The sequence below is a fragment of the Achromobacter sp. NPDC058515 genome, assembly GCF_042721735.1.
Classification (GTDB): Bacteria; Pseudomonadota; Gammaproteobacteria; order Burkholderiales; family Burkholderiaceae_B; genus Achromobacter.
This window is the reverse complement of record NZ_JBHXNI010000008.1, coordinates 1-55,477: the sequence shown is the minus strand read 5'-3', so window position 1 is coordinate 55,477 and position 55,477 is coordinate 1. Positions and strand designations below refer to the sequence as shown.

At 68.3% G+C, this 55,477-nt stretch carries 54 protein-coding genes (1 of these 54 cut by a window edge); 34 read left to right on the top strand and 20 right to left on the bottom strand.

All coding sequences use genetic code 11. The features are described from left to right. Positions 1-78, bottom strand: partial view of a LysR family transcriptional regulator gene (locus ACFWP0_RS15490; RefSeq protein WP_377843468.1) — the 5' portion only. 834 nt of this gene lie to the left of the window's left edge; only the first 78 of its 912 coding nucleotides appear in the window; it begins with the start codon at positions 76-78; the stop codon falls past the left edge of the window. 113 nt (positions 79-191) lie between these two features. Between ACFWP0_RS15490 and ACFWP0_RS15485 the strand changes: the two genes are divergently transcribed. Next, positions 192-935, top strand: a complete 744-nt coding sequence (locus ACFWP0_RS15485) for an SDR family oxidoreductase (RefSeq protein WP_377843467.1) — start codon at positions 192-194, stop codon at positions 933-935. A gap of 10 nt (positions 936-945) precedes the next feature. Here the strand turns inward: ACFWP0_RS15485 and ACFWP0_RS15480 are convergent, their stop codons facing one another. Beyond that, on the bottom strand, positions 946-1,731 hold the full coding sequence (locus ACFWP0_RS15480; RefSeq protein ID WP_377843466.1) for a dienelactone hydrolase family protein: 786 nt from the start codon (positions 1,729-1,731) through the stop codon (positions 946-948). Between the two features lie 175 nt (positions 1,732-1,906). Here ACFWP0_RS15480 and ACFWP0_RS15475 point away from each other — a divergent pair, with 175 nt between their 5' ends. Together ACFWP0_RS15475 and ACFWP0_RS15470 are read left to right on the top strand one after the other, a co-directional pair. Continuing rightward, positions 1,907-2,071, top strand: coding sequence for a hypothetical protein (locus ACFWP0_RS15475; RefSeq protein ID WP_377843464.1), 165 nt, complete (start codon positions 1,907-1,909; stop codon positions 2,069-2,071). Positions 2,072-2,244: 173 nt separating this feature from the next. Further along, on the top strand, positions 2,245-3,129 hold the full coding sequence (locus ACFWP0_RS15470) for a crotonase/enoyl-CoA hydratase family protein (RefSeq protein ID WP_377843463.1): 885 nt from the start codon (positions 2,245-2,247) through the stop codon (positions 3,127-3,129). A 24-nt stretch (positions 3,130-3,153) separates the two neighbouring features. Here the strand turns inward: ACFWP0_RS15470 and pdeR are convergent, their stop codons facing one another. Together pdeR and ACFWP0_RS15460 are read right to left on the bottom strand one after the other, a co-directional pair. Next, on the bottom strand, positions 3,154-5,151 hold the full coding sequence (gene pdeR, locus ACFWP0_RS15465; protein WP_377843461.1) for a cyclic di-GMP phosphodiesterase: 1,998 nt from the start codon (positions 5,149-5,151) through the stop codon (positions 3,154-3,156). 293 nt (positions 5,152-5,444) lie between these two features. Next, positions 5,445-6,440 (bottom strand): Bug family tripartite tricarboxylate transporter substrate binding protein, encoded by a 996-nt coding sequence (locus ACFWP0_RS15460; RefSeq protein WP_377843460.1) that lies wholly within the window; start codon positions 6,438-6,440, stop codon positions 5,445-5,447. Between the two features lie 221 nt (positions 6,441-6,661). Here ACFWP0_RS15460 and ACFWP0_RS15455 point away from each other — a divergent pair, with 221 nt between their 5' ends. The 5 genes from ACFWP0_RS15455 to ACFWP0_RS15435 all read left to right on the top strand — a co-directional run bounded on the left by ACFWP0_RS15455 (position 6,662) and on the right by ACFWP0_RS15435 (position 13,353). Further along, positions 6,662-8,437: an IlvD/Edd family dehydratase gene (locus tag ACFWP0_RS15455; protein WP_377843458.1), complete on the top strand. Its 1,776-nt coding sequence runs from the start codon at positions 6,662-6,664 to the stop codon at positions 8,435-8,437. A gap of 16 nt (positions 8,438-8,453) precedes the next feature. Continuing rightward, a complete protein-coding gene (locus ACFWP0_RS15450) occupies positions 8,454-9,146 on the top strand; it encodes a GntR family transcriptional regulator (protein WP_377843457.1) in 693 nt (230 codons plus the stop codon). 111 nt (positions 9,147-9,257) lie between these two features. Next, positions 9,258-9,779 (top strand): sigma-70 family RNA polymerase sigma factor, encoded by a 522-nt coding sequence (locus ACFWP0_RS15445; protein WP_377843455.1) that lies wholly within the window; start codon positions 9,258-9,260, stop codon positions 9,777-9,779. A gap of 8 nt (positions 9,780-9,787) precedes the next feature. Further along, positions 9,788-10,813, top strand: coding sequence for a FecR family protein (locus ACFWP0_RS15440; protein WP_377843453.1), 1,026 nt, complete (start codon positions 9,788-9,790; stop codon positions 10,811-10,813). A gap of 107 nt (positions 10,814-10,920) precedes the next feature. Next, a complete protein-coding gene (locus ACFWP0_RS15435; protein ID WP_377843452.1) occupies positions 10,921-13,353 on the top strand; it encodes a TonB-dependent siderophore receptor in 2,433 nt (810 codons plus the stop codon). Positions 13,354-13,417: 64 nt separating this feature from the next. Here the strand turns inward: ACFWP0_RS15435 and ACFWP0_RS15430 are convergent, their stop codons facing one another. After that, positions 13,418-14,326 carry a LysR substrate-binding domain-containing protein gene (locus tag ACFWP0_RS15430; protein ID WP_377843450.1) on the bottom strand — a complete coding sequence of 303 codons (909 nt, stop codon included), beginning with the start codon at positions 14,324-14,326 and terminating at the stop codon, positions 13,418-13,420. Between the two features lie 122 nt (positions 14,327-14,448). Here ACFWP0_RS15430 and ACFWP0_RS15425 point away from each other — a divergent pair, with 122 nt between their 5' ends. The 16 genes from ACFWP0_RS15425 (at position 14,449) to ccmI (ending at position 27,562) form a co-directional block, all read left to right on the top strand. Next, entirely contained in the window at positions 14,449-15,411 is a 963-nt protein-coding gene (locus tag ACFWP0_RS15425; protein WP_377843449.1) for a 3-hydroxyacyl-CoA dehydrogenase family protein, read from the top strand. Then, a complete protein-coding gene (locus ACFWP0_RS15420; RefSeq protein ID WP_377843447.1) occupies positions 15,408-16,262 on the top strand; it encodes a 3-keto-5-aminohexanoate cleavage protein in 855 nt (284 codons plus the stop codon). The genes ACFWP0_RS15425 and ACFWP0_RS15420 overlap by 4 nt, the downstream gene beginning before the upstream one ends. A gap of 204 nt (positions 16,263-16,466) precedes the next feature. Beyond that, on the top strand, positions 16,467-16,625 hold the full coding sequence (napE, locus tag ACFWP0_RS15415) for a periplasmic nitrate reductase, NapE protein (protein ID WP_006218860.1): 159 nt from the start codon (positions 16,467-16,469) through the stop codon (positions 16,623-16,625). 23 nt (positions 16,626-16,648) lie between these two features. Further along, positions 16,649-16,966 (top strand): chaperone NapD, encoded by a 318-nt coding sequence (locus ACFWP0_RS15410; protein WP_377843444.1) that lies wholly within the window; start codon positions 16,649-16,651, stop codon positions 16,964-16,966. Further along, positions 16,950-19,445 (top strand): periplasmic nitrate reductase subunit alpha, encoded by a 2,496-nt coding sequence (napA, locus tag ACFWP0_RS15405; RefSeq protein ID WP_377843442.1) that lies wholly within the window; start codon positions 16,950-16,952, stop codon positions 19,443-19,445. Before ACFWP0_RS15410 ends, napA begins: the two co-directional genes overlap by 17 nt. A 20-nt stretch (positions 19,446-19,465) precedes the next feature. Next, positions 19,466-19,942, top strand: a complete 477-nt coding sequence (locus tag ACFWP0_RS15400; RefSeq protein WP_377843441.1) for a nitrate reductase cytochrome c-type subunit — start codon at positions 19,466-19,468, stop codon at positions 19,940-19,942. Positions 19,943-19,957: 15 nt separating this feature from the next. Beyond that, positions 19,958-20,596, top strand: coding sequence for a cytochrome c3 family protein (locus ACFWP0_RS15395; RefSeq protein WP_377843439.1), 639 nt, complete (start codon positions 19,958-19,960; stop codon positions 20,594-20,596). Next, entirely contained in the window at positions 20,583-21,266 is a 684-nt protein-coding gene (gene ccmA, locus ACFWP0_RS15390) for a heme ABC exporter ATP-binding protein CcmA (RefSeq protein WP_377843437.1), read from the top strand. Before ACFWP0_RS15395 ends, ccmA begins: the two co-directional genes overlap by 14 nt. Then, positions 21,232-21,897, top strand: a complete 666-nt coding sequence (gene ccmB, locus ACFWP0_RS15385; protein ID WP_377843436.1) for a heme exporter protein CcmB — start codon at positions 21,232-21,234, stop codon at positions 21,895-21,897. Before ccmA ends, ccmB begins: the two co-directional genes overlap by 35 nt. A gap of 10 nt (positions 21,898-21,907) precedes the next feature. Next, complete coding sequence (gene ccmC, locus ACFWP0_RS15380) at positions 21,908-22,657, top strand: heme ABC transporter permease CcmC (RefSeq protein ID WP_377843434.1); 750 nt, start codon at positions 21,908-21,910, stop codon at positions 22,655-22,657. Continuing rightward, positions 22,654-22,827 carry a heme exporter protein CcmD gene (gene ccmD, locus ACFWP0_RS15375; RefSeq protein WP_377843432.1) on the top strand — a complete coding sequence of 58 codons (174 nt, stop codon included), beginning with the start codon at positions 22,654-22,656 and terminating at the stop codon, positions 22,825-22,827. The genes ccmC and ccmD overlap by 4 nt, the downstream gene beginning before the upstream one ends. Then, positions 22,824-23,276, top strand: a complete 453-nt coding sequence (gene ccmE, locus ACFWP0_RS15370) for a cytochrome c maturation protein CcmE (protein ID WP_377843431.1) — start codon at positions 22,824-22,826, stop codon at positions 23,274-23,276. Before ccmD ends, ccmE begins: the two co-directional genes overlap by 4 nt. Further along, positions 23,273-25,285: a heme lyase CcmF/NrfE family subunit gene (locus ACFWP0_RS15365; protein WP_377843430.1), complete on the top strand. Its 2,013-nt coding sequence runs from the start codon at positions 23,273-23,275 to the stop codon at positions 25,283-25,285. Before ccmE ends, ACFWP0_RS15365 begins: the two co-directional genes overlap by 4 nt. Beyond that, positions 25,285-25,806, top strand: coding sequence for a DsbE family thiol:disulfide interchange protein (locus ACFWP0_RS15360; protein ID WP_377843428.1), 522 nt, complete (start codon positions 25,285-25,287; stop codon positions 25,804-25,806). The genes ACFWP0_RS15365 and ACFWP0_RS15360 overlap by 1 nt, the downstream gene beginning before the upstream one ends. Continuing rightward, a complete protein-coding gene (locus ACFWP0_RS15355) occupies positions 25,803-26,285 on the top strand; it encodes a cytochrome c-type biogenesis protein (RefSeq protein ID WP_377843427.1) in 483 nt (160 codons plus the stop codon). Before ACFWP0_RS15360 ends, ACFWP0_RS15355 begins: the two co-directional genes overlap by 4 nt. After that, positions 26,282-27,562, top strand: coding sequence for a c-type cytochrome biogenesis protein CcmI (gene ccmI / locus ACFWP0_RS15350; protein ID WP_377843426.1), 1,281 nt, complete (start codon positions 26,282-26,284; stop codon positions 27,560-27,562). Before ACFWP0_RS15355 ends, ccmI begins: the two co-directional genes overlap by 4 nt. 20 nt (positions 27,563-27,582) lie before the next feature. Here ccmI and ACFWP0_RS15345 read toward each other — a convergent pair whose 3' ends face one another. The 4 genes from ACFWP0_RS15345 to ACFWP0_RS15330 form a co-directional block, all read right to left on the bottom strand. Then, positions 27,583-30,780 carry a tetrathionate reductase subunit A gene (locus ACFWP0_RS15345; RefSeq protein ID WP_377843755.1) on the bottom strand — a complete coding sequence of 1,066 codons (3,198 nt, stop codon included), beginning with the start codon at positions 30,778-30,780 and terminating at the stop codon, positions 27,583-27,585. 38 nt (positions 30,781-30,818) lie between these two features. Beyond that, positions 30,819-31,853 carry an NrfD/PsrC family molybdoenzyme membrane anchor subunit gene (gene nrfD, locus ACFWP0_RS15340; protein WP_377843424.1) on the bottom strand — a complete coding sequence of 345 codons (1,035 nt, stop codon included), beginning with the start codon at positions 31,851-31,853 and terminating at the stop codon, positions 30,819-30,821. A 19-nt stretch (positions 31,854-31,872) separates the two neighbouring features. Next, the gene (dsrO, locus tag ACFWP0_RS15335) at positions 31,873-32,646 is read right to left on the bottom strand and encodes a sulfate reduction electron transfer complex DsrMKJOP subunit DsrO (RefSeq protein ID WP_377843423.1); all 774 of its coding nucleotides are present in this window, start codon (positions 32,644-32,646) and stop codon (positions 31,873-31,875) included. A 125-nt stretch (positions 32,647-32,771) separates the two neighbouring features. Further along, entirely contained in the window at positions 32,772-33,317 is a 546-nt protein-coding gene (locus ACFWP0_RS15330) for a DNA-deoxyinosine glycosylase (RefSeq protein WP_377843422.1), read from the bottom strand. Positions 33,318-33,488: 171 nt separating this feature from the next. Here ACFWP0_RS15330 and ACFWP0_RS15325 point away from each other — a divergent pair, with 171 nt between their 5' ends. Continuing rightward, positions 33,489-34,352 carry a pirin family protein gene (locus ACFWP0_RS15325; protein ID WP_377843421.1) on the top strand — a complete coding sequence of 288 codons (864 nt, stop codon included), beginning with the start codon at positions 33,489-33,491 and terminating at the stop codon, positions 34,350-34,352. Positions 34,353-34,437: 85 nt separating this feature from the next. Here the strand turns inward: ACFWP0_RS15325 and ACFWP0_RS15320 are convergent, their stop codons facing one another. Next, positions 34,438-35,067 (bottom strand): class I SAM-dependent DNA methyltransferase, encoded by a 630-nt coding sequence (locus tag ACFWP0_RS15320; protein ID WP_377843420.1) that lies wholly within the window; start codon positions 35,065-35,067, stop codon positions 34,438-34,440. 42 nt (positions 35,068-35,109) lie between these two features. Then, on the bottom strand, positions 35,110-36,012 hold the full coding sequence (locus ACFWP0_RS15315) for a LysR substrate-binding domain-containing protein (protein WP_377843418.1): 903 nt from the start codon (positions 36,010-36,012) through the stop codon (positions 35,110-35,112). Positions 36,013-36,115: 103 nt separating this feature from the next. Here ACFWP0_RS15315 and ACFWP0_RS15310 point away from each other — a divergent pair, with 103 nt between their 5' ends. Beyond that, positions 36,116-36,994, top strand: a complete 879-nt coding sequence (locus tag ACFWP0_RS15310) for an aldo/keto reductase family oxidoreductase (RefSeq protein WP_377843417.1) — start codon at positions 36,116-36,118, stop codon at positions 36,992-36,994. A 238-nt stretch (positions 36,995-37,232) separates the two neighbouring features. Here the strand turns inward: ACFWP0_RS15310 and ACFWP0_RS15305 are convergent, their stop codons facing one another. Then, positions 37,233-39,089 carry a phosphoenolpyruvate carboxykinase (GTP) gene (locus ACFWP0_RS15305; protein WP_377843415.1) on the bottom strand — a complete coding sequence of 619 codons (1,857 nt, stop codon included), beginning with the start codon at positions 39,087-39,089 and terminating at the stop codon, positions 37,233-37,235. A 142-nt stretch (positions 39,090-39,231) separates the two neighbouring features. After that, positions 39,232-40,854 carry an acyl-CoA synthetase gene (locus tag ACFWP0_RS15300; protein WP_377843413.1) on the bottom strand — a complete coding sequence of 541 codons (1,623 nt, stop codon included), beginning with the start codon at positions 40,852-40,854 and terminating at the stop codon, positions 39,232-39,234. Positions 40,855-40,965: 111 nt separating this feature from the next. Between ACFWP0_RS15300 and ACFWP0_RS15295 the strand changes: the two genes are divergently transcribed. After that, positions 40,966-41,691, top strand: coding sequence for a TetR/AcrR family transcriptional regulator (locus tag ACFWP0_RS15295; RefSeq protein ID WP_377843411.1), 726 nt, complete (start codon positions 40,966-40,968; stop codon positions 41,689-41,691). Here the strand turns inward: ACFWP0_RS15295 and ACFWP0_RS15290 are convergent. Continuing rightward, positions 41,655-42,566 (bottom strand): SDR family oxidoreductase, encoded by a 912-nt coding sequence (locus tag ACFWP0_RS15290; RefSeq protein ID WP_377843410.1) that lies wholly within the window; start codon positions 42,564-42,566, stop codon positions 41,655-41,657. The two genes, ACFWP0_RS15295 and ACFWP0_RS15290, sit on opposite strands and share 37 nt — an antisense overlap. 138 nt (positions 42,567-42,704) lie before the next feature. Between ACFWP0_RS15290 and ACFWP0_RS15285 the strand changes: the two genes are divergently transcribed. The 5 genes from ACFWP0_RS15285 to ACFWP0_RS15265 all read left to right on the top strand — a co-directional run bounded on the left by ACFWP0_RS15285 (position 42,705) and on the right by ACFWP0_RS15265 (position 46,863). Continuing rightward, positions 42,705-43,499, top strand: coding sequence for an enoyl-CoA hydratase/isomerase family protein (locus ACFWP0_RS15285; protein ID WP_377843408.1), 795 nt, complete (start codon positions 42,705-42,707; stop codon positions 43,497-43,499). An 84-nt stretch (positions 43,500-43,583) separates the two neighbouring features. Continuing rightward, positions 43,584-44,858 carry a Zn-dependent hydrolase gene (locus ACFWP0_RS15280; RefSeq protein ID WP_377843407.1) on the top strand — a complete coding sequence of 425 codons (1,275 nt, stop codon included), beginning with the start codon at positions 43,584-43,586 and terminating at the stop codon, positions 44,856-44,858. Positions 44,859-44,871: 13 nt separating this feature from the next. Next, the gene (locus ACFWP0_RS15275) at positions 44,872-45,207 is read left to right on the top strand and encodes a thioredoxin family protein (RefSeq protein ID WP_377843405.1); all 336 of its coding nucleotides are present in this window, start codon (positions 44,872-44,874) and stop codon (positions 45,205-45,207) included. A gap of 56 nt (positions 45,208-45,263) precedes the next feature. Next, on the top strand, positions 45,264-46,148 hold the full coding sequence (locus ACFWP0_RS15270) for a DMT family transporter (RefSeq protein ID WP_377843754.1): 885 nt from the start codon (positions 45,264-45,266) through the stop codon (positions 46,146-46,148). 280 nt (positions 46,149-46,428) lie between these two features. Then, positions 46,429-46,863, top strand: coding sequence for an ester cyclase (locus ACFWP0_RS15265; RefSeq protein ID WP_377843404.1), 435 nt, complete (start codon positions 46,429-46,431; stop codon positions 46,861-46,863). Between the two features lie 138 nt (positions 46,864-47,001). Here the strand turns inward: ACFWP0_RS15265 and ACFWP0_RS15260 are convergent, their stop codons facing one another. From ACFWP0_RS15260 to ACFWP0_RS15245, 4 genes are all read right to left on the bottom strand, one after another. Next, positions 47,002-47,973, bottom strand: coding sequence for a zinc-binding dehydrogenase (locus ACFWP0_RS15260; RefSeq protein ID WP_377843402.1), 972 nt, complete (start codon positions 47,971-47,973; stop codon positions 47,002-47,004). Between the two features lie 175 nt (positions 47,974-48,148). Beyond that, positions 48,149-49,177 carry a LacI family DNA-binding transcriptional regulator gene (locus ACFWP0_RS15255; protein WP_377843401.1) on the bottom strand — a complete coding sequence of 343 codons (1,029 nt, stop codon included), beginning with the start codon at positions 49,175-49,177 and terminating at the stop codon, positions 48,149-48,151. A gap of 160 nt (positions 49,178-49,337) precedes the next feature. Further along, complete coding sequence (locus tag ACFWP0_RS15250) at positions 49,338-49,877, bottom strand: VOC family protein (protein WP_377843399.1); 540 nt, start codon at positions 49,875-49,877, stop codon at positions 49,338-49,340. A 75-nt stretch (positions 49,878-49,952) separates the two neighbouring features. After that, positions 49,953-50,456 carry a 2,4'-dihydroxyacetophenone dioxygenase family protein gene (locus tag ACFWP0_RS15245; RefSeq protein WP_377843398.1) on the bottom strand — a complete coding sequence of 168 codons (504 nt, stop codon included), beginning with the start codon at positions 50,454-50,456 and terminating at the stop codon, positions 49,953-49,955. A gap of 291 nt (positions 50,457-50,747) precedes the next feature. On the opposite strand from ACFWP0_RS15245, the gene ACFWP0_RS15240 reads away from it, so the two are divergent. Then, complete coding sequence (locus ACFWP0_RS15240) at positions 50,748-52,118, top strand: carotenoid oxygenase family protein (protein ID WP_377843397.1); 1,371 nt, start codon at positions 50,748-50,750, stop codon at positions 52,116-52,118. On the opposite strand, the gene ACFWP0_RS15235 is transcribed toward ACFWP0_RS15240, so the two are convergent. Both ACFWP0_RS15235 and ACFWP0_RS15230 read right to left on the bottom strand, forming a co-directional pair. Further along, positions 52,103-52,987 (bottom strand): DMT family transporter, encoded by an 885-nt coding sequence (locus ACFWP0_RS15235; RefSeq protein WP_377843395.1) that lies wholly within the window; start codon positions 52,985-52,987, stop codon positions 52,103-52,105. The two genes, ACFWP0_RS15240 and ACFWP0_RS15235, sit on opposite strands and share 16 nt — an antisense overlap. Then, positions 52,978-53,706, bottom strand: coding sequence for a GNAT family N-acetyltransferase (locus tag ACFWP0_RS15230; RefSeq protein ID WP_377843394.1), 729 nt, complete (start codon positions 53,704-53,706; stop codon positions 52,978-52,980). The genes ACFWP0_RS15235 and ACFWP0_RS15230 overlap by 10 nt, the downstream gene beginning before the upstream one ends. Positions 53,707-53,829: 123 nt before the next feature. On the opposite strand from ACFWP0_RS15230, the gene ACFWP0_RS15225 reads away from it, so the two are divergent. Then, on the top strand, positions 53,830-55,320 hold the full coding sequence (locus ACFWP0_RS15225; protein WP_377843392.1) for a PLP-dependent aminotransferase family protein: 1,491 nt from the start codon (positions 53,830-53,832) through the stop codon (positions 55,318-55,320). The last annotated feature ends 157 nt before the right edge of the window (positions 55,321-55,477 follow it).

Sequence of the window (55,477 nt, the reverse complement as noted above, 5' to 3'; positions counted from 1 at the left end):
CAGGTCGTCCGAGGCCTTGGAAAAGCTGCCGCGCTCGGCGATGCGCACGAAAACCCGCATTTCCTCGAAACGATCCATGGCCGCGCCACCCGATTATTAAAGTAAATGAAATTATCTTAGCAAACCGAGGGTAATTATCTTTGAGCTGGAATAGTCGATGATGCGTCTGCCCCCTCGAACGGAGAATCACCATGAACGACCAAGCCCCCCAACGCATTGCCCTGGTCACCGGCGGATCCCGCGGCATCGGCGCCGCCATCGCGCGCCGCCTGGCCAGCGACGGTTTTGCAGTCGGCATCAACTACGCCGCAAGCGCGGCGCAGGCCGACGCCCTGGCCGACGAGATCCGGCAGGCCGGAGGACGCGCCATCGCGGTGCGCGCCGACGTGTCCAAGGCGGCGCAAGTGCGCGCCCTGTTCGACGCCGTGGAGGCCGGCCTGGGCCGGATCGACGTGCTGGTCAACAGCGCCGGCGTCCTGCAGGTGCAGCCGCTGGCCGAGACCAGCGACGAACTGTATGACCAGACGTTCGACATCAACACCCGCGGCACCTTCAACACGCTGCGCGAGGCCGCCGCCCGCCTGGCCGATGGCGGCAGCATCGTCAATGTGTCCAGCACCACCGTCGCGCTCAACCTGCCAGGCTATTCGGTCTACATCGCCAGCAAGGCCGCCGTCGAGAGCCTGACGCAGGTCTTTGCGAAGGAACTGCGCGGACGCCGCATCACGGTCAACGCGGTGGCGCCCGGCCCCGTCGCCACCGCGCTCTTCTTCAAGGGCAAGAGTCCCGAACTGATCGAGCACTACGCCAAGATGCCGCCGCTGGAACGCCTGGGCGAGCCCGAGGACATTGCCGGCATCGTCTCGTTCCTGGCGGGGCCGGACAGCGGCTGGGTGAATGGCCAGATATTGCGCGCCAACGGCGGCGTGGCCTGAACCGGCGCGGCTACTTCGGCATGGCGTAGCCGAGCCCGCGCAGGTATTCGGCCACCACGGGCTGCCACTTCTGCGGCGAACGGGGAAACAGCAGATGGCCGTTGTTGCCGTCAGGCCCCATCGGCACGAACGTGGCGCGGCCGCCCGCCGCGTTGTAGGCGTCCACCCAGCGCTTGGGCCAGTCAGGGCCCCAGAAGAGGTCGTTCTCGGCGTAGATCCAGAGGGTGGGCAGGCGCGACGTCTGTCCATAGGCCGCAAAGGTTTGCTGCAGCCGCTCCGGTCCGCAAGGCTGGCCGGGCGACTTGGCATCGCCGCCCGCGCCGCCCGCGAAGTTGATGGCGGTCTTGACGCCGGGCGGATTCTGCGCGGCCAGCGCGATGGCGCCGCCCCCGCCAAGCGATTGGCCCACCAGCACGACATTGGACGCGTCCACGTCCGGATGCTGCTGCAGCGCCTTCACCACCTGGCCGATCTGGCTGGCGACCCGATCGAACATGGGCGTGAACTGGCGGTCGCCGCAAGGCCCGCTGTCCTCCAGATCGGGGCCGCCCGTTTCTCCATACCCCAGCCGCAGCGGCATGGCAACCACAAAGCCGGCATCGGTGAAAAACTTGACCGCCTCCGGAAACTGCGTGCGGCTCATCTTGGCCCGATCCGCCGCGGTCGCCCCCCGGCCATGGTTGATGACCAGCAGGGGATGCTTGCCCGGGGCCGCGGGCGCATACACGGTCACAACCAGTTCCCCGGTGGCGGCAGCGCCACCTTCCATCTGCACTGACACAGGCACTTTCTGCACGCTTTCGTTGCCTGCCTGCCTGCTTGAAGACGCACAAGCCGAGAGAAGCCCGGCTGCGCAGACAATCGCGATTCGTTGAAGAACGTTCATGTTGTTCCGCCTTCTGGATGGGTGCACCGTTTAGGGTGCGCCCAACACTACGCCCACTCCTGGCGCCCGGCCAGTAGCGTGCGCAATGGTGCGCAAGTACGGCTTGCGGGCCCGAGCGGCACGCGCGCAGGACTTTCCCTTCATCCTTGCGCATGAGGGCGGGCCGCCGGCGCACGCGCGTCGCATCGCCAGGATCGCCACGGGCTTGCGGGTTGCCCTCATCCGTTCTACCCATGGCGGCATCGACTGATGGGGTGAGGCGTCAACGCCGTTTTTCAAATTTCCGCTTTGCGCGCTCGGGCCTTTGATTTACGTAAAAGTCTGGCCAGTTGGACGAGGTTTGCATGAGACGACATCCGGAAGGTCTGTATTAGGCTGACCCGGCAGTACTCCGACACACCTTGATCGATTGGACGAAAGCAAATGAATCAACTCATTCATCCGGACTGCCATCCCTTTACCGCAGCAGGCAATCTGAAGCAGATCTCCGCGTACTACGAGGAGGGACGCCGCGTCTTGTGGATGATGCTGCGCGCGCAACCGCGGCCCTGCTTCAACCTTGAGCTGATAGACGAAATCATGACCCTGGCGCGCGCCGCCAAGGATTCCGGCCTGCCCATCGATTTCTGGGTGACGGGCTCGCTGGTGCCGCAGATCTACAACGTCGGCGGCGACCTCAGCTTCTTCGCCGAATCCATCCGCACGGGCAAGCGCGAAGCGCTGCGGGCCTACGCCCGGGCTTGCGTCGATTGCGTGCATGCGGCCACGCGCGGCTTCGACACGGGCGCCATTTCGCTGGCCATGATCGAAGGCACGGCGCTCGGCGGCGGCTTCGAGGCCGCCCTGGCCCATCACTTCGTGCTGGCCCAGACCAATGCGCGCATGGGATTTCCCGAGATGGCGTTCAACCTGTTTCCCGGCATGGGCGGCTATTCGCTCGTCGCGCGCCGCTCCGGCATGAAGCTGGCGGAAGAGCTGATCGGCACCGGCGAATCGCATACCGCGGAATGGTTCCACACCAAGGGCCTGGTGGACGTGCTGTTCGAGCCGGGCGAGGCCTACAGGGCCACCCGCACCTTCATCGACGTGTTGCGGCCCAAGCTCAACGGCATGCGCGCCATGCTGCGCGCGCGCCAGCGCGTGCTGAGCCTGTCCCGCTCCGAGCTGATGGACATTACGGAGGACTGGGTCGAAGCGGCGTTCTCGATCGACCCGAAGGACCGCGCCTACATGGAGCGGCTGGTGATGGCGCAGAACCGCCGCAGCGCGGTCAGCACCGAAGCCTCCGAAGAGGCCACGATGCATTGATCCGCCGGCGCGCGGCCGGCTGCGTCACGCGATCAGATGCAGCCGGCGGCGCTGCGCCAGCCAGGCGGAGAGCTCCGCGGCGGGCATGGGCTTGGCGTACAGGTAGCCTTGCTTGGCGTCCACGCCCAGGGTGTCCAGGAACGCCGTCTCTTCCGGCGTCTCGACCCCTTCGGCGATCACCTTCAGTTCCAGCGTGCGCGCCACCGCGACGATGGCGCGCGCCAGCGCCTGGGACACCGGGTTTTCGTTCACGCCGCGCACGAAGCTGGCGTCCAGCTTGATCGCGTCCAGCGGAATGCGCGCAAGCTGCGACAGCGAGGAATAGCCGGTGCCGAAGTCGTCCAGATGGACGCGCGCGCCCAACTGGCGGAACTGCTTGATCAGTTCGATGGCGGCGTCTTCGTCGTCGATCAGGCAGCTTTCGGTGAGTTCGATGTCCAGCAGGCAGGGATCGAGGCTGGCGTCGTTGATGGCCCGCATGAACTCGCTGACCACGCCCTTGTCGTCGAGCTGGCGGGCCGACATGTTGATCGCGATGCGGATGTTCAGGCCGTCGCGCTTCCAGGCCGCCGCCTGCCTTGCGGCTTCGCGCATCACCCATACGCCCAGCGGCGAGATCAGGCCCGATTCCTCGGCGTAGGGAATGAAGACGTTGGGGCCGACCATGCCGCGTTCCGGAGAACGCCAGCGCACCAGCGCTTCCACCCCGTCGACCTCGCCGGTGCGGCCGGCAAGCTTGGGCTGGTAGTACAGCATCAGGTGGTTTTCGGCCAGGGCCTTGCGCAGGTTGGTGTCCAGCCAGACGTAGTCCGCATTGCGGCGGTCCATCTCGTGCTGGAACACGCGGTAGGTGTGGCGCCCCGCTTCCTTGGCCACGTACATGGCGATGTCGGCGCTGCGCACCACGCTGTCCAGGTCGGCGCCGTGGTCGGGATACATCGCGATGCCGATGGAGCAGCTTGTGTAGACCTCGATCAGTCCCTGGCGGAACGGCTCGCGCAGGCGTTCGATGATGCGTTCGGCGGTGGCTTCCAGCTGCCAGGCCTGCGCCTCTTCCTGCAGGACGATGAATTCGTCGCCGCCCAGCCGGGCCAGCGTCTGGCCCTCGGACAGGCAAGTGGAAATGGCCACCGACACCGCCTTGAGCAGGCGGTCGCCGAAGCCGTGGCCGTAGTGGTCGTTGATGCGCTTGAAGTTGTCCAGGTCCAGGAACAGCACGCCGCCCCGCCCTTCCCGCTCCGCCGCCAGCGCGCTCTTTAGCCGCGCGGTGATCGCGTGGCGGTTGGGCAGGTTGGTCAGCATGTCGGTGTTCGCCAGCACGCGCAGGCGTTCCTGCGCCTGGCGTTCTTCGGTGATGTCCGTGCCGGAGCAGATCAGGTAGACGCGCTTTTCGCCGCTGCCGCTGGTGACGAATTTGTTGCGGAACAGGAACAGCCGGGGCCCCTTGACCGTATTGATCGTGCGCTCGACTTCATAGGATTGCCCGCGCTTGTAGAACTCGGCGATGTTGCGGCGCGAGGCGATGGCCTCTTCGCGCGTCATGAACATCTCGAAGACGCTGCGGCCCACGATGTCCTGTTCGCGCTTGCCGGTGTATTCCTCGCTGAGCTTGTTAAAGCGCTGCACGCGGCCGTTCTGGTCGACGATGACAATCACCGAGTTCGCTTCCGACACCACGGTTTCGGCGAACGACAGGCCTTCGACCAGGTCCTTGGCGACGGATTCGGTATCGGTATGGGCGGACGCGGTGCCGGCCCATTCGTTCGGATTGATCTTGCGGCCCACCAGATGCAGGCGGAGCAAGTCGCCGTACAGCGAAATATCGATGCGCACGCTTGACGTGATGCCCGTCAGCCCGCGCACGGCATCCGCCTGGTCCGGCCGCAGCGCCATCGCGATATTCGTGGCCCCCTTGACCGCGGCCAGCTCAATCGCATCGCTATCGGCGGACAACCGCCAATATGGACTATGCGTACCGAAATGCGTGTGCAGGATCGTTTTTTCGTCCTGGTTCTCAGTCATTGGTATCCCCCCCGCCGCCCTAAGATGGCCCGCAAAGCACATTACGGGCTAGTCAATTCGGGGTCAACCACATTGTTGAGCGCCTAAAACCGTGTATTGCAGATTATTGCAAAGGCGCACATATTTGTATTTTCCGCCTGGGAGATCCTGCACGATTTGATGCGAAAACCCCGGAGCCACGAATTTTTCATTTCGTGCTTTGAAAAATTCCGCACAAACAAAAACGCCGGAAATTCTGCATGAATTTCCGGCGTGTGGCGTAAATGGCGCAGACCGCGCCCGGGCAAGGCGGATCAGTCCCCCTTCACCCCGGCGTCGTCGATCACCTTGGTCCAGCGGGCCACCTCGGCCGACACGCGGGCGCTGGCGTCGGCCGGCGTGGTCCAGGTGGCGATCGCGCCCTGGTTCAGCAGCGAAGCCTTCACTTCCGGCTTGGCCAGGATCTTCTTGAGTTCGCCGTTCAGGCGCTCGATCACCGGGGCCGGCGTATTGGCGGGCGCCACGATGCCGAACATCGAACTGACATCGAACCCGGTCAGGCCGGCTTCGGCCGCGGTGGGCACGTCCGGCAGCGCATCGACGCGCTGAGGCGAAGTCACCGCCAGCGCGCGCAGCTTGCCCGCCTTGATGTTGCCCTGCGACGCGGGCACGGTCTCGATCATGCTGAGCACCTGGCCGCCCATCAGGTCGGTCATGGCGGGGCCGCTGCCCTTGTAGGGCACGTGCAGGACATCGACGCCCGCCGTGCGCTTGAACATCTCGCCGGCCAGATGCTGGGGCGAGCCGTTGCCGGCCGAGGCCATCGTCATGTAGCCGGGCTTGGATTTGGCCAGCGCGATGAACTCGGACAGCGTCTTTGCCTGTACCGACGGGTTCACGACGAACACCAGCGGCACCGTGCCCACGATGGACACCGGCGCAAAGCTCTTTTCCACGTCATAGGTGACGCGGCCCCGGTACAGCGCGGCATTGATCGAATGGCTGGTCAGCGCGCCCATCAGCAAGGTGTAGCCGTCGGGCTGCGCCTTGGCGACCTGGTCGGCGCCGATGTTGCCTGCCGCGCCCGCGCGGTTCTCGACGACCACCGTCTGGCCCAGGGCGCCCGTCAGCTCCTGCGCCAGCACGCGGCCGATCACGTCGGTCGCGCCTCCGGGCGGATACGGCACGATCAGGCGGATGGGCTTGTCGGGATAGGCGTCGGCGGAGAACGCCGGGGCGGAAACGCCGGCGCACAGCGCCAGCAGGGATAACAGGACGGCACGGCGCGGCCGCAGACGCAGGTCTGACATGTGGGTCTCTCCAGCCGGGATGAGTATAGGAATGGATGGACGCCCGGATCGTCAACGGCGCCAGTGTAGGAGGCCGAACTTGATTGAAGAATCAAAATTTTTCTATCGACTGATCTTTAAATCAGATCAATAGAAGAACCATCACAAAGCGCTTGCGGCGGTTTTCAAAGGCTGGATATGATGTCGACCCAGGATTATCAATAATATTATCGGGACTGAAAATGACGGACGAAACGAAGGGCGGCAAGGCCCCGATGGGCCCTTTCGACAGCGACGGCGCCACCGCGCAGGGCGTGGCCCGCGGGCTGACGAACTACGGCGACAAGGGTTTCTCGCTGTTCCTGCGCAAGGCCTTCATCAAGGGCGCCGGCCTCTCGGACGACGCGCTGGCCCGTCCCATCATCGGCATCGTCAACACCGGCAGCAGCTATAACCCCTGCCACGGCAACGCGCCCCAGCTGATCGAAGCGGTCAAGCGCGGCGTCATGCTGGCGGGCGGCCTGCCGATGGACTTCCCCACGATCTCGGTGCACGAGAGCTTCTCGCAGCCCACCAGCATGTACCTGCGCAACCTCATGTCCATGGACACCGAGGAAATGATCCGCGCCCAGCCCATGGACGCCGTCGTGCTGATCGGCGGCTGCGACAAGACCGTGCCTGCCCAGCTGATGGGCGCGGCCTCGGCCGGCGTGCCCGCCATCCAGCTCGTCACCGGTTCGATGCTGACCGGCTCGCACCGCGGCGAACGCGTGGGCGCCTGCACCGACTGCCGCCGCTACTGGGGCCGCTACCGCGCCGACGAGATCGACGCGCCCGAAATCGCCGACGTGAACAACCAGCTGGTCGCCAGCGTGGGCACCTGTTCCGTCATGGGCACCGCCAGCACCATGGCCTGCATCACCGAAGCCCTGGGCATGATGGTGGCCGGCGGCGCGTCCGCCCCCGCCGTCACCGCGGACCGGGTGCGCGTGGCCGAACGCACCGGCGCCACCGCCGTCGCCATGGCTGCGTCGCGCCTGACGCCCGATCTCATCCTGACCGGCAAGTCCATCGAGAACGCCTTGCGCGTACTGCTGGCCATCGGCGGATCGACCAACGGCATCGTGCACCTGACCGCCATCGCCGGCCGCCTGGGCATCGACATCGACCTGGCCGGCCTGGACCGCATCAGCCGCGAAACCCCGGTGCTGGTGGACCTGAAGCCGTCGGGCCAGCACTACATGGAAGACTTCCACGACGCGGGCGGCATGCCCGCGCTGCTGCGCGAGCTGCGTCCCTTCCTGCACCTGGACGCGCTGACCGTGTCGGGCCGCACGCTGGGCGAAGAACTGGACGCCGCGCCCGCGCCGTTCAAGCAGGACGTGATCCGCACGGCCGCCTCGCCCATCTACCCGGTGGGCGGCCTGGCCGTGCTGCGCGGCAACCTGGCGCCCGGCGGCGCCATCATCAAGCAGTCCGCGGCCAACCCCAAGCTGATGGAGCACGAAGGCCGCGCCGTGGTGTTCGAAGACGCCGAGGACATGGCGCTGCGCATCGACGACGACGCGCTGGACGTGACCGCCGACGACATCCTGGTGCTCAAGCGCATCGGCCCCACCGGCGCGCCGGGCATGCCCGAAGCCGGCTACATGCCCATCCCCAAGAAGCTGGCGCGCGCCGGCGTCAAGGACATGGTCCGGATCTCGGACGGCCGCATGAGCGGCACCGCCGCCGGCACCATCGTGCTGCACGTGACACCCGAGGCCGCTATCGGCGGACCGCTGGCCTACGTGCAGAATGGCGACCGCATCCGCCTGTCGGTGGCGCAGCGCGAGATCGCGCTGCTGGTGGACGACGCCGAGCTGGCGCGCCGCGCCGCGGCCCAGCCCGTCGCCCGTCCCACCGCCGACCGCGGCTACCGCAAGCTGTTCCTGCAAACCGTGACGCAGGCCGACCAGGGCGTGGACTTCGACTTCCTGCGCGCCGGCGTCACGCACGACACCGTGCCCAAGAAGTAAGCCGCCGCTTTTCGCCATGAACGCCATCACGCCCGACGCCCTAGAAGAGCAGGCCCCCGACGCCACGCAGACCGCGGTGGCCATCCTGGAAGAAGACATCGTCTTCGGCCGGCTGCACCCGCGCGAACGCCTGACCGAGGACGATCTGATGGCGCGCTTTGCCATGAAGCGCCACGCCGTGCGGCAGGTGCTGGCCGAGCTTGAACTGCTGGGCGTGGTGGAAAAAAAGCGCAACGTCGGCGCCGTGGTGCGCGCCTTTTCGGTGCGTGAAGTGATGGAGCTGTACGCCTTGCGCGAGGTGCTGGAGGTGCATGCCGCCCGCCAGATGCCGCTGCCCGTGCCCGAGGCGCGGCTGGCGGCGCTGGTGGCGGTGCAGCGCGAGCACGACGCGGCGGTGGCCGATGGCGACGCGCGCCGCGTGTTCCGCAGCAACCAGCGCTTTCACCGCGAGTTCTTCGGCCTGCTGGACAACGCCGTGCTGGGCCAGGCCATCGAGGAATACGCGCGCCGCACCCATCCGATCCGATTCGGCTCGCTCGTGGCCGCCGGCCACCGCGAACGCGCCCGCCAGGAGCACTGGACGATGATCCAGGCGCTGCGCGACGGCGACCGCGATGCACTGATGACCGTCTGCCGCGAGCACCTGCTGCCGTCGCGGGACGCGTACCTGGCCTCGCAGCAGGCGTTCAGCCAGCCGGCGACAAGTTGACAAGCCCCACCCGAATTCGGTAATAATAACAATTATTATTACCAATCATTTCTGGGTAGTTGTCCTGCGTCAGCCTGTCGGGCGCCGGCGGCTTGATCAAAAGGCTCGATCTTGAGTACGCCGGGATGCCTCTTCCCCACGTCCATCGAAACGCTCTATAGCGACCACCACTCCTGGCTCAGGGGCTGGCTGCGCCGACGCCTGGGCAACGCCGATCAAGCCGAGGACCTGGCCCACGACACCTTCATCCGCCTGCTCAGCAGCGACCGCGTTCCGCCGTCGCTGTCCGAACCGCGCGCCTTCCTCACCACGGTGGCCCAGCACCTCGTCTCCAACCACTGGCGGCGCGAGAAGCTGGAGCGCGCCTATCTCGACGCCCTGGCCCAGGCGCCGCAGCCGGTCAGCTGGTCGCCGGAGGACCGGGCCATCGTGCTGGAAACGCTGGTGGAACTGGACCGCCTGCTCGACGGCCTGCCGGCTGTCGTGCGGCGGGCCTTCCTGATGTCGCAACTGGAGGGCCGCACGCACGGCCAGGTGGCCCAGGCGCTGGGCATCTCCATTCCCACCGTCAAGCGCTACATCGTCCGCGCCCTGCAGCGCTGCTGCTTTGCCGACCTCTCTTCCATCGGATGACCCGCCCCTTGTCCGCCTCTCCCTGGTACGCAAGCACCCGCGACGCCGCCGCCCTTTCGCCGGCCGTCGCGCAGCGCGCCCTGGAGTGGCTGGTGGAATTGCAGGGCGATGCCGTGCCCCCCGAGACCGTGCGGGAATGGGCCTGCTGGCGCGCAGCGCATCCCGACCACGAACGCGCCTGGCTGCGCATCGAATCGGTCAGGGGCTCCCTGCAGCCGCTCTCTTCCCCGGTCAGCGCGGCCATCGCGCAGGCGGCGCTTGCGCCGCCCGCCTCCCCGCACCGGCGTCGAGCCCTCAAGGCGCTGGGCGTCCTGGCGTTCACCGGCGGCGCAACCTGGAGCGTGGGCGAATACGCGCCATGGCGCGAATGGACATCCGACTATCGGACCGGCGTCGGCGAACGCCGCGATCTCGTCCTGCCGGACGGCACGCGGCTGGCGCTGAACACCGGCAGCGCGCTCGACATCCGGTTCAGCGAAACGGAGCGGCGCGTGGCGCTCATCTCGGGCGAAATCCTGATCGCCACCGCGCACGAGGCCGGGCCGCCGATGCGCCCGTTCCTGGTCGAGACCGCCCACGGCACGGCGCGCGCGCTGGGCACTGAATACACCGTGCGCGTGCTGGGCGACAGCACGGAGGTCAGCGTGTACCAGGGCGCCGTGCAGATCCAGCCGCGTCAGGAGGCGGGACACCCGCTGACCCTGCAGGCGGGCCGGCGCGCCAGCTACTGGGCGCATGGCGTCGCCGAGCCCGGCCCGGCCGAGGAAAGCCGCGTGGCCTGGAAAGACGGCTTCATCGTGGCGCGCGGCATGCGGCTGGACGATTTCATCGCCGAGCTTGGCCGCTACTCCCGCGACACGCTGTCCTGCGACCCCGCCGTCGCCGGCCTGCGGCTGTCGGGCTCGTTCCCCGTCGATGACATCGACAGGGTGCTGGCGGCGCTGCGCGCGACGCTGGACATCCGGGTGGACATCCAGTCCCGGCTCTGGCGGGGCAGGCACGTGCGCCTGATTCCGGCCGCGGACAGCGCCTGACGCGCCTGTTACAAAAAACCGGCCCGGGAACTGATCCGTTTTGCTTTCCGGCGGGTCAAGGCAGGTGAGAACACAGAATGCTCATCTACCCATCGAAAGGCCAGTACATGAATCACGTCCGGGCGCCCAGGCGCCAGTCCCCTCCTTTCCTGCGGCGCGCGGCAACGGCGCGCCTGGCGGGCCGCATCGCCGTCGGCGCCCTGCTCGCGGCGCCCGCCATGACGCTGCCGACCGCGGCCTACGCGCAGGCCGCGCAAGCGCGCGCCTACGACATACCGGCGGGAACGCTTGAGGACGTGCTGGGCCGGTACGGACGCGAGGCCGGAATCATCCTGTCCTTCAAGCCCGAAGTGACCGCCGGGCTGCAAAGCAACGGCCTGCGGGGCAGCCACAGCGTGCGCGGCGGGCTTGACACGCTGCTGGCCGGCACCGGCATCCAGGTCCTGCCGCAATCGAACGGCAGCTACGTGCTGGACCGCCCGGCGGCCGCCGGCATCGGCGCGACGCAACTGCCGGCCGTGACGGTGACCGCCTCGGCCCCCGACTCCGGCCTGCCCGCGCCCTTTGCCGGCGGCCAGGTCGCGCGCGGCGGCGGCCTGGGCGTGCTGGGCACGGCGGACGTGATGGATGTGCCGTTCAGCACCACCAACTACACCGCGGAAATGCTGGAAAACCAGCAGGCGCGCACGCTGGCCGACGTCGTGATCAACGAATCCTCGGTAAGAACGCTGACCTCCAGCGGCGGCTTCGCCGACGAGTTCCAGATCCGCGGCTTCACGGTCCCCAGCGGCGACGTCGGGTTGAATGGCCTGTATGGCCTGGCCTCGGCCAGCCGGATGCCCGCGGCCATCATGGAACGCGTGGAAGTCCTGAAGGGGCCGGGCACGCTGATGAACGGCATCGGCCCCAGCGGCAGCATCGGCGGCGGCATCAACGTCGTCACCAAGCGCGCGGGCGACGACCCCTTGACCCGCCTGACCACCACGTACCAGAGCAAATCGCAGCTGGGCGGCCAGCTCGACATGGGCCGCCGCTTTGGCGAGAACAACGAATGGGGCATCCGAGTCAACGGCGTCTACCGCAACGGCGACACCGCCATCGACGACGGCAGGCAGGAGCAAGGCGTGGGCGCGCTGGCGCTGGATTATCGCGGCCAGAAGCTGCGCTGGTCGCTGGATGCCTACACCCAGCACGAAGACATCGACAACTTCCGGCCGCAGATCGGCTTCCAGCCGTCGGTGACTTCGCTGCCGTCGCCGCCGTCCGGCCACCGGAATTTCTTCCCGGGCACCAAGCTCAAGCTGGACGACTCGACCGTCGCCACCCGGCTCGAGTACGACATCAACGACCACCTCATGGTCTACGGCGCCACCGGCTACCGCTACGGCACCGCCGAGCAGACCTTCCCGTCGGGCGCGGCCGACGCGCTGGGCAACTTCACGGCCTCCAACGCCTACTACGACTCGTACTCGCGCACCTGGACGGGCGACGTCGGCCTGCGCGCGCGCTTTGACACCTGGGGCGTCAAGCACATCCTGACGCTGTCCGCCACGCGCCTGGACCAGGAGGCCGGCAACGCCTACGTCACGGCCAGCACCACGGTCCCCTCCAACATCTACCGCCCGGCGCCGCTGCCCGAGGTCACCGCCTATCGCGGCGCGCCGCAGAAGGCGTCGAAAACGGAATTGACCAGCTATACGCTCACGGACACGCTGTCGTTTGCCGACGACCGCCTGATGATCACCGGCGGCCTGCGCAACCAGCGGGTGGCGCTGGACAATTACTCCACCACCACCGGCGCGCGCACCACCTCCTACGACGAAAGCGCCATCTCGCCCGTGGCGGGCATCGTGTTCAAGCCCGTGTCCAACGTGTCCCTGTACGGCAACTTCACGTCGGGCCTGACCCGGGGCGGAATCGCCCCCGCCACCACCGTCAACGCCGGGCAGGTGTTCGCGCCCTACAAGTCCAAGCAGTACGAGGCGGGCGTCAAGGTGGATTGGGGCCAGGTGATCACGAGCGCCTCGGTCTTCCAGATCACGCGCCCCAACTCCATGACGGACCCGGTCACCAACATCTACAGCTTTGACGGCGAACAGCGCAACCGCGGGCTGGAACTGTCGGCCTACGGCGAAGCGATGCGCGGCCTGCGCCTGATGGCCAGCGCCACGTTCTACGACGCCACGCTGACCCGCAGCACGGGCGGCGTAAACGACGGCAACGACGCCAACGGCGTGCCCAAGAACACCTTCAACCTGGGTGTCGACTGGGACACGCCGTGGGTGCGGGGCCTGAGCCTGAACGCCCGCGTGATCCACACCTCGTCGGCCTACTTCAACGCCGCCAACACCGTGACCCTGCCCTCGTGGACGCGCTACGACATCGGCGCCCGCTACAACACCGAGATCCTGGGCAAGTCCGTGGTGTTCCGCGCCAACATCGAGAACCTGTTCAACAAGGACTACTGGCTGGCCAGCGGCACCTACGCCACCGTCGCCGCGCCGCGCACGGTGCTGCTGTCGGCGCAGATCGACTTCTGAGCCCGCGGCGCCCCCGCGCCTGAACGCGGCCGCCCGGCATCCGGGCGGCCGCGCCGCTTGCGCCCTACCGCGCCTGGGCGGCCAGGTATTGCCGCAAGGTCTGAACCAGGGCCATGGCCGCCGGCGACAGGCTGCGGCTGCGCGAGGTCACCAGGCCGATGGACCGTTCCGCCACCGGGCCGATCAGCGGGCGCTGCACGATGCCGCTTTGCGCCACCGCGCTGGCGGCGATCTCCGGCAGCGCCGCGACCCCGAAGCCGCACTCCACCATCGCCACGATGGTGGTCAGGTGTTCGGCCTCGAAGGCGGGCGTAAAGCGGATGCGGTTCTGCAGGAACGCCCATTCCGTGTACTGGCGCACGCTGCTGGGCTGCACCATGGACACATGCTCCGCCGCGGCGGTATCGGCCCAGCGCAGCGGGCCCGCCGCGCGGGCGAGCGGATGCGCCTCGGGAATCAGCAGGATGAAGCTGTCGGACATCAGCGGCACGTAGTGCAGGTCCGCATGCTGGGGATCGGCCGCGGTCAGGGCGAAGTCCACCTCGCCCGCGCGCACCAGGTCGAAAGCCGGCCCCGACAGCGTGTCGCGCACCTTCAGGGCCACCTGCGGATGCGCCTGGCGATAGGCCATGAGCACGCGCGGCAGCAGGCGGGCGGCCAGCGACGGCAGCGCCGCCACCGATACCTGGCCCTGTTCCGCGCTGGCGATGCCGCTGACCGCGGCAATGGCGTCTCGGAACGCCACTTGCAGGGTCGCGGCCTGCTGCAGGAACACCTCGCCCGCCGCCGTCAGCCGCACCGTGCGCGTGGTGCGGTCGAACAGGCGCACGCCCAGCGCGTCCTCGATGCGCTGGATCTGCGTGGACAGCGCCGACTGCGACAGGTGCAGCTGCCCGGCGGCCTGACGGAAATTGAGCGTGCGGCCCAGCACCAGCGTGGTGTCGATGTCACGCATCGACAGGTTGATCTGCATGGTTCGTCCCCCGATCCTATTGATCTGATTTATAGATCATTCTATCCAAAGATTCTGATTCATCAATCAACCGGGCTTCTCTACACTCGCCCCCAGCGTAGTTTCAGATTAAGGAGCGAACCATGCAGACGGACGCAAAAGCGCTGCCCAACCCGGGCGCGGCGCATGCGGTGGTGGTGGGCGGCGGCACGATGGGCGCCGACGTGGCGGTGGTGTTGACCCGCGCGGCCTGCCGCACGACGGTGATCGAGTCGAACGCCGAGCGGGCTGCGGGCCTGCCCGCCCGCGTCGCGGAGAACCTGAAGACCATCGGGCGCGAAGCGAACGCCGCGCTGCTGGCCACCGCGCCCAGCCTGGACGAGGTGGACTGGTCCACCGTGGACCTGGTGATCGAGTGCATTCCCGAGCGCCTGGATATCAAGCAGGCGCTCTTTGCGGACCTGGCGCGGCGCGCCCGGCCGGACGCCATCCTGGCCAGCAACAGCTCCAGCTTCCCGATCAGCGCGATCGGCCAGGGCCTGGACACCCGGGGCCGCATGCTGGGCCTGCACTTCTTCATGCCCGCGCACCTGGTGCCGCTGGTGGAAGTGGTGCTGGGCGAGGCCAGCGACAATGCCTGCGCGGATTCGCTGATCGCCTTCATGCGCCGCTGCGGCAGCGTGCCGGTGAAGGTCAGGCAGGACCTGCCGGGCTTCCTGGCCAACCGCCTGCAGCACGCGCTGTCGCGCGAGGCGTTCGACCTGATCGACCGGGGCATCGCCTCGCCGGAAGACGTGGACGCCGCCGTCCGCTTCGGCTTCGGCTTCCGCTTCCTGGCCGCCGGCCCGGTCATGCAGCGCGACCACGCCGGCATCGATGTCCACGCCGCGGCGGGCGCGACCATGTATCCCACGTTCTGCAACGCCGACCACCCGGCGCGCTGCCTGACCGAACGCGCCGCCGATGGCCGCCACGGCATGAAGGCGGGCGCGGGCTTCTACGAATGGACGCCGGAAACCATCGCCGCCGAGCGCGCGCGCTACGACAGGCTGCTGCGCGCGGGCCTGGACCTGATCGCCCCCGAACTGCCGGAGATCCAGCCATGAACGCCCCCGCCCTGCCGCGCGCCGCGCTGGCCGAATCCCCCGTCATCGTCACTGTCGCGCCCAACGGCGCCTACAAGAAGGCCGCCGACCATCCGGCCGTGCCGATGACTCCCGACGGGCTGGCGCTGGAGGCGCGCGCCTGCCTGGAGGCCGGCGCCGCCATGATGCACATGCATGTGCGCAAGCCCGACGGCAGCCATCTGCTGGACGCGCAGGCCTACCGCGACGCGCTTGCCGCAGTGCGGCGCGCGGTCGGCGACGAACTGCTGGTGCAGGTCACCAGCGAAGCCGCGGGGGTTTACAAGGCCGCCGAACAGATCGCGCTGGTGCGCGAGCTGCAGCCCGAGGCGGTCTCCATCGGCCTGCGCGAGATCGCCGTGCCGGACATCCCCGAGACGGAACTGGCTGCCTTCCTGGCCTGGCTGGCCGAGCGCCGCATCATGACGCAGATCATCCTGTACGACGACGCCGACGTGCGGCGCTGGCAGTCGCTGCGGGCGCGCGGGCTGGTGCCGCCCGGCGCGTGGTCGGTGCTGTTCGTGCTGGGCCGCTACAGCGCGGGGCAGACCTCGTCGGCCTATGACCTGCTGCCCTTCCTGGCGGCCTACGACCATACCCTGCCCTGGGCGATCTGCGCCTTCGGCCCCGAGGAGAACGCCTGCGTCACGACGGCCGCGGCATTCGGGGGCCACATGCGCGTGGGCTTCGAGAACAACCTGAAGCTGCGCGACGGCGCGGTCGCGCCGGACAACGCGGCGCTAGTGCGGCAGGCCGCGCAAGGCGCGCTCGCCTTGGGCCGCCCGCTGGCCACGGCCGCCGACGCGCGCCGCATCTATGGGGCTGTCGCCTAGCCGCAAGCCCGCCCGCAGCGAAGCAAGACAAAGGCGCTCGACGCGTTCCGGCCACCGTCCGGAGCAGCGTCGAGCGCCTTCATATAGCGCCTTGGCGGATTATTTCGCTGTGTTGCAACATTGACGCGGCGCGGAGCCATCTGCTACAAACTTCAACATCCGCACGTTAAACGCAATACCCCAACGTCTGTAGCGAGGTGGTGTGTGCAAAACGAGTCTGATGGCTACACAAAGCCTCAGGAACTTCGAAGTTTCCTGTTCCTGACGGCAGTCATGGCCCCCGTATTGACGGTCATCATCGTGGCGGGCTACGGTTTCGCGGTCTGGTTCTATCAGCTCATCGCCGGCCCCCCGGGCAGCTGATGCCACGCGACGGAACTCCTCCCATGTCCGCGCTCCCGCCCCTGGCGCCCTCCGCCGCGCCGCCCGAACTGCATATCGCCAGCATGGTGGTGCATGCCACCCCTCGCCGGCTGCCCGACGTCCGCCTCGCGATCCTTGCGATCGCCGGCGCCGAAATCCACGGCGCTTCCGACACCGGCAAGCTGGTGGTCACCCTGGAAGCCCCCTCCACCGACGATATGATGGCCCGGATCTCCGAGATCCAGCGCCTGGATGGCGTGCTCGCATCGGCGCTGGTCTACCAGCATGCCGACACGCTCGCCGCGATGAATGAGGAGATTGACGATGTCCATGGCTCGTAGAGACTTCATCAAGCAATCCGCCGCCGCTGCCGCCGCCACCGTGGCGGGCATCCCCATCGTCGGCTACACGCAGAACATCGTGACCGAATCCGAGGCCGCCAAGCTGAAATGGTCCAAGGCGCCCTGTAGGTTCTGCGGGACCGGCTGCGGCGTGAACGTCGCGGTGAAGGACAATCAGGTGGTGGCCACGCATGGCGACTTCAACGCCGAGGTCAACAAGGGCCTGAACTGCGTAAAGGGCTATTTCCTGTCCAAGATCATGTACGGCAACGACCGGCTGACCACGCCGCTCCTGCGCATGAAGGACGGCAAGTACGCCAAGGACGGCGAGTTTGCGCCGGTGTCCTGGGACACGGCGTTCGACGTCATGGCCGAGCAGTTCAAGCGGGTGCTCAAGGACAAGGGCCCGACGGCGGTGGGCATGTTCGGGTCGGGCCAGTGGACGGTCTGGGAAGGCTACGCCGCGCTCAAGCTGATGAAGGCGGGCTTCCGGTCCAACAACCTGGACCCCAATGCGCGCCACTGCATGGCGTCGGCGGCGGTGGGCTTCATGCGCACCTTCGGCGCCGACGAACCCATGGGCTGCTACGACGACATCGAGAACGCCGACGCCTTCGTGCTCTGGGGTTCGAACATGGCCGAGATGCACCCCATCCTCTGGACCCGGGTCACCGACCGCCGGCTCTCCGCGCCCAAGACGAAGGTAGCGGTGCTGTCCACCTTCGAGCACCGCTCGTACGAACTGGCCGACCTGGCGCTGACCTTCACGCCGCAGACCGACCTGGCGATCCTGAACTACATCGCCAACCACATCATCCAGACCAAGCGCGTGAACCGCGACTTCGTCGACAAGCACACGGTGTTCCACGAAGGCAACACCGATATCGGCTACGGGCTGCGCCCCGAACACCCCCTGCAAAAGGCCGCGAAGAACGCCGACAAGGCCGGCGGCTCCAAGCCCATCACGTACGAGGAGTTCGCCAAGTTCGTCTCCAAGTACGACCTGGATTACACGTCCAAGCTGTCGGGCGTGCCCAAGAAGCAGCTGCAAGACCTGGCCGAGCTCTACGCCGACCCGAAGGTGCGCGTGACCTCGTTCTGGACCATGGGCTTTAACCAGCACACCCGCGGCGTGTGGGCCAACAACATGGTCTACAACATCCACCTGCTGACGGGCAAGATCTCCACGCCGGGCAACAGCCCCTTCTCGCTGACCGGGCAGCCCTCGGCCTGCGGGACGGCGCGCGAAGTCGGCACGTTCTCGCACCGCCTGCCCGCCGACCTGGTCGTGACCAACCCCAAGCATCGCGCGCACGCGGAAGAATTGTGGCAACTGCCCGCCGGCACCATCCCCGAGAAGGTGGGCGCGCATGCGGTGCTGCAGAACCGGATGCTCAAGGACGGCCAGATCAACGCCTATTGGGTCATGGTCAACAACAACATGCAGGCCGCCGCGAACCTGATGAACGAAGGCCTGCCGGGCTACCGCAACCCTGACAACTTCATCGTCGTGTCGGATGCCTACCCGACTGTCACGACCATTTCGGCCGACCTGGTCCTGCCGGCCGCCATGTGGGTGGAAAAGGAAGGCGCCTATGGCAATGCCGAGCGCCGCACGCAGTTCTGGCACCAGCTGGTGAACGCGCCGGGCGACGCGCGCTCCGACCTGTGGCAGCTGATGGAATTCTCCAAGCGCTTCAAGGTCGAGGAAGTCTGGCCCGCCGACCTCCTGGCCAAGAAGCCCGAATACCGCGGCAAGACCCTGTTCGACGTGCTGTTCGCCAACGGCAAGGTGAACAAGTTTCCCAATACCGAGCTGAACCCGGATTACGCCAACCAGGAAGCCCAGGCGTTCGGCTTCTATGCGCAGAAGGGCCTGTTCGAGGAATACGCGGAATTCGGCCGCGGCCACGGCCATGACCTCGCGCCGTTCGACGCCTACCACCAGGCGCGCGGCCTGCGCTGGCCCGTGGTCGACGGCAAGGAAACCCTGTGGCGCTACCGCGAAGGCAGCGACCCCTACGTGAAGGCGGGCGCGGGCTTCGAGTTCTACGGCAACCCGGACGGGCGCGCCGTCATCTACGCCCTGCCCTATGAACCGCCCCCCGAGTCGCCGGACGAGGAATATCCCTTCTGGCTGTCGACCGGCCGCGTGCTGGAGCATTGGCATTCGGGCTCCATGACGCGGCGCGTGCCCGAGCTGTACCGGGCCTTTCCCAACGCGGTCTGTTTCATGCACCCCGACGACGCGCAGGCGATGGGGCTGCGGCGCGGCGTCGAAGTTGAAATCGTGTCGCGGCGCGGCAAGATGCGCACGCGGCTGGAGACGCGCGGACGCGACAAGCCGCCGCGCGGCCTGGTCTTCGTGCCCTGGTTCGACGCCGGCCAGCTGATCAACAAGGTCACGCTGGACGCCACCGATCCGATCTCGTTCCAGACCGATTTCAAGAAGTGCGCCGTCAAGATCGTCAAGGTCTGAACAGCGCCCGGGAGACTGCCATGAAGATACGCGTCACCGCCATAGCGATCTGTATCCTGCTCGGATCGGCCGCCTGGGCCGCCCCGCCCTTCGAGGTCGAGGATCCGATGCGCGGCCCCACCCCGATCGCCGAGGAAACCAATCCGCCGCTCATCAGCCCGATCGAGAACAAGGACATCAAGCGGATGCGCACCTACTCGATGCAGCCGCCCACCATTCCGCACAAGATCGACGGCTACCAGATCGACAAGAACTACAACCGCTGCCTGTCCTGTCACGCGCGGGTCAACACCGAGGAAACCCAGGCGCCTCCGCTGAGCGTGACGCACTACATGGACCGCGACAGCAACGTGCTGGCCGAGGTGTCGCCGCGCCGCTACTTCTGTGTGCAATGCCACGTGCCCCAGGCCGAGGCCAAGCCGCTGGTGTCCAATACCTTCCAGGACATAGACGTGATCCTCAAGCGCCTGACCGCTCCGGCGTCCGACAAGAAGTAAGGGACGGGAGCCGCCATGGTCAAGCTCATCAAGCGCTACTGGAACATCATTCGCCGCCCCAGCGTGCATTTCAGCCTGGGTTTCCTGACGATAGGCGGGTTCATCGGCGGCATCCTGTTCTGGGGTGCCTTCAACACCGCCATGGAGTTGACCAACACCGAGAAGTTCTGCACCGGTTGCCACGAAATGCGCGACAACGTCTACGCGGAACTCAAGGGCACCATCCACTTCACCAACCGGTCCGGCGTGCGCGCGCTGTGCTCGGACTGCCACGTGCCGCACAACTGGACGGACAAGATCGCGCGCAAGATGCAGGCGTCCAAGGAAGTGTGGGGCAAGATCTTCGGCACCATCGACACGCGCGAGAAGTTCGTGGACAAGCGGCTGGAACTGGCCCAGCACGAGTGGGCGCGATTCAAGGCGAACGACTCGCTGGAATGCCGCAATTGCCACAACTACGAATACATGGACTTCACCCGCCAGAGCGTACGGGCGCAGAACATGCATTCCACCTACCTGGCCGACAAGACCAAGACCTGCATCGACTGCCACAAGGGCATCGCCCATACGTTGCCGCACATCCCGCCCGACCAGACCTCCAAAGCGGCGCCGCCGGCCGGCGCGTCCAAAGAGGTCGCGAATGCGGCCCGCTGACGCGCCGCCGCCCATGCTGTGCGCGTGCGCGCTGGTCAGCCGGCGCGGCGGCCCCGATGGCCTCGCGCCCGTCGATTTCGACCTGCACGCCGGCCAGCTCCTGCACGTGCAGGGCGCCAACGGCAGCGGCAAGACCAGCCTGCTGCGCATGCTCGCCGGCCTGCTGCGGCCGCTGCGCGGCGCCGTGCACGGCCAGGGCGGCGACATCCGCCGCGATCCGTCCTCGCACTTTGCGCGCACGGCGTACCTGGGGCACGGCAACGGCCTGTGCGGCGAACTGAGCGCGCTGGAAAACCTGCGCTACGCGCTGCACGTGGCCGGCACCCCGCAAGGCGACGATGCCATCGCCGCCTGCCTGCGCGCCTGGCGCCTGGGCGCCTGCCTGCACACCCCCGCCGCCCGCCTGTCCCAGGGCCAGGGCCGCCGGCTGGCGCTGGCCGCCGTGGTGCTGGGCGGCAAGCCGCTATGGCTGCTGGACGAACCCGACGCGGGGCTGGACGCGGCCAGCCTGGACCAGTTGCGCCAGGCGCTCGACGCGCACCTGGCGGCGGGCGGCGCGGCCGTGCTCGCCTCGCACCGCATGCCGGGCGCCCCCGCCGCGCGCACCCAAACCCTGAACATGGATGATTACGCGGATGCTGGCTACGCTGTCTCAGTTGGCGCTGCGTGAAATCCGGCTGGCCTGGAGGCGACCGGCGGACACGCTGGGCGCCACGCTGTTCTTCATTGTCGCGGGCACCCTGTTCCCGCTGGCCGTCGGCCCCGATCCCGCGCTGCTCTTGGCGATCGGGCCGGGCGTGCTATGGGTCTGCGCGCTGCTGGGCATCCTGCTGAGCCTGCATCGCCCTTTCGCGCAGGACCATGACAACGGCGCGCTGGAACAGCTGCTGGTGTCGCCGCATCCGCTGCCCCTGCTGGTGGGCGTGAAGCTGGCGGCGCACTGGTTCAGCAGCTGCCTGCCGCTGATCCTTGCCAGCCCGGTGCTGGCCCTGCAGTTCGGCCTGTCGCCGCACGCCATCGGCATCCTGGCGCTGTCCCTGCTGCTGGGCACCCCCACCCTGGCGCTGGTGGGCGGGCTGGGCGCGGCGCTGACGCTGGGCCTGCGCGGCGGCGCCCTGCTGCCGCTGCTGGTGCTGCCGCTGTATGTGCCGGTGCTGATCTTCGGCGCCGGCGCGGTGTCGGCCACGCACGCGGGCCTGGGCGCGGGGCCTCAGTTGTCGCTGCTGGGCGCCTGCCTGTGCCTGGCGATCCTGCTCTGCCCCTGGAGCGCATCGGCGGCGCTGCGCGTGGCGCTGGACTGACGAGGCCCCGATGCAAAACCACCCCACCTACGATTCCCGCCATGCCGCGCCGCCGCGCGGCGGCTGGCTGCGCTACGCATCGCCCGCGCTGTTCTATCCGCTGGCCGGCCGGATGATTCCCTTCCTGGCGCTGGGCGCCATCCTGTTCGCCTGCGCCGGCCTGTACGCGGGGCTGGTCGCGGCGCCCGTCGACAGCCAGCAGGGCGAGGTCTATCGCATCCTCTTCATCCACGTGGCGGCGGCCTGGATGTCGATGTTCCTGTATCTGGTCATGGCGGGGTACGCCGCGCTGGGCTTGATCTTCCATACGCGCCTGTCGTTCATGATGATGCGCGCGCTGGCGCCCACGGGCGCGCTCTTCACCTTCCTGACCCTGTGGACGGGCGCCCTGTGGGGCAAGCCGACCTGGGGCGCATGGTGGGTGTGGGACGCCCGGCTCACCTCCGAGCTGATCCTGCTCTTTCTGTACCTGGGCTTCATGGCCTTGCAGGCCGCCACCGACGACACGCAGCGGGCGGACCGGGGCGGCGCGATCCTGCTGCTGGCGGGCGTCGTCAACGTGCCCATCATCTATTTCTCGGTGCGCTGGTGGAGCACGCTGCACCAGGGCGCGTCCATCAACCTCACCACGGCCCCCAGCATGGCGCGCATCATGGTGACCGCCATGCTGCTGATGGTGGCCGCCTTCTGGCTGTACAGCGCGGCGGCGGCGCTGGCGCGGGTGCGCGCCATCATCGCCGAACGGGAGGAGGCGCGATGAGCTGGGACACCCTGTTCTCCCTGCAGGGCCACGGCCCCTACCTGCTGGGCGCGTACGGCGTAACGCTCGCGCTGATGGGGCTGGAGGTGTTCGTGCTGTGGCGCCGCGGCCGCCGGGCCGCGCGGCGCCTGGCCGCCGGCGGGCGCGCCGGCCCGAGGAACCGGCCATGAGTCCGCGCAAGCGCCGCGCGCTCGCCATCGGCGGCGGCCTCGGCCTGCTGGCGCTGGCCACCGCGCTGGTGCTCAACGCCCTGCAGTCCAACCTGGTGTTCTTCTTCAGCCCGAGCCAGGTCGTGGCCCGCGAGGCCCCCCACAGCGGCAGCTTCCGCGTGGGAGGACTGGTCGAACAAGGGTCGCTGCGGCGCGAGGCCGATGGCCTGACGCTGCGCTTTGCCGTGACGGACACCGCGCACACGGTGCCCGTGACCTACCAGGGCCTGCTGCCCGACCTGTTCCGCGAGGGCAAGGGCGTGGTGGTGGCCGGCAAGCTCGGCGCGGACGGCGTGTTCCGCGCCACCGAGGTGCTGGCCAAGCACGACGAAAACTACATGCCGCCGGAGGCGGCGGACGCGGTCAAGCGCGCCGGCGCCGCCAACACGATGAGGGTGGAGGCCCGATGATTCCCGAGATCGGCCTGTTCAGCCTGATCCTGGCGCTGCTGGCGGCGCTGACGCAAGGCATCCTGCCCCTGATCGGCGCGGCCACCGGCTGGCAGGCGGGACTGCGCGTGGCGCGGCCCGCCGCCATCGGCCAGTTCGGGCTCACCACCCTGGCCTTCGCCTGCCTGGCCTGGTCCTTCGTGGACAACGACTTTTCGGTGCTGTACGTGGCGGCCAATTCGCATGCGGACCTGCCCGCCACCTACCGCTTCGCCGCGGTCTGGGGCGGACACGAGGGCTCCCTGCTGCTGTGGCTGTATCTGCTGACCGCCTGGACGCTGGCCGTGGCGCTGTGCAGCCGGCGGCTGCCGCTGCCCTTCGCCGGGCGCGTGCTGGCGGTGATGGGCTGGATCAGCGTGGGCTTCCTGCTGTTCCTGCTGTTCCTGTCCAACCCCTTTGAACGCCTGATGCCGCCGGCCATGGCGGGCCGCGACCTGAACCCGCTGCTGCAGGACCCGGGCATGATCGTGCATCCGCCCATGCTGTACATGGGCTATGTGGGCTTTTCGGTGGCCTTCGCCTTCGCCATCGCGGCGCTCCTGTCGGGCGAACTGGACGCGCTGTGGGCGCGCTGGGTCCGCCCCTGGACGCTGGCGGCCTGGACCTTCCTGACCATCGGCATCCTGCTGGGCAGCGCCTGGGCCTATTACGTGCTGGGCTGGGGCGGCTGGTGGTTCTGGGACCCGGTGGAAAACGCCTCCTTCATGCCCTGGCTGGCGGGTACGGCGCTGATCCATTCGCTGATCGTCACCGAGCGGCGCGGCGCCTTCCGCAGCTGGACGGTGCTGCTGGCCATCTGCACGTTCTCGCTCAGCATCCTGGGCACCTTCCTGGTCCGCTCCGGCGTGCTGACCTCGGTCCATGCCTTCGCGGTGGATCCGGGCCGCGGCCTGTACATCCTGGCCTTCATGACCGTGATCGTGGGCGGCTCGCTGGTGCTGTACGCCTGGCGCGCGCCCACGGTGGGGCTGGGCGGCGGCTTCTCGCTGCTGTCGCGCGAATCGCTGCTGCTGTCCAACAACGTCGTGCTGACCGTCGCGGCCGGATCGGTGCTGCTGGGCACGCTGTACCCGGTGGTGCTGGACGTCCTGGAATGGGGCAAGATCTCCATCGGCCCGCCCTACTTCGAAGCCGTGTTCGTACCGCTGATGACGCCGGCCATCTTCCTGATGGGCGTGGGCCCCGTGGCCCGCTGGAAACAGGCCGAGATACCCGAACTGAGCCGGCGCCTGCGCGCGGCCTTCGCGGTCAGCGTGCTGACCGCGGTGCTCGCGCCGCTGGCCATGCCGGGGCCCGCGCGCTTCGGCTCGCCCATGATCATCCTGGGCCTGTGGCTGGCGGCGTGGTCGGTGGCCAGCGCCGCCACGCACGCCTGGCAGCGCCTGACCGATGGCGACGGCCGCCTGCTGCGCCGGCTGGCGCGCCAGCCGCGGTCCTGGTACGGCATGCTGCTGGCGCATGCCGGCGTGGGCATCTTCATCGCCGGCGTCACGCTGGCCAACGGCTACGAGGTCAAGCAGGAACTGCGGCTGGACCTGGGCGCCACGCAGGAGGCCGGCGGCTACCAGTTCACCTTTGCCGGCGTGGGGCCCGCGGCCGGCCCCAACTACAGCGCGCAGCGCGCCGTCTTCCCCGTCGCCCGCGACGGCAAGCCGGTGGTGACGCTGTATCCGGAAAAGCGCCTCTACACCGTGCAGGACATGGCGTTGAGCCAGGCCGACATCGACAGCGGCTTTGACCGCGACCTGTTCGTGGCGCTGGGCGAGCCGGTGGGCGACAACGCCTGGACGGTGCGCATCCAGGTCAAGCCCTTCATGACCTGGATCTGGTCGGGCTGCATCCTGATGGCGCTGGGCGGCCTGCTGGCCGCCGGCGACAAACGCTACCGCCGCGCGCAGGAAGCGCAGGCGCGCGCGCCTCGCGCCGCCCCCGTGCCCGACGCCCGGCAGGCCGCGCGGGAGGGGGGGTGATGCTGCGCTACCTGCTGCCGCTGGCCGCGTTCCTGGCCATGGCCGTATTCCTGGCCATGGGCCTGTCGCGCGACCCGCGCGCGGTGCCCTCGGCCATGATCGACAAGCCCGCCCCCGCCATCGGCCTGCCTATCCTGCTTGAGCCCGACCGCAAGCTGGACGTGCAGTCGCTGCGCGGCCAGGTCTGGCTGCTGAACGTGTGGGCCTCGTGGTGCGGCCCGTGCAAGGAAGAACTGCCGGTGCTGCGCGAGGCCGCCGAACGCCACGGCATTCCGCTCTACGGGCTGAACTACAAGGACAAGCCCGAGGACGCGCGGGCCTGGCTGGCGCGCAACGGCAATCCTTACGTGGCCTCGGCCAGCGACGTCGACGGGCGCGTCGGCATCGAGTACGGCGTCTACGGCGTGCCCGAGACCTTCGTGATCGACGGCGAGGGGCGGATCCGCTACAAGCAGCTCGGCCTGATCACGCCGGAGCTGTGGCGCACCCGCATCCAGCCCATGATCGAGTCGCTGCAATGAAGGCCCTGTCCGCCCCGCTCTCATTCCTGCTGCTGGCCCTGGCGCTGCTGGCCCCGCCCGCCCTGCGCGCCCAGCCCCCCGCGCAGGCGCAAGCCGCGCCTGCGCTGTCGGCCGCGCAGGAACAGCGCGCCGACAAGCTGGCCCACGGACTGCGCTGCCTGGTCTGCCAGAACCAGACGCTGGCCGAATCCAACGCGCCCCTGGCGCTGGACATGCGCAAGCTGATCCGCGGCCAGCTCGCCGACGGCAAGACCGACGCGCAGATCATGCAGTTCTTTGAAGAACGCTACGGCGATTTCGTGCGCTACGATCCGCCCTTCAAGCCCATCACCTGGCTGCTCTGGCTGGGGCCCTTCGCGCTCCTGGCGCTGGGCTTTCTGGTCCTGGCGCGCACCTTGAAGCGCCGCGCCGGCGTCCGCCCTCCCTTGACCGCGGATGAACGCGCCCGCGCCGCCCGTTTCCTGGACAACGGTTCATGACCACGCTCTGGCTTATCGTCCTGGCCCTGCTGCTGGCCACCCTGCTCTGCCTGATTCCGCCGCTGCTGCGCCGCGCGCCGCCCGCGGATCCGGCCGCCGACGCCAATCTGCGCGCCTTCTATCTGGCCCAGCGCGAACAGCTGCAACGCGACATGAACAACGGCAGCCTGAGCGCGCAGGCGCGAGCGCGCGCGGAAGAGGAATTGCAGCGCGACCTGCTGCAGGACCTGGCGCTGCGCCGCCCGCGCGCCGCGCCGCTGGCCGGGCAGCGCGCCGGCGTCGCGGCCGCCTGCCTGCTCAGCGTGGCGATCCCGGTCGCGGCCGTGCTGCTGTACGGCCAGCTCGGCAATCCCCGCGCCGCGGCGACGGTTGCCATGGCGCCGTCCGCCGAGCCGCATGCCGAGGACGCCGGCAAGGACATGACGCTGGCCATCAATGCGCTGGCGCAGCGCCTGCGCGCCGCGCCCGACGACGCCGACGGCTGGTACATGCTGGCGCGGTCCTACGAAACGCTGGGCCGCTACACCGATGCGGTGGCCGCCTACCAGCAGGTGCTGCGCCTGGCGCCCGGCCAGCCGGCCGTGCTGGCCGACCTGGCCGACGCGCTGCTTTCCGCCAAACAAGGCACGCCCGACGAGGCGTCCATCGCGGCGGTCGCGCAGGCGCTCAACGCGCAGCCGGACCAGCCCAAGGCGCTGGCGCTGGCGGGCATGATGGCGCTGCGCCGGGGCGACGCGGCCGAGGCGCTGATCCATTGGGAACGCCTGCAGGCGGTGTTGCCGCCGGACTCCGAGGCCGCGCGGCAGATCCAATCCAATATTGCCCAGGCGCGCGCCATGGCCGCGGGCGCGCCCGCCGCGCCGGCAACGGCGCCCCCGGCAGCGCCTGCGCCGTCGACGTCCCCCGCCGGCGCCGCCGCCCCGCCGGCGGCGCCCGCCCGCATCAGCGGCCGCGCCCGCATCGCCGATGCGCTGCGCGATCAGGTCCGGCCCACCGATACCGTGTTCATCCTGGCGCGGCCCGTCGAAGGCTCGCGCATGCCCCTGGCCATCCTGCGGATGCGGGTGTCTGACCTGCCACGCACTTTCGTGCTGGACGACAGCACCTCCATGTCGCCGGACGCGACCCTGTCGCGGGCCAGCAAGGTGCGGGTGGAGATCCGAATCAGCCAGTCGGGCGGCGCCGCCGCCCAGCCCGGCGACCTGAGCGGCGTGCTGCCCGATGTCGGCATCCATGCCGAGGGACTGGAACTGGTAGCCGACACCGTCGTGCGCTAGCGCGGGCCGGCCCCGGCCCGCTAGACGCGTTCGATCCGCGCCGGCAAGCCCTGGCGCACCGCGGCGCCGGACACCCAATCGATCCAGACGTTGGCGTGCCCGCCGCGCGTGGCGTCGCCAAAACCCAGGTCGTTCAGGTTGACGCCCGCCGCCAGCGCCGGATCATGCGGCATGGGCTTGCCATCCACCACATGGGCGCGCGCGCCCAGCTCGGTATGGCCGTAGCCGTGCTCGATGCCAACCGCGCCCGGCTGGATGCCGTCGCGCAGCAGCGCCAGACCCGTCGCCGATCCGCCCGGCGTCACGATGCGCACCGCGTCGCCGTTGCGGATGCCCAGCCGCTCGCCGTCCTGCCGGTTGATCGACACCGGGTTGTGCGGATGCACCTGGCGCAGCCGGTTCACGCCGATCGACATGGAGCTCATCAGGTTGGACTTGAACGAGCTGAGCAGGAACGGCCAGTCCTGGCGCGGATACTCCGCCCGCATGTCGCGCCCGTCGGCCAGGCGCGACGGATACCAGGTCGGACAGCCGCTGTAGCGCTCGCCCGTCATGGCGTGGCGGAAGCCCGCCAGATCCTCGCTCCAGATATGCAGGGGCTTGGCGTAGGCCGCGCGCGTCTGGCGCGCCGCGCCGTTGTCGACCCAGGCGTCCTCCATCTTGTCGAAGCGGCCGCCGCGGCTCATCAGCATGGCGACCTGCCGCCATTCGCCCGGCTTGAGCGTCTGCTGCAGCAGCGCGGCGTAGCGGTCCACGCCGGTCAGCGCCATGTCGTCGTCGCTTGCCGCCGGCACCGGCCGGCCCGCCGCGAAGGCGATGTTGGCCATGCCGCGCAGGAAGAAGTCCTCGGGCGTGTCCAGCGCATATTTGGCGCCGTCCTTGTCCGAGATGGCGTTGGCGCCGAAGCCCGGCATGCCCAGCCGCTTGGCGCAGGCGATCAGGAAGGTTTCCAGGCACACGGGCTCGTTCGTGGCCGTGCGCGCCACGCGCGGCTGCACGGCGGGCCAGCGCACGGTGGACGCCTTGGCCACCACGTCGGCCCACGGCGCGGACACGCCCCAGCTCTCGTAGGTCACCGTGTCCGGCACGATGTAGTCGGCCAGCGCATTGGTCTCGTTGATGAAGGGGTTGATCGACACCGACAGCGGCAGGATGCGCGGGTCCTTCATCTTGTCCACGGCCACGCTCTTGAACCCGGCGATGCCGTAGACCGGGTTGCTCATGTGGTTGAACCAGACCTTGGCGCGGTACGGATACCCCGCCAGCGCCGAGGCCAGCATTTCCGAGCTGAGGCCGCCGGTAGCCGGATACCAGGGCGCGGCCGCCGGATAGGCGGGCTGGCCCGCCGCCTGCTTGCGCTTGAACTCGCTGGATTTCTCGTACGGATAGCGGTTGCGCGACAGCGTCACGCCCTTGGGCGTCGCGCGGTTGGCGAAACCGGCGATGTTGTAGCGCGGGCCGGCGCCATAGGGCGGGAACGGCCCGGCGTCCAGCACCAGTCCGCCTTCCACGTTCAGGTTGCCCACCAGCGTGTTCAGCATGGCGATGGCGTAGGCGGTATAGAAGCCCGCGCCGCTCATGGTGCCGCCGTGCGCGTCGGCCACGGCGCGCTTGCCATGGCTGGTAAAGCGCTCGGCCAGCGATGCGATCTTGGCTGCCGGCACGCCGCAGAGCCCGGCGTATTCGTCCAGCGTCTTGCGGCGCGATTCCTCGCGCAGCAGATCCAGCGACGAGCGCACGCGCAGCGCCTCGGGCGCCCCCGCCATGCCCGGCGCGGCGACCGCGTCGTCGACGAACAGCGCGGCGGGCGCGGCCGCCGTGTGCGGCGCCAGCGTGCCGTCCTCCAGGCGCACGACGTACACGTCCTCCCACTTCTCGCCGGCGTCGGCCGGACGCGCCCAACCCAGGTCCGCCCCGCGCACGAACGTGCCCAGGCGCGGATGGCCGGGTTCGGCCACCACCAGGTGCGTGGCATTGGTCCAGGCCGCCTCGCCCGCCGCCTTCATGGCGCTGGGGCCGGGCTGCGCCAGCATGCGGGCGTCGAACCGCTCGTTCTCCAGGATCCAGCGGATCAGGCCCATGGCCAGCGCCAGGTCGCCGGCCGGATTGACGGGCAGCCATTCATTGCCCGATCCCGCCGACAGGCTGGAGGACGCGGGCAGCATGGGCGACACCACCACATAGGTGAAGCCGGACTCCTCCGGCCGCACGCGGGCTTCCGCCAGCTGGCGGGCCTGGCGCTGGAACGGGTTGCCGGCCTGCGCCGGCGCCGCGCCGATGAACAGGCCGAAACGCGCATTGTCCCAGTCGGGCTTGCCGTGGGGCATGCCCTTCAAGTCGCCCAGGGCCGCGCCCGCGCCCACGCGAAAGCTCTGCCCGCAATACGATCCGTGGTTGCTGAAGTTGACGGTGCCGAAAGACTGCGCGGCAAAGCGCTGGATCAGCGGCGTGCGCCCTTCGTTGGACGCGTCGGTGAACAGGAACTGGTTCACCTTGGCGCCGTACTCGGGGTTCTGCGGATCCAGCAGCGTCTCGCGGTCGAAGATGGCGCGCAGGCCGTCCACATGGCCTTCGCCGAACAGGTCGCCGCCTTCGCACACTTCCTGCACCAGCTGCTCGAACGTGATGGTCTGCCACTTGCCTTCGCCGCGGCCGCCCACCCGCTTCATGGGCGCCAGCACGCGAAACGGGCTGTCCATCTGCTCCAGCATGGCCGAGCCGCGCGCGCACGAGGTGGCGCGCCCTTCCAGTCCGTTGTCGCCGCCCAGCTGCGCATAGACATCGCGCACCGGCGTTTCCATGGCGGCGGGCCGGGTCGTGGCCAGCGGGTGATAGGGGTTGCCCGCCACGCGCAGGATGCGGTTTTCCTTTGTGTCCACACGCAGCCGCACGCCGCACTGCGTCCAGCAGCCCAGACAGCTCGACGGGCTGACGGTCTGGCCCGCTTGCGCGGCGAGCGCGCCGGTCAGCGGATCGATGCGGAATTCCGGCGCCAGCGAATTGCCGCGCACGGCGTGCGCCGTGGGAACGCCGGCGGTGCCCTGCGCCAGGCCCTTGACGGCCTTGGCCACGGTTTCCCCGTAGCCCGCCGCGAACGCCGCCATGCCGCCGGCGACCACGCCGCCTCGCACCATCAGCTTGCGCCGCGCCTCATCGCGCGGCTGGTCCGGGCCATCGTCCGCGGGGCGGCGCTTATCGTCTTCGTGTTGCTTGTTCATTGCTTTGTCTTCCATGTTCTTTCGTCTTGCGGCCGGGCTCAGGCCGTCATTGCGCGCACGCGGGCCGGGAACAGCTCCAGGGCCCAGGTCGCGGCGGCGACCAGCGCCACGCACAGGCCCAGCACGCCCACCATGCCCAGCAGTCCGTCGCTGCCCCACGGCATCTCGTACAGGTAGAGCCCCGCGCCATACTTGGGCACGCCCTGCACGCTCATGAAAACCACCCAGCGGAAGATCCACGCGGCGCCCAGCATGGTCAGCGCCAGCGCGGCCGACGGCAGCGGCGCGGCCAGCGTCCGCGACGGGCGCTGCAGCAGCGCGACGATGCAGAACGCCGTGATCACGGCGCCGGCCAGGCTGATGCGCCAGATCGGGAATTCCGCAAACAGCCGCAGCGCGGCTGCAAACGACGGGTCCAGGCCCAGCGCGCCCAGCAAGGCCCAGGCGCCCGCGCCCAGCGCCATCAGCACCACGGCGGTCACGCTCAGGCGGCGCAGCAGGTCTACCGGCAAGGCCTTCATGCCGCCCGGCAGCCAGCGGCCAACCAGGAACATCGCGCCCAGCGCGCCCAGCCAGGCGGTCAGGGCAAAGTTCACCGGCAAGAAGACCGTGTGCCACAGCGGCCGCGAACGCAGCACCATCACTTCCGCCCCGGTGTAGACCAGGATGGACAAGGCGGACAGGGCCAGCGCCACGCCCACTGCGCGCACCCAGCCCAGGCGGCCCCACCACCATGCCGCGCAGAACAGCAGGGCCAGGGTCACGAACACCGGCAGCAGCAAGGCGCCCAGCCACATCCATGACCAGGGCGTGAAATGCGCATAGAAATGCCAGAAGCGGCCCGGCTGGTGCAGGTCGGCCAGGAGCGACACGGGTGCGGCGATGGCGCTGACCAGCAGCACCGTCGCCGCGGCCGGCAACAGGCGGCGCGCGGGCGAACCCGCGTGGCCAAATGCCGCAAAGGCGGCGGTCAGCGCGGTGGTGGCGCTGATGCCGATCAGAAAGAAATACTGCACAGCCCAGGGCAGCCAGGCGGCGTCGTAGACCGGCGTGAGCAATTCAGAGATTTGCATGAATGTCCCCTTCAATGGCTCAGTGGCCGCCCGCCAGGCGCACGCCGGCCTGGCCGTCGACCTGGTGGACGAACGCATCGGGCAGGCCGATGTAATAGACGTGGGGATCGGTCTTCATCTCGGGCTTGAGCACCTTGATGTCGGCCTCGTGCTCGACGAGCAGCCGGGAGATGGCGCTGTCGGGATCGTTCATGTCGCCGATCACGCGGGCGCCGCCGACGCAGCTTTCCACGCAGGCCGGCAGCAGGCCGGCTTCCAGGCGGTGCTCGCAGAACGTGCATTTGTCCGCAGTCTGGGTGTCGTGATTGATGAAACGGGCGTCGTAGGGGCAAGCCTGCACGCAATAGCCGCAGCCCACGCAGCGCTCGTTGTCGACCAGGACAATGCCGTCTTCCCGCTGGAAGGTGGCTTGCACCGGACAGACGGGCACGCAGGGCGGGTTGTCGCAGTGGTTGCACAGGCGCGGCAGCATGACCATGGCGCAGGGGCCGCCGTCGTCGGGCGTGACTTCGTACTGCAGGACCGTGGTGCGGAACTGCCCGATGGGGGGCAGGTTCTCCATCGAACAGCTCACCGTACAGGACTGGCAGCCGATGCATTTGCGCATGTCGACGACCATGCCGTAACGCTTGCCGGGGATGCCGGGGCGGCGCGGCGGCTGGCCGTTGATGCCGGTGGCGGCCTCGGCGTGGATGGGAATGATGGTGGCGGCGGCGCCAAGCCCGAGTAGCCCTTTCAGGAAACCTCGCTTGCCCGGCAGGGGCGTTTCCGGGGGGCTGGTGGGGGTATGCATGAGTCAACTCCGAAACATATTTGCTACGGAAATTAACTTATCACCTCCGGTTATATAGAGGCTTGATATCGATCAATGGGGGACGGGTTACCGGCCCTGCAGCCGTCCGGGCGGACCGCGGCGGGCTATTTGGCCGGCATCTTCAGCGCCGCTTCCCAGGCCGCCAGCTTCTTGTCGAAGGTTGCGGCCGCGTGCGCCGGGCTGGTGGAAGGCAGCTCGAAGTACTGCAGCGAGGCGCCGGCCAATCCGGGCAGGACGTGGCGGCGATAAACGGCGGCGGCCTTGGCGCCGTTGAAGCAGATGCGGGCGACGGCCGGATGGGCGCGCAGGAATGCCCGGAAATCGTTGGGCACGAGGGTGTCGGCGCGGATATCGGCGTCCAGGCTTCCCGGCCGTTCGCAGGCATGCAGCACGTCCCACAGCGCAACGCCGCAGGCTTGCAGCGCCTGCAGGCGGCCGGGATATTCCAGGGCGGGGTCGAAACCGAAGACACGCGCGGCGATGGGCCAGAACGCATTGCGGGGATGGGCGTAGTACTGGCCCTGCCTGAGCGAGGCCACGCCGGGCATGGATCCCAGCACCAGCACGCGCGCGCCGGGGGATGCCGCCGGCGCAAAGCCCCATACCTGTTCGTCGCGCCGGCCCGGGGCGCTGTCCCTGCTGATTTCCATGCGCCAAGCATACTTCCGAATAGCGGCCAGGCCGCGCGCGCCCCGGTCCGATCGTCCGATGCATGGAACAGTGCTTATCAGCCTTGGGGGCTACCGAAACCAGCGTTCCGCCCTTATCTTTATTGTTATGACGAACGGCCCCGCAGGGGCCGCGCAACAGGAAACACCATCATGAAGAAGATACTCGGTTTGCATGCCAGCCCCCGTCCCCACTGGGTGGGCGACGGCTTCCCGGTGCGCTCCATGTTCTCCTACAACGACAAAGGCCGCGACACCAGCCCGTTCCTGCTGCTGGACTATGCCGGCCCGGCCGAATTCGAGCCGGCCGCCCAGCCGCGCGGCGTGGGCCAGCACCCGCACCGCGGCTTCGAAACCGTGACCATCGTCTACAGCGGCGAGGTCGAGCACCGCGACTCCACCGGCAACGGCGGCGTCATCGGTCCCGGCGACGTGCAATGGATGACGGCGGCCTCGGGCATCCTGCACGAGGAGTTCCATTCCCATGCATTCACCCGTTCAGGCGGAAAGCTGGAAATGGTGCAGCTCTGGGTCAACCTGCCCGCCAAGGACAAAAAGGCGGCGCCCGGCTACCAGGGGATCCTGAACGCGGACATTCCCGTGGCTGCGCTGCCGGACGGCGCAGGCACGCTGCGGGTGATCGCGGGCAGCTACGGCGGCCATGCCGGGCCCGCGCGCACCTTCACGCCCATGGATGTGTGGGATGTGCGGATGGCGGCCGGCAAGTCGGCGACCTTCCCCATCCCCGCGGGCCGCAACAGCATGCTGGTGGTGCTGCGCGGCACGGTCCTGGTCAACGGCGTGTCGGTGGCCCGCGACGCGCAACTGGCCCTGTTCTCGCAAGAGGGCGAGGACATCGCCGTCGAAGCCAACAACGACGCGGTGTTCCTCGTCCTGAGCGGCGAGCCGATCAATGAGCCGGTGGTCGGCTATGGCCCCTTCGTGATGAACTCGCAAGAGGAAATCGTGGAAGCCATCCAGGACTTCAACGCCGGGCGCTACGGCCAGATGCACTGACGCGCGCCAGGCCCGCTGAAGGAAAAAGCCGCGCAAGCATTGCGCGGCTTTTTTTCGTGCGGCCATCAGGCCAGGCGTACGCCTGTCATTCCGTGCGCCGCCAGACGCTCGCCAGCCAGGGCTGCTGCTCCCGGGGCAGTCCCTCGGGCCGGAAGTAATGCTCCAGTTCTTCAAAGCCAGCCTCTTGCAGCAGCGCCTGCCAGCCCTCGAGGTCGTGGTAGGCCCCATAGCGTCCGCGATTCCAGCCCTCCTGGTTGCCGCCGCGGGGGTTGGAGCTGAACAGCACCCCGCGCGGCCGCAGCGCAGCCCGCAGCGCCTGCAGCACGCGCGGCAATTCCTGCCCCGGCACATGGAACAGCACGGCGTTGGCGAAGATGCCGTCAAAGCGGTCAGCCGGCAGTTCCAGGCGCAGCAGATCCTGCCGCCACACCTCGCAGCCGCTGGCCGCGCGCGCCATGTCCACGAAGCGCGGCGTGCCGTCCAGCCCCACGGGCCGGTGGCCCAGCGCCGCAAAGGTCTTCAGGTCGCGGCCCGGGCCGCAGCCCAGGTCCAGGATGTCGTAGGGAGGCTCGTCCTCGATATGCCGAAGCAAGGCGGCGATGTTCTGGCTGACATCGTGGTCGCGCGTGCCGGCCTCGAACGATTCCGCGTTCTCTTCGTAATGGGCCAGGGTCAGGGACGAGATCTTGGCGAGGTCTTCGGGATCGAGTTTCATGGGCTGATTGTGCATGAAAAGCGGCCGGCGGGGCGACGCGGGTCAAGCCGATGCCGGCGCCTTGATGAAGTCGATCAAGGCCTTCAGCGGCGCAGGCACCAGGCGGCGGCCGGAATAATAGAGAAAGGGCCCTGAAAAGCTCGGCCACCATGGCTCAAGCACGGGCTCTAGCGCTCCGCTGGCCAGGTGCGGGCGCAGCCAGTCCTCGAACAGATACATCACGCCGACCCCGGCGATGGCCGCCTCGACGGCCAGGTCGACCGCGCCGCCGATCTGCACGACCAGCGGCCCCGTGGCGTCGATCCGGAAGGTCTCGCCGTCGCGTTCGAACTCCCACGGCGGCATCGATCCGCTGGGAAAGCGGCCGCGCAGGCAGGCGTGATCGATCAGCTCGCGCGGATGCTCCGGCCGCCCGCGGCGAGCCAGGTAAGCGGGAGAGGCTGCGGCCGCAAAGCGCTGGACGCGCGGGCCGATCGGCACCGCGATCATGTCCTGCTCCAGGCGGTCGTCGTAGCGGATGCCGGCATCGCAGCCCGCGGCCAGCACGTCGACAAAGCTCTCTTCCGCCACGACCTCAAGACGGATGTCGGGATAAGCCGCCAGAAAGGCAGGAACAATTGAGGGCAGGACCAGCCGCGCCGCGCTCAGCGGCACATTGAGCCTGAGCGTGCCGGCCGGCTTGTCGCGAAATCCATTGACGGCATCCAGCGCCGCGTCCACTTCGGTCAAGGCGGGCGCAAGCCGCGCCAGCAGTTCGCTGCCCGCCTCCGTCAGCGCCACGCTGCGCGTCGTCCGGTTGAACAGCCGCACCCCCAACTGCGCCTCCAGCCGGCGCACCGTGTCGCTCAGCCGGGAAGCGCTTGTGCCAAAGGTTCGGGCGGCTTCGCGAAAGCCCCTGGCGCGCGCCACCGCCACGAAGGCATTGAGGTCATTGAGGTCGGTCACTACTGTTCCAGAATCCGTACAAGCTGTTCGGATTGTATTGGATTATCAAGATCGCAATGAGCGTCTATCGTCCACACCCAACACCTCTTGGAAAGGAAAGAACATGTCCACCCTCGACGAAAGCGGCGCCTTCCCCTTGGGCGCGCAACGGGTCAGACGGCTAGGCTACGGCGCGATGCAACTGGCGGGCCCCGGCGTATTCGGCCCGCCCAAGGATCGCGATGCGGCGCTTGCCGTCCTGCGCGAGGCCGTGGCCGCCGGCGTGAACCACATCGACACCAGCGACTTCTATGGCCCCCACGTCACCAACCAGTTGATCCGCGAGGCGCTGGCTCCGTATCCGGACGATCTGGTAATCGTGACCAAGGTCGGCGCCGTGCGCGGCGAGGACGCATCGTGGAACCCCGCCTTTACGCCCGACATGCTGACCCGCGCCGTGCATGACAACCTGCGCAACCTGGGACGCGACGTGCTAGACGTAGTCAATCTGCGCGCCATGTTCGACGTCCACGGCCCGGCCGAGGGATCCATCGAAGCGCCGCTCACCGTGCTGGCCGGACTGCAGCGCCAGGGCCTCATCCGCCACATCGGGCTCAGCAATGTCACCGCCCGGCAGGTCGCCGAAGGCCGCCGGATCTGCGAGATCGCCTGCGTGCAGAATCACTACAACCTGGCGCACCGCGCCGATGACGCGCTGATCGACGACCTGGCCCGCGACCGCATCGCCTACGTGCCGTTTTTCCCCTTGGGCGGATTCAGCCCGCTGCAGTCGTCGATCCTGTCCGATGCGGCAAAGCAGATCGGCGCCACGCCCATGCAGGCGGCGCTTGCCTGGCTGCTGCGGCGCTCGCCGAACATCCTGCTGATCCCGGGAACATCTTCGCTTGTCCATCTGCGCGAGAATCTGGCGGCGGCAACCCTGCGCCTGCCGGACGATGTGATCGGCGCGCTGAACGGCATCGCCGCCAACGAACCTGCTTGAACGCCGGGCCGGTCGCGCCCAAGGGGCGCCACCCGGTTCACCACGCCGTGGGCGCAGTAGTGGGACATAACGACCGCCAATCCGCGCCGGCGGCAGCGTGCGATAGGCGCCGCTCTTGCCACAGCCCGAACGGAACAATCCCCACTCGGCGCGCCGCTTCGTGGGGATTGGAATAATCATGCTTCAGAGCCCGCCCGCGCCGAACGCGGACGGGTTTTTCAGCCCTGGACCGCAGACCTCAGCCCGCCAGGCGCCCTTCGATCTTTGCCTTGGTGGCGGGCAGTTCCTCGGGCAAGCCCTGGGCCAGCTGGCCGAACAGCTCGTGGTGCAGCGCCAGTTCTTCGCGCCAGGCGTCGGCATCCACCGACATGACCTGCTCGAATTTGTCCGGGCTGAACTCCAGGCCGGTCCAGTCGATGTCCTGGTAGCTGGGCGAAACGCCAAACACCTGGTCCACGCCCTTGGACTGGCCGTCGATGCGGCCCAGCATCCAGCGCAGCACGCGCATGTTGTCGCCAAAGCCCGGCCAGACGAACTTGCCGTCGGGGCCCTTGCGGAACCAGTTCACGCAATAGATGCGCGGCAAGGTGGCGCCGGCGGCTTCCAGTTGCTTGCCCAGCTTGAGCCAGTGGCTGAAGTAGTCGCTCATGTTGTAGCCGCAGAACGGCAGCATGGCGAACGGATCGCGCCGGACCACGCCCTGCTGGCCGGCGGCCGCGGCGGTGGTTTCCGAGCCCATGGTGGCGGCCATGTACACGCCTTCGACCCAGTTGCGGGCTTCGGTGACGAGCGGCACGGTGGTCGAACGGCGGCCTCCAAAGATGAAGGCGTCGATGACCACGCCCTTGGGATTCTCCCATTCGGGGTCGATGGACGGGCATTGCGCGGCGGGCGCGGTGAAGCGCGCGTTCGGGTGCGCGGCCTTGCGGCCGGTTTCGCGCGCGATGGCGGGCGTCCAGTCCTGGCCCTGCCAGTCGATCAAGTGCGCCGGCGGCGTGTCGGTCATGCCTTCCCACCAGACGTCGCCGTCGTCGGTCAGCGCCACGTTGGTGAAGATGACGTTGGCCTTGAGCGTGGCCATGGCATTGAAGTTGGTCTGCTCGCTGGTGCCCGGCGCCACGCCGAAATAGCCGGCCTCCGGGTTGATCGCGTGCAGGCGGCCGTCTGCGCCCGGCTTGATCCAGGCGATGTCGTCGCCGATGGTGGTGACCTTCCAGCCGTCCATGCCTTGCGGCGGGATCAGCATGGCGAAGTTGGTTTTTCCGCAGGCCGACGGGAAGGCGGCGGCCACGTGGTACTTGCGGCCCTTGGGCGAGGTGACGCCCAGGATCAGCATGTGTTCGGCCAGCCAGCCCTGGTCGCGACCCATGGTGGAGGCGATGCGCAGCGCGAAGCATTTCTTGCCCAACAGCGCGTTGCCGCCGTAGCCCGAGCCGAAGCTCCAGATTTCGCGGGTCTTGGGGAAATGGACGATGTACTTGGTGGGGTTGCACGGCCAGGCCACGTCGGCTTCGCCGGCGGCCAGGGGCTTGCCCACGGAATGCAGGCACGGCACGAAGTCGCCGTCGGCGCCCAGCACGTCATAGACCTGCTTGCCCATGCGCGTCATGATGCGCATGTTGACGGCCACATAGGGGCTGTCGGAGAGCTCCACGCCGATGTGCGCGATGTCCGAGCCCAGCGGGCCCATCGAGAACGGCACTACATACAGCGTGCGACCGCGCATGGCGCCGTCGAACAGGCCATTGAGCGTGTCGCGCATTTCGGCGGGGTCGGCCCAGTTGTTGGTCGGGCCGGCGTCTTCGGCGCGGTCGGAACAGATGAAGGTGCGGTCTTCCACCCGCGCAACGTCAGACGGATCCGAGCAAGCGAGGAACGAATTAGGCCGCTTGACGGGATTGAGCCTGCGCATCGTTCCGGACTGGACCATCTGTTCGCAAAGACGGTCGTACTCTTCCTGCGAGCCGTCGCACCACACGACGCGATCCGGCTTGGCCAGCGCGACAAAACTGGCCACCCAGTCGATCAAACCACGATGCTTGACGTACGCGGGCACGTTCAAGGCTGCCAACCCCCCGTCCAAAGGCTTATTCATTGGGGCAATCTCCATACTAAGGCTAATGGTGATACGGCCCCGATTGGACTGGGGCCGTATGCAATTTGCGCCATCATACTTGCAGCGCAGGGCAACCCGTCAACCCATCCTCATGGGGGAGATTGTCACGGGGTGAGACGGCTCAAGCATAAGTCCCGCCGCGCAACTCCCTGCGGATAATCTTGCCGGTGGCGGTGGTCGGCAAACTGGTTACAAAGCGGATCGCGCGCGGGTATTCATGGGCCGCCAGCCGCGTGCGCACATGCGCCTGCAGCGCCCTGACCAGCGCCTCGTCGCCCTCGAATCCCTCGTTGAGCACCACATAGGCCATCACGATCTCGGTGCGCTCGGCATCCGGCACGCCCACCACCGCCGCCATCCGGACCGCGGGGTGGCCGATCAGGCAGTCCTCGATGGGCGCCGGGCCGATGCGGTAGCCGGCGCTGGTGATGACGTCGTCGTTGCGGCCGACGAAGCGGATGAATCCTTCCGCGTCGCGCACGCCGAGGTCGCCGGTCAGCAGGTAGTCTCCCGCGAATTTCTCGGCGGTCGCCTCCGGGTTGTTCCAATAGCCCAGGAACATGACCGGGTCCGGCCGCTTTACGCCTATATTGCCCTCCTGTCCATCCGCCACTTCAGCGCCCTGGTCATCCACAATAGCGACGCGATGGCCCGGCGCGGCGCGCCCGATCGCTCCAACGCAGGGGTCGAACAGCGACGAGCACGACGACACCAGCATATTGCATTCGGTCTGGCCGTAGAACTCATTGATGGTCACGCCCAGCACGCGGCGGCCCCAGTCGATGAGTTCCGCGCCCAGCGACTCGCCGCCGCTGGCCACCGAACGCAGCGCCCGCGGTCCGGCGGCGTCGGGCCAGGCGCAGCCGCGCATCATCTTCAGGGCAGTGGGCGGCAGGAAAGTGTGCGTCACGCCGTGGCGCGCCATCAGTTCCAGGGCGCCGGCCCCGTCGAATTTCTCGAAGCGGCGGGCCAGCACCGGCACGCCGTGGTGCCAGGACGGCAGCAGCACGTCCAGCAGCCCGCCGATCCAGGCCCAGTCCGCCGGGGTCCACATCAGCGCGGCGTTCTCCGGAAAGAACTCGTGCGACATTTCCACGCCGGGCAGGTGCCCGGGCAGGACGCGATGCGCATGCAGCGCGCCCTTGGGCTTGCCGGTGGTGCCCGAGGTGTAGATGATGACGGCCGGATCGTCGGCCGCCGTTTGCGCCGGCTCATAGGCGTCGGACTCGAACGCCAGCGCGGGATGGAACGGCACGGCCTCGTCTTCGTCCCCGCCATCGATGCAATAGACCACTTTCAGGTCCGGCAGGCCGGCGCGGATCTCGCGCAGCTTGCGGCAGCCCTCCGCGTCGGTCACCAGCGCCGCCGCGCCGCTGTTGGCCAGCCGGTATTGGATGGCGTCCACGCCGAACAGGGTGAACAGCGGCACCGCCACCGCTCCCATCTTGTAGACGGCGATATGGGTGACGGCGGTCTCGGGCGCCTGCGGCAGATAGATGGCCACGCGGTCGCCGCGCTTGATGCCGTGGCGCTCCAGGCTGTGCGCCAGCCGGTTGGACTGCGCCTTGATCTCGTCAAAGGTATAGCGCGTCTGCGCGCCGTCGCTTTTCTCGTAGATCAGCGCCAGCCGGCCGCTGCCGTCGGCCCATTTGTCGCAGGCGTCGACGCCGATGTTGTAGGCCGCCGGCACCTGCCATTGGAATCCGGACACGAGCTGCGTATAGGAATCGGCTCTGGACAGCATGGTTTGTCTCTGATGTTGTTATGTTATGGGTAATCCAGGGCTGCTCAATTCAGCGCAAAATTGGCCCTGTCTCAATAATAAGCCCCGCCCACCCGCAACCTTCCGGCCCGAATGGAAAAAAACCCCGCCGTCCCCATGCGCCGTCCGCCGGCCAGCGCCAAGTCCGAACAACGCATCCGGGACATCCTGCGCGTCGCGCGCCAGGTCTTCTCCGAAGCCGGCTTCCAGGCGGCCACCACGACCGAGATCGCGCAGCGCCTGGGCGTGTCCGAAGCCACGGTGTTCACCTACTTCGGGGGCAAGCGCGAACTCTGCGTGCGGGTGGTCAGCGACTGGTACGACGAGATCATCGCCAAGGTGGAGGACGCCCTGCCGCACGTGCACGGCGCGCGGGCCCAGCTCCATTACCTGGTGCATACGCATCTGCGCCACCTGCTGGCCGAGGGACCGGGCCTGTGCGCGTTCATCCTGTCCGAGGGGCGCGCGCGCAACGACGACTTCGGCGAGATCTACGCCGAACTGCAGCGCCGCTACACCGCGCCGCTGATGCGCATCCTGGCCCAGGGCCAGGCGGACGGCGACATCCGCCAGGACATGCCGCTGCGGCTGCTGCGGTCGGCGGTCTATGGCCCGATGGAGCATGTGCTGTGGGACGCGATCCTGCGCGGCGCGCGCGGCGACGTGGCCGCCATCGCCGACCAGCTGGTCGGCTTTCTGTGGCAGGCCTTGCAGCCGCCGCAGCAAAACGCGCTGGCGCTGGCGCAGTTCCGCGGCGAAGTGCAAGACGCGCTGCATCGCCTTCAGTCTTCCGAGAACAGCGACGGCGGCGCGTACTGAGGAAAGCCGTTGTAGGCCTCGCCGCGTTCGGCGGGCTGCAAGGTCCAGGAATGCCGCGCATTGGGCACGCCGCCATCCACCCGGATGACGCTGCCGTTGATGAACGCCGCGGCCGGCGACAGCAGGAAAACCACTGCCGCGGCCAGCTCGGCCTCGGTGCCGAAGCGCTGCAGCGGCACCTTGGCCTTCAGGTCGCGCAGCACGGCGCGGTAGCTGTCGTCATAGCTGTCCATGCCGCTGGAGGCGATCCAGCCCGGCGCCACCGCATTGACGCGCACTCCGGCATGCGCCCATTCGCAGGCCGCCGTCTCGGTCAGGTTCCACACCCCGGCGCGCGCCGCGCCCGAATGGCCCATGCCCGGCATGCCGCCCCAGATATCGGCCAGCATGTTCACGATGGCGCCTCCGTGCTGGCGCATATGCTGCGTATAGACCTCGCGCGCCATCAGGAAGGTGCCATGCAGGTTGTTCTGCACCACGGCGTTCCAGCCATTGAAGCTGATGCGGTCCAGCGCCGCGGGAAACTGTCCGCCCGCGCAGTTGAACAGGCCGTCGATGGCGCCGTGCGCCGCCAAGGCGTCCGCCACCGCGCCGCGCACGCCGGCCTCGTCCCGGATATCGCAGGGATGCAGGCTGATGCGCCCGGCCGCCTCGGGGTAGATCCGGGCGATCTCCTGGCCGGCCGCCTGCAGCTTTTCCGGCTTGCGCCCCACCAGCGCCAGGCCCGCGCCCAGTGCCGCCAGCTCGTGCGCCGTGCATCGGCCCAGGCCGCTGCCGCCCCCGGTCACCAGGATGGTCTTGTCCTTGAACAGGCCGGGCCGGAACACCGACTCGTAGCGCTGATCCGCGGCCGGGCCGCCTGCCTGCTGGCTCATGTCTCTCTCCATTATTTTTATTGAGGATAACTCAATACATAATCGGATCGAGCTACGGAATTTCAACTTTCCTCATGAAATCATTCCATCGGGACCGACTAACAATTGAGCTATAGTCAAAAAAACAGGAGACCACGCATGACGCTGACCGCAACGCTGGACCTTGCCCTGGACGGCCCCATCGCCCGGCTGACGCTGAACCGCCCGGACATGCGCAACGCTTTCGACGACACCCTGATCGCCGCGCTGACGGACGCGGTGAAAGCGGCCGCCGATGACCCGCAGGTGCGCGTCCTGCTGCTCACCGGCGCGGGCAAGGCCTTCTGCGCCGGCGGCGACCTGAACTGGATGCGCAAGATGGCCACGCTGACCGACGCCGAGAACCGCGCCGACGCCACGCGGCTGGCGGACATGCTGCACGCGATCTGGTCCTGCCCCAAGCCGGTCGTGGCCTGCGTCAACGGCGACGCCTATGCGGGAGGCATGGGCCTGGTGGCGGCCTGCGACATCGCCATCGCCGCGGACAGCGCGCACTTCTGCCTGTCCGAAACGCGGCTGGGCCTGCTGCCCGCCACCATCAGCCCCTACGTGATCCGCGCCATGGGCGAACGCGCGGCCAACCGATACTTCCTGACGGCGGAACGGTTCGACGCCGCCACCGCGTTGCGGCTCGGGCTGGTGCACGACGCGGTTCCGCTTGCGCAGCTGCCCGATGCCGCCGAGGCGATCTGCCGCGGGCTGTGCGCCAACGGCCCCGGCGCGGTCCAGGCCAGCAAGCGGCTGGTGCGCGACTTCGCCGGCCGGCCCGTGGACGCCGCGCTGATCGCCGACACCGTCGAACGCATCGCCGCCATCCGAAGCACCGGCGAGGCCAGGGAAGGCGTGACGGCCTTCCTGGAAAAGCGCGAGCCTTCCTGGCGGCAGGCGACGTAGGCGCAGCCGGCCCCCCTGAACGGTGCGCCGCCAGGCAGCGCGGCCTTTGGTGCCATAATCCATGGCGCACCTTCAGGAATCCTCATGCCGCACGCAACACCGCCCGTCTTTCCCCCCCTGAACGCCGAGCGCCTCTGGGCCCGCGTTGAAACCCTCTCCCGCTTCACCCTGCCCGACGTCCCCTGGACGCGCCGCGCCTTCTCGCCGCTGTTCAGCGACGCCCGCGCCTGGCTGCGCGGGGAATTCGAAGCCGCCGGGCTGGCCACTCGCCTGGACGCGGGCGGCAACCTGGTCGGCACGCGCGCCGGACGCGACTCCTCGCGCAAGCCCATCGCCACCGGCTCGCATTGCGACACCGTGATGAGCGGCGGCCGCTTCGACGGCATCATCGGCGTGCTGGCCGGCATTGAAGTCGCGCACACGATGCGCGAACATGGCATCGAACTCGACCACCCCTTCGAAGTCATCGACTTCCTGTCCGAAGAGCCCAGCGACTACGGCATCTCCTGCGTGGGCAGCCGCGCGCTGTGCGGCCAGCTCACCGCCGACATGCTGGCCGCCTGCAATCCGGACGGCGAGACGCTGGCGCAGGGCATCGCGCGCATCGGCGGCGACCCGGCCGCGCTGGGCGCGCCGCTGCGCCGCGCGGGCGATACCGCCGCCTTCGTCGAGCTGCACATCGAGCAAGGCCCCGTGCTGGAAAGCCGCAAGCTGCCGATCGGCGTGGTCACCAACATCGTCGGCATCCGCCGGGTGCTGATCGTCGTGGAAGGCCAGCCCGACCACGCCGGCACCACGCCCATGGACATCCGCCGCGATGCGCTGGTGGGCGCCGCCCGCATCATCGACGCAGCCAGCCGCCAGGCCAGCGCCGCCAGCGGCAACCCGCACTATGTGGTGGCCACCGTGGGCCGCCTGTCCATGACGCCCAACGCCGCCAACGCCGTGCCCGGCCGCGTCGAACTGACGCTGGAAATGCGCAGCGACAGCAACGCCGTTCTGGACGCCTTTCCGGAAACGCTGATGGCCGGCGTGGCCGGCGACCTCACGGCGCTGCGCCTGACGGCCCACTTCACGCAGTTGAGCCGCGCCCAGCCCACCGACTGTTCGCCGCTGGTCATGGACGCGGTCAAGGCCGCCGCCGACCAGCTCGGCTACGCGTCCATGCGGCTGCCCAGCGGCGCGGGCCACGACGCCGTGTACATGGCGCCCACCGGCCCTATCGGCATGATCTTCATCCCCTGCCTGAACGGTCGCAGCCACTGCCCGGAAGAGTGGATCGAACCCGCGCAACTGCTGGACGGCGCCCGCGTGCTCTATCAATCGGTGCTGGAACTGGACCGCGTGCTGCGCGGCTGAGGTCAGAAAACCCATGGAACAGATAGAACTCAACGACAGCACCGCCGACCGCTTCCTGCTGGACGCGCCCGGCCTGTCGCTGCTGGTCTTTCACAGCCGCACCTGCGGCGCCTGCCGCATCGCGCGCGAACAGCTGCCCGGACTGGAGCTGCCCGTGGAACGCCTGTGCTGGGTGGACGCGGGCGACAACCGCGGCCTGGTCGAGCGCTACGAAGTCTTCCACCTGCCCGCCATGTTCGTCGCCCGCGACGGCGCCTTCTTCGGACCGGTCCAATCGACGCTGGCGGAATGGGACCTGCGCCAGCAGATCGGCCTGGCGCTGGACAGCTACCCCGCCGAACTGCCGTGAGCGCGGCGGCCGCGAAACCGCTGCGCCAGCCGCTGGACGCGCTGGCCACCAGCGCCATGCTGCTGTTGTGCGTGTGCTGGGGCTTTCAGCAGATCGCGATCAAGCTGGTGGCCGACGACGTGGCGCCCATCATGCAGATCGGCCTGCGTTCGACCTTCGCCGCGCTGGTGCTGGCCGTGGTGGTGTGGCGGCGCGAAGGCCTGCGCGCCTTCAGCGACGGCACCGCCCTGCCCGGCCTGCTCGTGGGCCTGCTGTTCGCGGGCGAATTCCTGTTCGTCGCCCAAGGCCTGGTCCACACCACGGCCTCGCACATGTCCGTGTTCCTGTACACCGCGCCCATCTTCGCGGCGCTGGGCCTGCACTGGCTGCTGCCCGAAGAGCGCATGAAGCCGCTGCAATGGCTGGGCGTGGCGATCGCGTTCTGCGGCATCGCCGTCGCCTTCCTGGGCAAGGGCAGCCCGCAGGCCGGCCAGCCGGACGCCGGCGACATGCTGCTGGGCGACGCGATGGGACTGATGGCGGGCCTGCTGTGGGGCGCCACCACCGTGGCGATCCGCAAGAGCTCTCTGTCCGAAGCCGCGCCCGCCAAGACCCTGCTTTATCAGATGGCCGTGGCGTCCGTGGGCCTGCTGGCGTTTGCCGTCGCCACCGGCCATGATGGCATCCGGTACACGCAGGCCGCGGTGCTCAGCGTGGCCTTCCAGTCGGTGGTGGTCGCGCTGTCCAGCTATCTGGCGTGGTTCTGGCTGCTGCGCCGCTACCTGGCGTCGCGCCTGTCGATCCTGTCCTTCATGACGCCGCTGTTCGGCGTGAGCTTCGGCGTGCTGATCCTGGACGAGCCGCTGGACGCGGGCTTCGCGGCCGGCGCGGCGATGGTGCTGGCCGGGATCACCCTGGTGAGCGGCGCCGAGATGCTCAGGGACCTGCTGCGCCGGCGATAGCGAGAGGCGCGTCCCGGCGCTGGCGGCCGCCCGCCACGCCTTTACCGGCCGCCGCACGCCGCCGGCAAGCTTCGGCCGCCCGCCACGCGCGGCCCCCCTTCTCTCCCAACCTGCGCCGGCCTCTCCAGGCCAAGCCATAGAAACGTTTTTCCCTAGAACAAAACTCGGTTCGAAGAAACACAGGGAAGTCCCTTAATTTCCGCTATTGCGCGCCTGCGTCCTTATCTCCTATTCTTGTAGAAACGTTTCCATTAACACTTGTTTTTCACGGAGAGGCAGGATGTCTCAAGACCTGGCGGCAGCACGCATCAAGACGGTTCGCGATCACATGGCGCTTGAATGCACGCACGAATGGGATGCGGTCATAGCGACGTTCAAGCATCCGCGCTACGAAATGCACGGCAGCGGCGCGGTATTCGATGGAGAAGACGAGGTCCGCGGCTATTTCTATTCCTCGCGCGTGCCGTTTCCCGACCTGCGCAACGAGATCATCGCGATTGCCGCCGACGGCGACACGGTGCTGGTGGAGTTCTGGCTGCGCGGCACGCATCTCGGGCCCCTGACCGCGGACGGCAAGACCTATGCGCCCACCGGCCGGGAGTTCAGCGTGCGCATTGCCGCCACCTTCGAATTCGCTCCCGACTCGGACAAGATCGTCTGTGAACGCCCCTACTCGGCGCCGGACGCAAAGCTGCGCGCCTTGGGTCTGATCTAGGGCCTGCTCACACTCAAGGAGCCGCGCACAGGCCCTAGTCCGGCCGCGCGCGCTGCACAAGCAGCGGCGCGCGCCTGGTTCCAAGGCGCGGCCCCTGGACGCCGGTTCCGGCGCGCAGGGGCCGCGCCTTCTCCGGCGTTACTGCGTCAGCACGATCTTGCCGAAATGCGCATTGCGGCGCATCAGCTCCGTGGCCTCCAGCACGTCGTCCAGCGGCAAGCGCGCATCGATGGGCAGGCGCAGGCCGCCGGCCCGCAGCGCCGGCCAGAATGCCTCTTGAACGCGTTGCGCGATCACGCCGAAATCCTCCGGCGTGCGCGTGCGGAACGTCATTCCCAGGTACTGGATGCGGCGCATCGAATGCAGGTCGAAGTCGAACTGGCCGGTTTCGCCGGCCATGCGGCCGACGTTCACGATGCGCCCCGCAATGGCGACGGCGCGCATGCTGTCGTTGATCAACGGACCGGCCAGAAAGTCGATCAGCAGGTCCACGCCCTGGCTTTCCGTTCGGGCCTGGACCTGCCGCACCCAGGCGCGGTCATTGCTGTCGAGCGCAACGTCCGCGCCAAAGTCCTTCAGGCGCTCGCGCCGCTCCGGCTTGGTCGACGTTCCGATGACCAGGCCCGCGCCCAGCAGCCTGGCGACCTGCAGGCTCATCAGGCCCACGCCGGACGACGCCCCCAGGATCATGACCGACTGCCCTTTCTGCAATTGTCCCGTGACCGCGATGGACGTGTGCGCGGTGCGCAATGCCACCGGCAGGCAAGCCGCGGTTTCGTAGTCCATGGCGGCATCGGGAAAGGGAAACGCGCGGCGCCAATCCGTCACCGCGTACTCGGCGAATCCCCCCATGCCCGAACACATCACTTTGTCGCCGGGCTTGTAGGCCTGAACCTCGGCGCCCACCTTGACGACATCGCCCGACCACTCCAGCCCCAGCACCGTGCCGGCTCCCCCGTGGGCGCCGTGAGCCTTGCCGTCGACCAGCGACAGGTCCGCGCGGTTCAGGGAGCTGGCGCGCACCTTGACCAGGATTTCAGTGGGCTTGGGTTCCGGAATGGGGACTTGTGCAATTGCCAGTCCTGTCCCGGTACGTACGGCAGCCTTCATGAGTTGTCACCTCCGATGGTTTCTGGGTTTCCTGCCTTGATTGTAGAAACGTTTCCGCAGCACTGGCAAGCGCTAATGCGCGGTCGCGTTCCCGCAGGAAACATCGAACCGGCGACGACAAAACAATAGGGAAGATGAGGCGCCCCCCAGGCGGGGCTTGCACGCGCGGGAGCCGTCAGGCGGAGGCCGCGGCGCGCTTGACGGGGCCGCAGGATTCGCGCAGCACAAGTTGCGTCGTGATCAGGATGCGCTCGGGTTCCGCAACCGCTTCCCGGTCCAGCTGCTTCAGCAGCAACTGGGCGGCGACGGTGCCGACCACCTCCAGGTCCCAGGTCAGCGACGTGATGCTGGGGCTGAACAGCTGCGACAGGTCGGTGTCGCCGATGCTGATCACGCTGACGTCGTCGGGAACCGAGCGGCCGGTGTGGCGCAGCGCCTGCAGCACGCCCGACAGGATGCGCGTGCCAAGGCAGAGAAAGGCCGTGGGGGCTTCCGGGGACGACAGCAGCGACAGGGCTTCGCTGAACGCGAAATCCATGGCCGAGCGTTCGCCTCGGATCAGCTTGGGCACGGGCGTCAGATTGTGTTCGCGGAAGGCTTCCTGGAAGCCCGCGATGCGTTCGCGCCCCGGGCGCAGCACGCTGCCAGGCGTCAACAGCGCCACCCGGGTGTGCCCCAGGTTCAGGAGGTAGCGGGTAGCCTGCACCGCGCCGTTGTAGTGATCGACATGCACGCCGGATGCGGAAGGCCCGAAGTCCCGGTCCAGCGCCACCACCGGCAGCTCGCTGCGCAGCTGTTCCAGGTATTTAGGTGTTTCGGTCTCGCAAGGCCCCAGCACCAGGCCGTCGACCCGGCGCGCGCGGAACAGGTCGATCATCGCCTTTTCGCGCTTTCCGTCGTTGTGCGTGCTGGCCAGCAGCAGCGCATAGCCCGCCGCCTGCAGCGCGGATTCGATCGAGGTGATGATGCGGGCGTACAGGGGGTTGGCCAGGTCCGATACCAGCAGGCCGATGACGCCGGAGGAGCGGGTGCGCATGCTGCGCGCGATGGCGTCGGGCTCGTAGCCCAGGCGCCGGGCGGCGCGGGTGACATCGGCAATGGCCTTCTCGCTGACGCGGCCGGCGCGGTTCAATGCGCGCGAGGCGGTGCCAATCGATACGCCGGCCTCCTTGGCCACTTCGCGGATCGTGATGCGGGGCTTCATCGGGACACCGCCAGCGTAACGTTCAAGGTCATCATGGCTACGTATAGTAGCGGAAAGGCCAAAACGTTTCCATGCACAGGCATGAGGTATTCCGGCCGGACCCGCGCCGCCGGAATACGCATGCCGCCGCGATCATGGCGGCGCGCCGCGCGGGCGCCCGTCAGCGAGGCGGAGGAATCGCGCGGACGCGCTCCTTGCCGTCCCAAGCCTCGCAGGCGCGCTTCACTTGCGCGAAGTATTCGCCCTTGCCGCCTTTCATTTCGGAAATCTCGATCATCCCGCTGGGCAGCTCCGGATTGACGAAGTACGCGAAGCGTCCGCGCATGCCCATGCGGCCGCCATGCCCCTCCACGTAGCCCGCTTCCAGCAGTTGGGCGCAGATCTTGTCGAAGTCGTCCACCGTCCAGTAGGCAATGTGCTGGGCGCCTTCGCCGCCGCGCTTGAGCGTGTCCAGGTACAGCGATGGCGCGTCGTCCCGTTGCTGGATCAGTTCAAGCTGCAGGTCGCCGGAGTTGGCCAGGGCGATCGACAGCCTGGGGGGCGTGGACGTCTTGCCGTAGTAGCGGAATTCGGTCGTGCCGACGTCCTCTTTATAGAACCAGGGCCCCACGCCCAGCTTGGATGCCCAATGCTCCATTGCCTTTTCGATGTCGGCAACGACATAGCCCACCTGGCGCACGGCGCCGAACTTCAAGCTCATCTGTGTCTCCTTGGTTTGCGTCGCGGGACATCGCTTCTTGCGCCGGCACGGCGCCGGCGCTCCCGCCCCCGCCGCCTACTTGCTGAAATCCGCCCCGCCCTTGGGCCGGATGTACATGGGCATCGGGCGCTCGCCGCGCGTCACGGCGGCCAGGATGCTGTCCTCGATGGCGCCCGCGTCGCGCACGCTGCGATATTCCTCTCCATCAAAGATGACGTTTGCGCCATAGACCACCATGAATCCCTCGGCGGCTTCCTTGGCGTCGGCGGGCACCGAAAACGTATGGACGGAGCCGCCCGGCTCATACAGGTAGCTGCCGGCGGTCTGCGGGTCCTGCGGGTATTCGGCATAGTTCCACTCGCCCTTGGTCGTGAAAAAATGAACCGTCCCAGTGTGAAAGTGAGGCGGGAGCGTGGTGCCGGGCTCGAATTTTCCGTAAAGCACCCACACTCCGTTTTCCCGGTCCAGGAACAGCGGGATGATGGTCGAACCCGGTTCCGAGCCCGCGAATTCGATGGCATCGTTGATATTCACGGTCAACAACCGCTCCTGCTTGGTGATAGCGCTGGGCAGTGCCATGCGTGTTCTCCGGCAATAGGTGATGGTTCAATCGTCCGCAAGCGTCGCCAGCCGCAAGCGCCGCGACGAAGAGGAAACGTTTCCACTCATTCTGGAGCAACAAAAAGGCGACTTGAATTATGGTAAACCCGCGTTTTCAGCAGATAGACCTGTGCCGGAAGCGGGACCGGGTGGCGCGTCCCAACCGCACCGACGACAAATAGAGAAACGTTTTTTCTTTTTCCCGCTACGACGCTATTGCCCATGCCCGGACCCCGGCTAGTATGCGTAAACGGCACTCCAGGAGGCATCATGCAACCTTGGCACAGCGACAACCCGGCGCTCACAAACGCCTTTGCCCCCGTCTTCGACGAACGCAACGACACGGACCTGCAGGTGGACGGAGCCCTACCCGCTTGCCTGAACGGCGTGTTCATGCGCAACGGCCCCAACCCGCAGTTCGAGCCCGGCCCGGGCTACGCCTACCCATATGACGGCACCGGCATGGTCCATGCCCTGTATCTGGACGCCGGCCGCGCGCGCTACCGGAACCGCTGGGTGCTGACTCGCGAGCTGCAGGAAGAGCGGCAGGCCGGCCACCGCATCTACAACCCCACCTTCGCCCCGCCGCCGCAAGCCAACCTTGCCAACACCAACGTCCTGCGCCACGCCGGCAAGATACTTGCGCTGTATGAGGGGGGCTGCCCCTATGAAATGGACGATTCCTTGTCGACGGTCGGGCCGGACACGCTCCAGGGCAGGCTTGCCGGTTCGCTTTCCGCGCATCCCAAGGTCGATCCGGCCAGCGGAGAAATGCTGGCGGTCAACTACGATCTGGCGGCGGGAACCCTGGAGTACCTGCGCGTGAACGCGAGCGGCCAGGTGGACCGCCAGCTGCGGTTCGCGTCGCCATGGCCGGGATTGATCCACGACATCGGCCTGACGTCCACCCATGTGGCGGCGTTCCTGTGCCCGCTGGTTTTCGATTTCAGCCGCGGACCGGCAGCGCCCGCCTGGGAGCCCCGGCGCGGCACGCGCATCCTGCTGATCCCGCGCGACTGCACGGACCCGGGACAGATCCGGTGGATTCAGACGGAGCCGTTTTTCAACTGGCACATCGCCAATGCCCACACGGACGGCGATGTGATCGAGGCCGTGATGCCCTGGTACGACGGCTACGGGCCGGGCGCGCGCAAGCGCCTGGAACTGCACCGCCTGCGCGTCCATATGGACAGCGGCCGCGTGGAAGACCAGGCGCTGGACGACCAGCCGTGCGAGTTTGGCCGCATCAACGACGCCTGGCTGGGCCGGCGCGCGCGCTATTGCTATGTCGGCCTGCGCGCCCCCCGCCCGGGCGAAACCCCGCAGCCCGGCGCCTTCGAGGCATTTGCGCGCTACGACATGACTACCGGCGCCAAGACCGTCTTTCGCCTGCCCGCGGGTCAGACCGCGTGCGAGCCGGTATTCGCCGCCGACCCCGGCGGCGCCGGTGAGGCGGACGGCTACATCCTGTCCTTTGTGCACGCCGAACACGACGAACGCGGCTGGTTCATGGTGCTGGACGCCCGCGACCTGGCGGCGGGCCCCGTGGCGCAGGTACGCCTGCCCCGCCGCGTGCCGGCGGGCCTGCATGGCTCATGGATGCCGGCCACGCCGGCCCGTTCGGATCATCCGCGCCGCTGACCCAGATTCAGCACGATCAGCGCCGCCCCGGCCAGCACGAACCCGAAGCCCCACCAATCCGCCGCGCCGGGGCGGTCCCCCACCAGCACCATCGCCCCAAGCACCCCGACCACGGGCACCATCAGCGTGGTCAGCGCGGCCACGGTGGCGCTGACCCGTTCGCTCAGCACGAACCATAGCCAGTACGCCACGGCCGTGCCCAGGATGATGTGAAACGACAGCGCCCCCGCCACGCGGACGTTCCAGCCTTGCGTCGGAAACGATTCGCCGGCGATCAGCGCGCCGGCCAGCGCGCAGCTTGCGCCGACCACCAGCTGCCATGCCGTCACCACGATACGGTTGCCGGCCACCGGCCAGCGCTTCAGGTAGACGGTTCCGGCGGCCCAGCCCAAGGCGGCAACCAGCGGAAAGATCAGTCCTTTGGCGGCGGCCAGATCCTGCTCGGCGAAGACCGCATGCAGCACCGGCCACGCCAGCACCGCCACGCCGCATCCGCCCAGCAGCAGCGCCAGGCCGCGGCGCAGGTCCAGGCGTTCGTTCAGGACGAGCCACGCCAGCACCGCCGACATCATCGGCATCGTGAAGGTCAGCACCGCCGCGCGCGAGGTGCTGGTGCTCAGCTGCGCCCAGGCCACCGCCAGGTTGAAGACGGCAACGGCAAGCACGCCGCCGACCAGGATGCCCGGCCAGGCGCTGCGCGGCGGCAGGAGCGGCACGCGCTTGGCGCCGGCCAGCAGCAACAGCAGCAGCGCGCCGCTGCCCAGCCCCAGCACGCGCAGGGTGAACGGCGGGAAGATCGACAGGATGATCTTCACCGCCGGCCAGTTCAGCCCCCAGAACAGGGCCAGCGCCACCGGGATCAGGCGCACGCGGCCTTTTCCCGGGCGGCCAATTCGGCCAGGCCTTTGCGCTGATTGCCTTCGGCGTCGAAGTTGTCCGGGCTCAGCCAGCGCTCATAGGCCGCGCGCAGGGCGGGCCATTCGCTGTCGATGATCGAGAACCAGGCCGTGTCGCGGCTGCGGCCCTTGTAGACCGTGGCCTGGCGGAAGATGCCCTCGAACTGGAAGCCCAGCCGCAGCGCGGCGGCGCGCGACGGCGCGTTCAGGCTATCGCACTTCCATTCGTAGCGGCGGTAGCCCAGCTCGTCGAAGGCGCGGCGCATCAGCAGGAACTGCGCTTCGGTGGCGATGCGGGTGCGCTTGAGCTGGCGCGAGAACGACACGAAGCCCACCTCGATGACGCCATTGGCCGGGTCGATGCGCATCAGCGCCAGCGTGCCGATGGCGCGCCCCGTCTGCAGGTCGATGATGGCGTGGTGCAGCGGGTCGCTGCCCGCCTGGGCGCCTTCGGCGAACGCCCGGTAGACCGCCGCGTCGGCGAAAGGCCCCACGCTCATGTAGGTCCAGTCGCTGTCGTCGGGCGCCTGGCTGAATGCCTGGTACAGGTCCGCCGCATGGCGCTCGGCCGACAAGGGTTCCAGCCGGCAATAGCGGCCCAGGGCCGGCGTCAGCGGAGGACGCGGGCGCGCCGTCCAGCCGGCAAGATCGGGGCCGATGGGTTGTTGGAAAGCGTTGGTGCGGGGTTGCATGCGACGAAGCCTCATCCAGGTTAGCGTGCGCCGCCGGCAGTGGCGGGCGCAACACGCATGCCCTCACGATATCGGAATCGTGGCATCATAAAAAGCACCACGTTCCTTGAATTTAATAGGGCCATGATCAACGCCACCCTGGGCAATCCGGCAGACGCCGCCCTGCTGTCCAGCCCCCTCTCGCGCGGTCCCGGCGCGCCGCCCCGCCAGCGCCAGCTCATCCAGCGCCTGAAGCAGGCCATCCTGGCCGGCCAGTTGCCCGCGGGCGGCAAGCTGCCGTCCTCGCGCACGCTGTCCGAAGAACTGGACATCTCGCGCAACACGGTGCTGATCGCCTACGAGCAGCTGACGGCCGAAGGCTACGTGATCGCCGACCGCCAGGGCACGCGCGTGGCGCCGCTGTCGGCCACCGCGAGCAGCGCGGCCAAGCAGGCCGCCGCCCCGCCCGCCGCCGAGTCTTTCGTCACGGCCAAGCGGCTGACGCGCATCGTCTCCACGCGCTATGCGCACGACGGCTCCGTGCCCATGACGCCCGGCACGCCGGCCCTCACCCAGTTCCCCATCAACGCCTGGCGCCGCGCGCAAGACCGCGCCCTGCAGGCGGCCCCCGCCGCCACCCTGGGATACGGGCATCCCGTCGGCGAGCCGGCGCTGCGCGAAGCCATCGCCCAGTACCTGCGCGTGTCGCGAGGCGTGCGTTGCGACGCTTCGCGCATCGTCATCACCGAAGGCGCGCAAGGCGCGCTGGCGCTGTGCGTGCAACTGCTGACCAACCCGGGCGACACCGCCTGGCTGGAAGACCCCGGCTACCGGGGCGCCAAGGCCGCCTTTCACGCGGGCGACCTGGACGTGGTCGCCATGCGGGTGGATGCCGACGGCATCGTCATTCCGGAACACGCTTGGGCCACGCAGCCGCCCCGGCTGATCCAGACCACGCCCACGCACCAGTACCCCACGGGCGCGGTGCTGTCGCTAACCCGCCGGCTGGACCTGCTGGAACGCGCGCGCCGCGCGGGCGCCTGGATCATCGAGGACGACTACGACAGCGAATTCCGCCACCAGGGCGAACCCATCGCCGCCATGCAGGGCCTGCTGCCGGACGCGCCGGTGCTGTACGTAGGCACGTTCAGCAAGACCATGTTCCCGGCCCTGCGCCTGGGCTTCCTGGTGCTCCCGGAAGCCATCGCCGCGCAAGCGATGCCGTCCATCACCGAGATGCTGCGCGGCGGCCACCGGCTGGAGCAGCTGACGATGGCGGCCTTCATCGAAAACGGCCAGTTCTCGCGCCACCTGGGCCGCATGCGGCGCCTGTACCGCGAACGCCAGTCCGCCTTGCGCGACGCGCTGGCCGCGCACCTGGGAATAGAACATGAGGTGCTGGGCGGACACAGCGGGCTGCATCTGACGGTGCGGCTGCCGGCGGCGTATTCCGACGTGGCGATCGTGGAGCGGGCGCGCAAGATGGGGATGAATCCAAGCGCGCTGTCGTCGTTCGCGATCACGCCGCTTGCGGAGGATAACGGGCTGGTGATCGGATACGGGAATACGGGGGCCGAGCGGTTTCCGGCGCTGGTGCGGAGGATTCGGGAGGTGGCGGTGGAGGTGGCTTCGTAGCGGCTTTTGCGTGGGAGCTTCGTAGGAGCTGTTGCAAACGTGCTTCGTAGGTCGCCCGGCGGCGCGGGCGGTGGGGCTGCGAGCGCCCGCCATTGCGGTCCGGAGCCTTCGCTCCGGACTGCCCCCTCGTCATCTTCGTTGTCGCCTTCGGCGACTG

Coding starts and splice junctions, on each gene's coding strand:
- ACFWP0_RS15485 (WP_377843467.1), top strand. CDS start 192: ATGAACGACCAAGCCCCCCAACGCATTGCCCTGGTCACCGGCGGATCC.
- ACFWP0_RS15475 (WP_377843464.1), top strand. CDS start 1,907: ATGGTGCGCAAGTACGGCTTGCGGGCCCGAGCGGCACGCGCGCAGGAC.
- ACFWP0_RS15470 (WP_377843463.1), top strand. CDS start 2,245: ATGAATCAACTCATTCATCCGGACTGCCATCCCTTTACCGCAGCAGGC.
- pdeR (WP_377843461.1), bottom strand. CDS start 5,151: ATGACTGAGAACCAGGACGAAAAAACGATCCTGCACACGCATTTCGGT.
- ACFWP0_RS15460 (WP_377843460.1), bottom strand. CDS start 6,440: ATGTCAGACCTGCGTCTGCGGCCGCGCCGTGCCGTCCTGTTATCCCTG.
- ACFWP0_RS15455 (WP_377843458.1), top strand. CDS start 6,662: ATGACGGACGAAACGAAGGGCGGCAAGGCCCCGATGGGCCCTTTCGAC.
- ACFWP0_RS15450 (WP_377843457.1), top strand. CDS start 8,454: ATGAACGCCATCACGCCCGACGCCCTAGAAGAGCAGGCCCCCGACGCC.
- ACFWP0_RS15435 (WP_377843452.1), top strand. CDS start 10,921: ATGAATCACGTCCGGGCGCCCAGGCGCCAGTCCCCTCCTTTCCTGCGG.
- ACFWP0_RS15430 (WP_377843450.1), bottom strand. CDS start 14,326: ATGCAGATCAACCTGTCGATGCGTGACATCGACACCACGCTGGTGCTG.
- ACFWP0_RS15425 (WP_377843449.1), top strand. CDS start 14,449: ATGCAGACGGACGCAAAAGCGCTGCCCAACCCGGGCGCGGCGCATGCG.
- ACFWP0_RS15420 (WP_377843447.1), top strand. CDS start 15,408: ATGAACGCCCCCGCCCTGCCGCGCGCCGCGCTGGCCGAATCCCCCGTC.
- ACFWP0_RS15410 (WP_377843444.1), top strand. CDS start 16,649: ATGTCCGCGCTCCCGCCCCTGGCGCCCTCCGCCGCGCCGCCCGAACTG.
- napA (WP_377843442.1), top strand. CDS start 16,950: ATGTCCATGGCTCGTAGAGACTTCATCAAGCAATCCGCCGCCGCTGCC.
- ACFWP0_RS15400 (WP_377843441.1), top strand. CDS start 19,466: ATGAAGATACGCGTCACCGCCATAGCGATCTGTATCCTGCTCGGATCG.
- ACFWP0_RS15395 (WP_377843439.1), top strand. CDS start 19,958: ATGGTCAAGCTCATCAAGCGCTACTGGAACATCATTCGCCGCCCCAGC.
- ccmA (WP_377843437.1), top strand. CDS start 20,583: ATGCGGCCCGCTGACGCGCCGCCGCCCATGCTGTGCGCGTGCGCGCTG.
- ccmB (WP_377843436.1), top strand. CDS start 21,232: ATGCTGGCTACGCTGTCTCAGTTGGCGCTGCGTGAAATCCGGCTGGCC.
- ccmC (WP_377843434.1), top strand. CDS start 21,908: ATGCAAAACCACCCCACCTACGATTCCCGCCATGCCGCGCCGCCGCGC.
- ccmD (WP_377843432.1), top strand. CDS start 22,654: ATGAGCTGGGACACCCTGTTCTCCCTGCAGGGCCACGGCCCCTACCTG.
- ccmE (WP_377843431.1), top strand. CDS start 22,824: ATGAGTCCGCGCAAGCGCCGCGCGCTCGCCATCGGCGGCGGCCTCGGC.
- ACFWP0_RS15365 (WP_377843430.1), top strand. CDS start 23,273: ATGATTCCCGAGATCGGCCTGTTCAGCCTGATCCTGGCGCTGCTGGCG.
- ACFWP0_RS15360 (WP_377843428.1), top strand. CDS start 25,285: ATGCTGCGCTACCTGCTGCCGCTGGCCGCGTTCCTGGCCATGGCCGTA.
- ACFWP0_RS15355 (WP_377843427.1), top strand. CDS start 25,803: ATGAAGGCCCTGTCCGCCCCGCTCTCATTCCTGCTGCTGGCCCTGGCG.
- ccmI (WP_377843426.1), top strand. CDS start 26,282: ATGACCACGCTCTGGCTTATCGTCCTGGCCCTGCTGCTGGCCACCCTG.
- ACFWP0_RS15345 (WP_377843755.1), bottom strand. CDS start 30,780: ATGAACAAGCAACACGAAGACGATAAGCGCCGCCCCGCGGACGATGGC.
- nrfD (WP_377843424.1), bottom strand. CDS start 31,853: ATGCAAATCTCTGAATTGCTCACGCCGGTCTACGACGCCGCCTGGCTG.
- dsrO (WP_377843423.1), bottom strand. CDS start 32,646: ATGCATACCCCCACCAGCCCCCCGGAAACGCCCCTGCCGGGCAAGCGA.
- ACFWP0_RS15330 (WP_377843422.1), bottom strand. CDS start 33,317: ATGGAAATCAGCAGGGACAGCGCCCCGGGCCGGCGCGACGAACAGGTA.
- ACFWP0_RS15325 (WP_377843421.1), top strand. CDS start 33,489: ATGAAGAAGATACTCGGTTTGCATGCCAGCCCCCGTCCCCACTGGGTG.
- ACFWP0_RS15320 (WP_377843420.1), bottom strand. CDS start 35,067: ATGAAACTCGATCCCGAAGACCTCGCCAAGATCTCGTCCCTGACCCTG.
- ACFWP0_RS15310 (WP_377843417.1), top strand. CDS start 36,116: ATGTCCACCCTCGACGAAAGCGGCGCCTTCCCCTTGGGCGCGCAACGG.
- ACFWP0_RS15305 (WP_377843415.1), bottom strand. CDS start 39,089: ATGAATAAGCCTTTGGACGGGGGGTTGGCAGCCTTGAACGTGCCCGCG.
- ACFWP0_RS15300 (WP_377843413.1), bottom strand. CDS start 40,854: ATGCTGTCCAGAGCCGATTCCTATACGCAGCTCGTGTCCGGATTCCAA.
- ACFWP0_RS15295 (WP_377843411.1), top strand. CDS start 40,966: ATGGAAAAAAACCCCGCCGTCCCCATGCGCCGTCCGCCGGCCAGCGCC.
- ACFWP0_RS15290 (WP_377843410.1), bottom strand. CDS start 42,566: ATGAGCCAGCAGGCAGGCGGCCCGGCCGCGGATCAGCGCTACGAGTCG.
- ACFWP0_RS15285 (WP_377843408.1), top strand. CDS start 42,705: ATGACGCTGACCGCAACGCTGGACCTTGCCCTGGACGGCCCCATCGCC.
- ACFWP0_RS15280 (WP_377843407.1), top strand. CDS start 43,584: ATGCCGCACGCAACACCGCCCGTCTTTCCCCCCCTGAACGCCGAGCGC.
- ACFWP0_RS15275 (WP_377843405.1), top strand. CDS start 44,872: ATGGAACAGATAGAACTCAACGACAGCACCGCCGACCGCTTCCTGCTG.
- ACFWP0_RS15270 (WP_377843754.1), top strand. CDS start 45,264: ATGCTGCTGTTGTGCGTGTGCTGGGGCTTTCAGCAGATCGCGATCAAG.
- ACFWP0_RS15265 (WP_377843404.1), top strand. CDS start 46,429: ATGTCTCAAGACCTGGCGGCAGCACGCATCAAGACGGTTCGCGATCAC.
- ACFWP0_RS15260 (WP_377843402.1), bottom strand. CDS start 47,973: ATGAAGGCTGCCGTACGTACCGGGACAGGACTGGCAATTGCACAAGTC.
- ACFWP0_RS15255 (WP_377843401.1), bottom strand. CDS start 49,177: ATGAAGCCCCGCATCACGATCCGCGAAGTGGCCAAGGAGGCCGGCGTA.
- ACFWP0_RS15250 (WP_377843399.1), bottom strand. CDS start 49,877: ATGAGCTTGAAGTTCGGCGCCGTGCGCCAGGTGGGCTATGTCGTTGCC.
- ACFWP0_RS15245 (WP_377843398.1), bottom strand. CDS start 50,456: ATGGCACTGCCCAGCGCTATCACCAAGCAGGAGCGGTTGTTGACCGTG.
- ACFWP0_RS15240 (WP_377843397.1), top strand. CDS start 50,748: ATGCAACCTTGGCACAGCGACAACCCGGCGCTCACAAACGCCTTTGCC.
- ACFWP0_RS15230 (WP_377843394.1), bottom strand. CDS start 53,706: ATGCAACCCCGCACCAACGCTTTCCAACAACCCATCGGCCCCGATCTT.
- ACFWP0_RS15225 (WP_377843392.1), top strand. CDS start 53,830: ATGATCAACGCCACCCTGGGCAATCCGGCAGACGCCGCCCTGCTGTCC.